Raw genomic sequence first — 54,889 nt, 5'->3', positions numbered from 1 at the left:
GGACAAATACAACCAATGTGTATTGGATAAGAATAATCACAAGAGCCGCTGCAAACACATAGCTAACATAAGGCCACATCTTAAGAATAATAAGCTCCATTTCATCGGCTCTTGGATTCGAAAACATACCCCCCCCTAACTTAGCGAAATTTTACGTACGTTGTTAATTGGCGCATCTTCGGTTTTTGACGCTACAATAGGTTCATTCTGCTCAACTTTAGAACTGTTTTTTTCAGTGCTCTCATTGCTTGATTGAGTTGCTGTTTCATGACCAGCTTTATTTACCGAGCTTTGTACTAACTCTTCCAAGTCGCCAAGTTCACTAGCGTTACTTCTTGCTGTACGGTCAAGCCTTTCGCTTTGGTCACGGTTAAGCCAAATGAAAGTCGTTATCCCGGCTATAACAACTAGAACAATGATTGCGACAATTACTAATCCCCAAGGATCGGATTGAATTCCAGTTTCAGTTGTAGAACTTGGTACTGCACCTTCTGATTCTTCGATTAAGGTATCGACCATTGAATTCATCATTACCATGCTAATTGGCATAATCATAAATACAGGGTTGAAACTATTTCGAACAATCAAACTCATTAGAAACAGAAAGATACAGAGACCAGTCATTATTGGTAGAAATGTATTGCTTAGTTCAAGAACTGAAGTGAATACGTTATCTAACGCAGGTTCTCGAGTCACGTCATCAGTCGCGAAGGCTACACCTGAAGTGTAGCTACTTATCAAAAATAAATACCCAAACCATTTAATAGTTACCCGTTTCAAATTCATGTTCCGTGTTCTCACTGGTGGTCTCAAATGAATATTCTGGTTTCTTCTCTGCGTTAATAAGCTCAAAGCTTTCTGGGCGCAATTTCTGGTCAAGTTTTTCGCAATCAGTTCCAGAGAAACCCTGAAAATCAGCCTGGATATTCCCACCTTTAATTTTCACTTTGATTCGTTTAGTCATTTATTACCTCGGAATTAATGTTGTTTGTGGATTACCAGACTTGCTCTACGCCTTCGACTTCAATAGTGCCATCGTCATTCATGACTAATTCAACATCGAAGCCTTCGTTTTGCATTTGCTGTTCATAGTGGTAGCCGATATATAAATCATCGAGCATTGGTTTCACTCGGCGTGTCCAGCGACCGCAGTCACCCCAGTTTTCTTCAAACGGGACATAGTGGCCGTCTGAATTTTTGTTAAAACCAATTCGGTGCTTTTTGTTGGTTTGACTGATCAAAACAACATCATATTTTGTCATTGTGCGAGAGTGACCGCCTCCACCGGTTTCAACATACAAATGGGTACTTTCTTCAACGCGACCGACCTTCTCTAACGCCTTGAGAAGCAGGTTCTTATCAGTAAAGGCAATCTTGCCTCTGCCTTGCGAAATATGGCTCATCGGAATTCCTTACTATTCGTGAAATAGGGCCACGGATAAATCTCCGTGCCCATAGTTCAATTAGTTCAAGTTGATTTGGCGTGAGCCAGTAGTGGTTGGCTCAGATTTAGTCGGACTGGCAGGATAGAAGCCCTGATTTCCAAGCTGACGGATTGCATCGATTTCTTCTCGACGAGTTTCACTCGTCGGTGTTACGTCTTGGATTGACGTTACAAGGTCACTTTGTGACACTTCGCGTTCTAATGAACAAGCGATGTATTTCGCATCGATTACAGCCTGTTCAATTTCGGCACCTGTATAACCGACGCTAGTATCGAGTAGTTCATTAAGGTCAAAATCATCTGCAGATAGACCTTGCTTTTTAAGGTGGATGCCAAAGATGACGCGACGCTCTGTTTCTGTTGGTAGGTCAACAAAAAAATTACGGTCAAATCGCCCGGCACGAAGCAATTCTGGTGGCAATAGCCCAACTCGGTTAGCTGTGGCAACGATGAACGTTTTGGACTTACGTTCTTGAAGCCAGTAAAGGAACGCACCAAGCAGCTTACTTGTTACTTCATGTTGACCTTCAGAATGACCAAGGTATTTTTCTACCTCATCAAGAAGTACCGTAACAGGGCTGATTTGTTCGATGGTTTCTAAGGCAAGCAGGAAAGCCTTTTCAGTTTCACCGACATATTTAGAGTAGAATTTACCAATATCCAGGCGAATCAAACTGGTACCTAAGATTGAGGCCGCAGCTTTTGCCGTAGCGGTTTTACCCGACCCCGGAGGACCAGCCATTAAGATACCTTTTACTGGTAGTTCACTATCCCACCCTGCCTTCCGGACATTCAGGAATTCTTTTAGATTTTCGAGGCCACCAATTTCTTCGATCGGAACTGGTTCTAATGCTTCAAGTCCCATTTCACGCAAGATATGAGCTTTTTCTTTACGAACTTCCGGGAGATAGTCTTTGTTTTTGAACTTCAGATATGCGCTCAAAACAAAGACATTTTTCATCTGAGTGTAACTCAGTCCAAGCGCATTACTTGCTAATTCCCGACGCTCGGCATCAGTGAATAATTTAAGCTCCGGATCGACACTCTTTTCTGAAAGCTTAACAAGTTCAATGATCTCTTCGAAATCCAAAGGAGGCATATCTGCATGGTAGACATATTCTTGATTTAGAGAGTCATTACCACAGATAACATAGGTTACCCCGCACATTTCTAATGTATTGATTGAGGCTTTAAGTGCCGGGAGCACTTCTTTGTTAACCGTCATGCGCTCAAAGAAATATGGATCGAATACAACAGCACCGGCATACTTTTCATTCGTTGCCTTATTGCGCTCATTGGTCGCTTCGTCACCAATCTTTTTGAATGTCGGGATAGATGGCAAATCTTTGAATGCCATTTTATGGAATTTTTTGTTAGTAGCTTCTGCTACCAGACGCATCGACATCTCGGCTCGGTAGGTTTCAATTGATTTAATCAATGTGACCGGAAAAGTTAAGCGGACAGGCGCTTCGAATGCAGCAATGTATTTATGCTTGAATGGTTCAAACGGATTAACGACCTGATTTTTATCTGCCATGGTTTACCTTCATTGGTTGTCAGATGAAAAGACACGACTACTCATATCCTTGCTGTTTGCCCTAAGTACTGGGCGACACGAGTTGGATATTACATCAATCGATTTCAAGGCTGCTTTGAAATGTAATCTGATCAAAAGCCTGTGAATCGTAATCAGATCAACGAGAAAAGTAATCTGATCAACAGCGTTGAATTGATTTGGTGTATTGTCGAAAGTTGCAGGTAAAAGATGCGAAACCTATCAAAACACTATTCTTTTACTAAGGAAAATGTCATATCTCTATTTAGGGAATAATTTGTAATGAAGAAATATTTATGGGGTGTTGCCCTATTCTTTATGGTAGCTATATCTTTTCAAATGAATGCATTAGCAGAGTCGAGTACAACGCCTACCACTGATTCTGAACAGCAAATCAATAGTGATGACACAGCGGCTGATATAGCTCGACAAAGGCTTCATGGGCAAAAATTTAATAGTAGTGATGATGCAGCCGAATATCTTCAGTCTGACGACAGTTCAACTACAATTCGTGTTCTTGGTTTCATCGGTATAATGATTTTCATATCATTTCAAGCTCACTCAGCTGCAGAAATGTTTAGCAGTCCTGGTGAAAGCCGGCAGATAAAGAATTGGAACAAGCGTATTCTATTAGGTTGCTTCATGGCAGGAAATGCTGTCGCTTTATTTTACCTCTATTTTATAGACCTTCTCCATGTAATGGTTACATATACCGACAACCATTTGGGTGCGATTTTCATAGTGTTATTCACATCGATAATTGCTTTGGGTATGCAGATCTATACGGCCTGGAACTTCGAACCGGAGTTTTATGATTTCTACGATACTGTGTACTCGAGGGGTAATTCCTCACCTTACACTCGCCCGCAAACATTACAGACACTGGATGAGTTGAATCGGCAGACTGCCAACTCTGTCAATCAGAATCAATCATCAAGCGTCACGCAATCATGTGGTTCTAGTACTTCATCACCTATCGGAAGTGATATCGATGAGTCGGGTCAAGAAGCAGTAAGTAATGTTCGAAAAATTTCTCTTGATTAGGTGTCACCAATGAAACAACTACTAACGTTCGTTATGCTTGGGATTGTCGTTCTTTTTTCGGTCAACACATACGCTAATGAGTCTCCAGTTACTCCGTTGCTAGAGGAAACTAAGTCTCAGACCAAATTAGATAAATCGTTCAGCCCTGGTACCAGATTGATAGGTACTGAATATGCGGAGCAGGAAAAATCCGACAAAGAAAAAAGTGAAGCCTACTTGAAATCAAAAGACAGTTCTATCTTCTTTCGTGTCTTTGGTCTGATACTAACTATTGCAGGCCTATCTCGGTTGTTTTATTTAATGGTTGAAGCGGTTACGGATTGTAATAGAAAAGCTTTGTTTCTTTCATATTGTATGACCTGGTTGATCGGGTACTTTTTTTCCGTGGCAACCGAATTACAGAGAGCAATAATTGAAAGAGAGGCTGGGCTTTTTATCCAGTTTATGTGGGTCGTGCTAGTTATTACATTAATATCCCAGATTGTTTCTGTTCTACTTTTTGAAGATCAAGGTTATAGCCGGTTGATAAATAGTAGAAGCTCTGTTTCCTACCACGTCGAGACATTGCCAGATGGCCGGCACCGAACGGTTCAGACTATGTCTGAAACTATGGTTAATGTGATTGATTCGCAAAATGGCATAACCCGGTCGAGGCCAATACCTGGTACCGAATTGTTCAATGAGTTTAGAAGCATGGCAGAAACAGTAGTTGTAGATCGGGAGCCGACAGTAGATCAATCAGAGGGTGAGCCCGACCGTCAAGGAACGGTAACCGCCGAAAAGAACATCATAAGTGAGAAAGATAATTGCAACGAAGGCTTTATCAGGAAAATATCACTAGATTAAATTTGAATAAAACCATCCTGCCCACTGATACCACTTAACCTTTTCAGTGGGCAGGAATTTTAATTAAATCTTTTGGGTATGGCGACATTTAGGAAAATTCGAACATCCATAGAACTTGTCACGGCTTTTATTAGAACTCTGTCTTTCGATTAACATCCCTCCGCATTTAGGGCATTCTTGCTCAACGAGCATTTCCTTAACATCGGTCTGGTGCGAGCCTTCTTTGATTTTCGGTATTTCAAGTTCTGGGGTAGCTGCAGTTTCTTTTGATTGCCCATTATCGATAACATTAGGTTGTAACTTGGTGATATCAAGATGTTCCAATTGAGACATAAGTTCAGGGAGTTGGTAACCTCTTTTGGCCGGGAATCTAACCAATGGAATATTTGCAGAAGCAAAAACATCATTTACGAACTTATCTCTTTTCTTGCCCCGTTCACTTTCATGACTCGAGTCGTCAAGTTCTATAGCTGCGATTATCTTTGATGTCTTCGCGTCAGTGATAACAAAGTCCACATGCTTTTGGGCGATCTTACCTAAATGGCTCATTCTGTTCTTTGCATCAAGCCCCTTTTTTATGCCAACTATGTCAGCGATTCTTACCTTGGAGAAAAGTGTTACATTGTCACACAGAGTTGAATTTAGGACTTGGTAAAAGGACAGTTCTGCATTTGAAAGGAGGCGATCTTTGGGGATGTATGGAAGTGTTGAGGCTCCACTCTTTCCGGAGCCAAACATGACAAACAAAGCAATTATCACTACAGCGATAATTGCGATTGTGGTTATATCGAAGTTCATGTGCGTATTTCCTTTTTGGCGCATTTAGAACTACTTATTTCAAGTGTTCTGAATGGGACATTTGTATCGGGTAAGGTAATACTATACTGCTTGGATTTACTGGTTACAATTTCTCTCCCGTTTCATCTTCATACTTTTTCTGAAATTCTTTTGATGCATCGGTGTAACCGTCCAATAGCAAAAGCAAAGCAACATGTAGATAACTCTTTGGTTTATTGAAGATGTACCCAGGATAAAATCCAATTAGAGTTCCGATGCTCATACCAATGAAGAATATGTGATCGACTGAAGCGTGCTCGGCATAACCGGTAAGTGCTAGCCCAAATAAAATGATACCGACGAAAGTGAGTAATTTCCCGATCGTTCTGTTCTGCCACCATGCGTAGATAATTGGTAATCCGCAAACCAATCCGATTAAGAACGATGACCATCTCCACTCTTCAGTGGTGACGATGTTGTATAGAGAGCTTGCTAGGATAAAAGTGATCGTAAAGGTCCCTGGCCGCAGGTACTTAAAAATAAAAAGCCGGTTTTGTTCATTCGACATAAATTCAAATCTCATAAATACAATATTGAAGGGACTATACCACGATTTGAAGCCGCTCATCCTGTACTGTTATCAGATTAAGCTGGTGGCTGAATGCCGTATGAACGACTTAAAAATGATCAATTTAGATCCAAATGAGAACCATTCTATACACGAAGAAAGTGGAATTCTTTCGTATATAGAATGGTTCTCATTTAGGGGTGGTTTTTTTATCGCGTTGTAGCTTGCTAATCTTTTGTTTAATGGCTTGTGTATCACTGTAATCGAACTTTTATAAACTGTTACATTGTCACGTATATGTCCTTGTTAGCACTGTGCTGAGTGAATGAGCTATTCGGTAGTTGCTCTCTGTCGGAATTCTTGTTTCTGCGTTGAGTGGTTGCCCGCTGCTACTGATAATTATGTTTTGGTGATTATTATTGATATCAATTGCGGTCTAACATTGTTTAGTCATCAGATCAGGCTTGAGCCCTTGTCTCATCAGGTTTCATGTGGCATTAGCAGTCACAAAGAAGTATAATTTCATCGAATCACACGGCTAAATTCCCTAAGAAACTGTATTTTATGAACGCAATTGAACTTATTAACTCAATTCAGAGTTTTGATTTTATTGATAATATTAACGTTAAATCAATGTTTGGTGGCAAACGCATTTTCGCTAACGGAGTGCCATTTTGTCAGTTCTATGACGGCAAGCTTTATTTCAGAGCGAGTGCTGTAAACGTACCACTGCTTACTGAACAAGGATTCGAGCAATTGGTCACATACAAGAATCAATCCCCTGTTAAGCATAACTACTTTGTTGTGCCAAACGCTGAAGTGAACGATCACGAACAACTTTATTTACGATTAGCTTCATCGTTGGATGAGGCATTAAAAGAGAAGAGTGATACGAAGATTAATCAGAGAATTAAAGATCTACCTAACTTACGAGTCCAGGTCGAGCGTTCTCTATCAAAGGTTGGCATTACTTCTGTATCGGAACTTCGCAAACAAGGGCCAATTGAAGCCTTTGTTAAGTTAAGACAAGACAACGCAAATGTATCTCTTGAGCTATTATATAGTTTAAGCGCAGCACTCAAAGGCATTCATAAAAGTGTCTTGTCTAGTCAAGACAAACACTTGTTGCGTGTAAGTTTGGAAATGGAGGCCTAATCTAGCCATTTTTAGCTACGTTCAACCGACATAGCGATCGGACATTTGGACGTAGACTCTCGATTCCCTTATACTATTTCCTAAACACAAATTAGCGATATAAGTATCTTAAGGCAGTCATTTAATGCACCCGTTACACACAAGAGCTACAGTCATTTCTGCAAAAGTTTGCCAGGTTGAATGGTTTGCAGGAAAAAACAAATGTGGCCTTTTGAATGTCCAGTTAGATTTTGATCACAAGAAGCATGAGACTGCTCTAATTGGAGAGCTTCTTGCTATTCAACATCTAATTTTCGACAAGAATATTTTTAGTATGACGAAAGTCGTATCCCCAAATTATGTGCAATTATTTGTTTCTTCATTGCAGATCCTGAATATCCATTCAAATCCCAATGGACTGTCATCACAGGTTTATCATGCCAGCTCATTCTTGAGAAATCGCTTTAAGGGCGTTTCCTTGGAGTTGTTCATTGATGAGAGTAAGTTTGAGTTTATTAACCGTTCGATAGTTGATATTTTTCCAGTTGAAGACCCTCTTATAAAGCACTTTACTCACATTTACTTAGATGCACCTGCACTTGGGTCTATTATGGTAAATACTCATGCTATTGATCAGTACATCAAACACCATGAGAGCACTGGCAACCCTCTAAAACACCCTATTGATTCTCTTGTTTCACGGATGATGAATCCCGAACTACTTAAGATGGATATCCCAGAGCATGTCCTTAGACACAAGCTGTTCGAATATCAGAACAATGAAAATATAGAGGTTTGGGGGCACCCGAATGCTACTTTGAAATTTCTGGTCGTAACCGATGATAATGTTCGTACGTTACGTACGGTATTTAGAAAGGGTTTTAGATTAGAAAGAACTGATGTTTAGAAAGAGGTTGCAAACGTCCTTGTTATTGCAACCTCAGGGGGCTTTAAGCTTCTAGTTTAAGTGTTTCCGGATTTTTCCACTCGACGTCATCACCCTTTTCTACATTCACAAATTTCAACACACCAATGCCTGTCCGGAACAAACACTTACTGATTTGTCTCTGCGCCTCTTGCGATACCTTGATATTTGTTCTGAACGTTACGTATGGTGATTTTTTCTGAACTTCACCAGAACAAAGTTCTTCGAGCGCTGCGGCCATGGTCAACATGAAGTCCTCTTCTTTAACAAGCTTATCGGTCAGACGAAAATTACCTTGAGCTTTGACCTGTATATTTGGTGTTGATGTCTTCGTGGCAGTAATCGTGTTATCACACACAAATACATCAACAGGGATTTGGTTTATGCTTGAATGCATTCTCTTAAAAAACTTATACATGAATTTGATATCTGAACTGTAAGTTAATTGGCTGCGCGTGAAAGTTTGAACATGACTTGCACCTAAAGATCGAGAGATGTTCGGAAATACTCTTACTTCATCAGTTCAGAAGTATTTGTTCCAGGGTCTTGCTGACAACAACAGCTACGCTAATACAAGTAATGCTCTTACTAAGGGATAGAAACCATCCTGCCATTTCATCGTACCCTGGTAAATCGGTAGATATTAACGAATGGGAGACATTTGTATCGAAAGCAAGTACAACGGTCGCCAAACTAACAGCAATGATTACCATGTGCATTTTATTTGATTGTTTGGTCATAGACTTTCTCCAGTCATCATTGTTAATGAGCATGGTTACATCACTTACTAAAGCTAGAATTCGTTCTGTGCTGCTAGGAATGCAGGATTAACCCAGTAATCAATATTGTGAATGTCAAATCGTCGAAAACTTTGTCTAACGTATTCCCATACGCGTTCAATGGCAAACCATCTGCGTCCTGTTAATTCACAAGCTTCTGGAGTTGTTCCTGTACCACTATAATGATCCAGTACAACTTGCCCTTCTTCGGTAAGGTGTCTTACAAATCGATTAGCAAGTGACTCTGGCATCTTAGCTGAATGCACCGGTAGTCCTAACGCTTTGGCATATTGATTGACTTCACGCCCTGATAAACAGTTGTTAGGAATGTAAAAGCTATTGTTAGGAATCCGACCGCTACCAAGTTTGCTAAACTCACCAACGCGCTTTCTGTACGCACCATCACCATGTTGGTACTCATATTTCATACCACCACTTTCAACAAATTGACGGTGGCTCTCCGAATGCTCTTCTAGAATACGTCTATTATCTGCTGGACATGCAAGGGGGTCGTTACAAAACCATAATACAGGCTCATAGGAGCTTTTGGCGTGGTAACGTTTAACACATGCCCACTGCGTTGGAGATGGGTATTTGTTCGAATTCCAAACCCCTCGTTCCATAAGGTATAGCCCGAGTTTTTCCCAGCAAGCTATTGTAAAATACTCTAGGTAAAGGGATCGCGCCGGCAATCCTTTAAGAAAGACATCGTTTGAAAGATTAATGACAATACTACCACCTTTTGCTAACCGTTCAACAATTGGCTCTAGTGTTTTCATCATCATATCAAGCCATGCATTCATGTCAGATTCACCACCGTAGGCTCTAGGTTTTTGAATCGGATATGGGGATGAAGTTAGTGTCAGGTGAATTGGTTCATCAATTACACCTGAGGCAAAAACAGTTCTCGAGTCAGCGCAAATTGAGACTCCTAGATCGGTGCTCAATGCGATAATCATCTTTCCATCAATGGTGGCATGAAGGTATTCATCTTTTTTATTTGTTTTTAGTAACTCCCAAACCCCTCGGGACTTTTGCTCTAGCAGGCCTTTTATTTTCAAGGTTTGTTGTGCCCAGCGGATCTTTCTAGTCATCAAATTGCGAACGGTTTGAGATTTTCCTACCGGGGCCTGGAAGTCCGACAAACTCACTCCGAGTTTCGAAGCTACCATTTCGTATAAAGAACGGTTATCGAGTGACTCTTCAGATTCATAGATACTCGAAACTGTGTTCATGATCAGTGTATTGTTTAAAACTGCACTACTCATCTTAATGCACCTTAGTATCTGAGCTAAACATCGCGGAATGAAGAGCCATTACCTGCTCACATTCACTTTTTGTTATCAATTTCACTGCATTTCCAAACCATTGATTTAGTTTGTTTTCGGAGCGTAATTCAATGATTTCTAGAAGAATGTCACACATAATGGATATATCGCGCTCTTCGGTCAAAGGGAGTAGGCGGTAGTTAGACCCATGCATATCAAAAGGAAGCATAAGGGCTTTGTACTTCATTCGACCCAGCTCATCATTACGGATAGCGATTCCACCGAGTCCAATCGATTGCATCAATTTGATTGAAGCCTTTTCACTATTAGTCACGAGTGTATCGATATGCTTAACAAAAGAGGCGGCGCTGTCTGCAAAGTCAGCTTTACTTAACCCTGATTCAAAGGAACCAGCTAAGCCTTTTGCAAACTGTTGTTTGATATCGGCATCGGTACCAGCGAATAATAATTTCCAAGATGGAGTGACTTCTAAATGTCCAGCTTTTCCACTGCTCGCAGCGGCCTCTGGAGCACTTAGGTCAATTACCATACTCAATGGAGAGGAGCTTCCCTCCCCTCGAATAACAGCTTGTTGTACATGCTTATATACCGTTTTCATACACGTAACTCCCAAATTAAAACATCGTTCAATTTGGAGATTACACCATACTTTTGTCAAACAATTGTGCTTGTATTTAGATCAGCGTTTGGAATCTGATCAGATTCTTGCTCCTGATGGCATTCGATAGCCTGTTTGCTGAGCTGCACGCACTTCAAGGACCCCCTTGCAATCAACGCATTGCGTCGTAAAAGGTGATGAATTCATTCGACTTAGTGGGATATTCACACCGCAGCAATCGCAATAGCCATAGCATTCATCGCGAGAAGCTCTAATTGCATCTTGAACATTAGATTCCTCTGCCGCTAGACGATTGATCTCGCGTTGTATACTTTCATGTTCCGATTTAAGGTCGGCTTCATCGGCAGAATCGGAGCCACATCCCAGGTCTGAAGTTAGTGTTCGTAAAGAAGACAGTAGTTTCGTTCTACGCACCTGAATGTTTTTTAGTTCGTGTGGTAATTTCGCCTGTAATTCTTCCAGAGATAGTAAACTCTTCGGTTGAGCTTGTTTCATAATCATTCCTTATCATTAGTCACAACCCCCACTTTTACAATGCGTTGTAAAAGCTAGGCGGTGGCTAGACTCAAGCTAATCGCTTTCAACTTGCGTTGAATTTGCGGTCTAACATTGTACGCCGAAGTATTTTAGTCATTAAGATCGTAAAACCACCTGACATAGTTCTGTGATCAGACTTCGTGGATCTTCAGTCACTGTACTCGCAACGTACCCATTTCTTAAGTTATTGAGGTATATCTTTGGTAGATGGACGCCTGTCCATCCATCGAGCATATAATGATGTACTATGAAATTCCAGTATGTATTTCGCACTTTTAATGCAGACTTTAGTTAAGGTGATGCTTTAACCATCGATTGATTGGTAATTTCGCATGATCAGTTGAAAAAAACCGGAATAGATATCAAACTACGTAATTATTATGTATATATATACAGTGGTTTGTAATGAAGGTTATTCCGATTATGGCAAGTGCTGGCATTAGTGGCTTCGAATCCCCTGCTAGTGAATACTCAGATTTGGGTCTATCTATCGAGGATCTAATACTCAAAAATCCGAATGCGACGTTTATCGGTCAGGCAACAGGTACGTCCATGATAGGAGTAGGCATCTTTGACAAAGACATTCTGGTTGTGGATAGAGCTGTAGAAAGAAAGAACCACGACGTGATTGTCTGTACGTATAATGGAGAGTTTGCTTGCAAAATACTCGATGTTGATAATCGACTTCTAATATCAGCAAACGAAAGTATTCCTCCCATTCGGATTAATGAACTGGACTCTTTCCGCATCGAAGGCACAGTCATCTGCAGCCTCCGTTGCCACCGGCCATGTTACTTACCAGGGGAGTAGTCGCTCTTGTCATTTGCGTTAATCGATGCCAACTCTTTTTATTGCAGCTGTGAGGCGGTATTCAACCCCTTCTACAGAGGCAAACCTTTAGTAGTATTGTCAAATAATGACGGAACAGTGGTCGCGGTCAACCGGTTAGCTAAACAATGTGGTGTACCTAAGTTCCAACCATACTTTAAGATCAAGGCGCTTTGTGAGGCTCGAGGCGTAATTGTTCGCTCATCCAACTATGAGCTATACGCTGACATCAGTACTAAGATGATGAATGTCATTGGTCGATTTGCCCCGCGCCAGCACATATATTCAATTGATGAATCATTTCTGGACTTGCACAATTGTTCGAAATCAATAAAGGATATTCGTCAGCATGGTGCACTGATCAAGAAGACCGTATGGAGAGAATGCCGCATCCCTGTTTCAGTAGGTATCGGACCAACGTTAACTCTCGCTAAATCTGCTAATCATGCAGCAAAGGACATCGCTGGCTACCAAGGAGTCTGCGTGATCGATAACGATCAGGAGCGAATAGCAGTACTACGAACGCAACAGGTAGCCGATGTTTGGGGTATTGGCTCCCGCTACGCCCAAAGACTCAAGCATATGGGCATTGAAACAGCATATGATTTGTCCCGTTTTGAACCCAGCAAAGCAAGAAGAAATTTCAATGTTGAGATGGAGCGTACAGTACGTGAGTTGAATGGAGAAATCTGTAAAATTTGGGATGACGTACGTGCCGATAAACAACAGATATATTCTACCAGGAGTGTCGGTGAACGAATTACTGATTTGAATTCATTACAGGAAGCTCTAGCCAAACGAGTTGGTATTGCAGCTAAGAAAGCTAGAGCTCAAAACTCTCTATGCAAAACTATGATTTGCTTTGCTCATACATCATCCTTTGATCAGAAAACGGATGGTTTCAAGGTACTGCACAAAATCCCATACCCAACCTCGGATACAATGGCTTTGGTTAAGCTCGCCACGGAATCAGCAAGGCAATTTTACAAACCTGGCGTACCTTACTATAAGATTGGCGTTGGTCTTATCGAATTAGTTGATGGTCTACATGAACAACTGGATTTATTAAATCCGAGGCAAGCTGATGACGAATTGATGAAAGTGCTTGATGGAATAAATCGGAAATATGGTAACGATACAATGTTTCTGGCCGCACAGGGTATTGAACCAAAATGGGAGATGAGGCGAGAACTTCTCTCACCTCAATATACAACCAAGTGGAATGATATCCCTAAGGTAAGATGTTAGCTAATAGACGATACCATCGAGCTTTCCATCGAAAATTCTTAATTCCTAGTTACCCAAAGTCAACGTTGCTAGATCAGCATCTTGCTTCGAAGTCTATATGAATTTCATTAGCACCCTGAAGTTCCCATGCGTGAATCATCTTTAATAGATCGTGGGGGACTGAATCTATCAAAGATAACGATGCCTTTACCTCGCTTAGCAACGGCATAGCAGTTTTGAGAACTGTGCCATCACGACGAACTGCTAGGCTTTGCAGAGATTCTTCGATAAGATCAAGTTTGTTTACTTTGATAAGAGATTTAACCAGAGTCTGAGCGTCATCTGGCTTCATTATAAATGATTTAGCCCCATCGATTGGGCTAGCAGCCCCCCCGTTTTCATAATAAGGCCAGAACTCAACTGGTTTATCTAGTTTGACATCTGTGATTGTAGCCATAGGTTCCCTCAATTATGCGTAATCAATACCTTTGTCTGACAGTAGACCTTTTACTAACTGCTTAATTTCCTCAGAGCAATGTGAACATGCATCAGCCCAAGTCGGCCAGCGACCGTTAGCCTTGGCAAAATTGTACTTATAGTTAAGCGATTCCATGTTGTGAGGTGCTTCTGGAGCGTGAACGGTTGCACATTCCTTACATGCTAATGGATTCATAGGCGGTAGTATTTGCCAATCCTTAAGTTTAGCCTTTAATTCTGGTTCTGATTCGGCCACATTACCCCGGTATGAGTTTTCTCTGTAAAGCTTATCGCTATTCTGGCTCATTAATAGCCTCCAGTGCATATTTTATTTCGTCTGATGAAAAGCCCTTTCGCATTAGCATTCCATAGGCATTTGAGCGGTCTTTACTGTTATCTATTCTGTCATACTTTTTCTTCAGTTGCTGTAGACAAGAGTTATAGAAGTCAAGCTCACCCGAGCTTATCAACCGCTTAACAATGGAATCCAGGTTAGAGGTATCAACTTTCCGCTTTCTTAATTCCAGTTTGATAACTGATAGACCTTTTCCTCTCCTAGCGTAATTGATAACTTCTCTTTCAGGGTTGGCTTTTTCTCCTTTAAGTTCAATCTCACTTTTGAGCTGATGACTTTCTGGGTGTTGAACTATGGCATTTTTTACCTGTTCATAAGTAAACCCGCGCTTTTGGAGATGGCGCGTTAGTTTCTCACGACTTATTGTAAATTGCTGGTAGTAGCTGTTTACCCGGGCATTGAGGATTTCTTGCTCATCGATATTCTGCTCAACTATAACAACATTGATAGCATCGATGATCAAAGGCTCTTTTATCCCCTTCTTCTTTAGCTTTTCGATAATGTAAGATGTTCCGTATTCACCGAAGAAAGACTGGCTTGCAAATTGACGAGCATATTCAGCATCTGTTTTTAGGTAACCGTACTCACGAAGTTTGTCTAGTGCCTTAGCTATCCACTCTTCATTATCTGTTTTAGCGTGAAGTTTTACTAACAGCTCAGCCTCAGTCATTTCTCTGTTGGAAAGATGCCACACTGCAGAATTCCACACACTATCGTAATTTCGTGCCTGCCGGACTTTAGGTTTTGATCGATTGTCTTCGGTGTGCATAGATAGTTTGTATACTCTTTGTAATTTATATTGGATTTACCCTGCGTCGATCAGCGAATGGGACGATAGACATCTTATCACCTACAACTTTTCCACTAGATCACCCCGGGTTAGTTCGTTAACAGTCTTACCATTTTTTTTATGCTTGATGGTTTTAGATCGAACTTTGTAGTGTTTACCTACGACGGTTTCGGCAGCCCAGACAAGCGACTGGTAGTCTCCAGTACACGTGCGCTTGTTAATCTCAATTAATGTCCAGCCGACGTCTACTGAACGGGATGTAGCAGAGTAGATGCATCCGTTATCATTAAACCGATCGTCGAAAAGAGTAATATTTACTGCCAACTCTTCATCACCTACATAAGTATAAGTATCACTCCCAACGAACAATTGAGGCTCTTGCTGTCTTTGGTTGTCAATTTCCTGAATGGCTGCGCAAGTAAACGTGGAAATTAAAGCGGTAACGACAACTGAAGCCGATAAAACATTGCGTATTATTTTCATTACATATCCATAAAATTTAGAGAAAAGTTAAGCTGCGTAAACTGACCGGTGGCGAGTGCAGAGTTCTGTGGTCTTAGTCTGAACCATTATGTCCCAAATAGTATCATTTATGACTAATTCTTTACGTACACGGGTAAGAGCGACATAAAGGTTATTAACTTCCTCGTCGCGTTTGGATTTGGGCATCTTTGTAATCCTTTGCCATGGCTGAAAGTCGTTAGACAATACAACACAATCGCTTTCAGCACCTTTGAATCGGTGCACAGTGCTAAGTACAAACTGAGCCTCATCAATACTAGGTTGTGAACTATCAAGCAATTCAAAGAGTGAACTTACGTCTGTGTAACCTTGCTTTTCACAACTGGTCAGCATTTTTACAACCCGAGTGACTTCTTGATCGGCTTTTGCCTTGTTGCAATCCATAACCTTCTGCCAATTTGGAAAGCTTTTTAGAAACCAATGAGGAATCTTGTCAGTTTTACCTTGCTTAAGCAGTTGGTACCAATGTAATTCCTTAGTCACATAAGCTTTGATACCACCAACAACGTGAAACTTCATACCGTGCTTATACATTTCAAGTGCAGTAGTAAGAACCCCTACTGCAGTTCTATGTAAGATCGTCCGCTTACCCTTTAGTTTTGTCCCTGGTGGGTGAATTAGCGTTGTCAGAGATTCAGTACCAGTGATCTTTGAAGGGAATTCACTTTTCTTTGTACTGATAACAGCGGTTGCCAACTCTCCAACAGATGGACCAAAACGGAAGGACTTTGACAATGTATATGTTGGGATTATTTTCCTAAACTCAGCGTTGGCATTGCATACCCCACGAAATGAATACAACTGCTGGTCAGTATCACCAACTTTAATTAGCTGGTTGCCCTCTGAAAGATATCGCTTTTCCAACTCAACGAAACACCCATTTTGGTCCTGACTCTCGTCAACAATCAATCCTGCAAAAGAATCTAAAGCTGCAATACCATCGGGACCTGAGCAGAAAAGCTTTAAATACCCATCATGTGGCATCTTGACTGGACTGTGTAGGTCGATCATTTGTTTCCAAATGGAGCGGGCGTTTTTGAGTGTTAAATCGCGGTATTCTTTACGTACCTCTTTAGGTACATGCTTAATTAACATGTCATGGTCAGAGGAACCAATGTAACAATTTACAGTGTTACGCACGTATTCAGCGGTCTTGAACGATGAACTACTTAGGGCAGTCATATACTCACGAAGATTCATTTCGCCCAACTTGTGACGATACAGATGTCCAAGTTCGTTGTATGCAAAAGAGTGAACTGTACTGATTACAAGACCTTCCACATCACTCATTTTCTTCTTAGCTTCTTCGACAATGTGAGTATTGAAAGCAAGATATAGCATTCGGTATTCTGATGAAGCTTTACGTCGTACAATCTGCTCAATTGTGTGCGTTTTCCCGACACCTGCACCAGCCTCAACAACAAAACTCTCTGAGTTCTGCGCTTTGCTGTAGATTATTACCTGTTCTGCCGTATCTTTAATCACTGCCATTTTTGCTTTTGGGTTAATCGGGTTTGAATCTATAATACTTCAATCGGTCTATCTGACAGCGTAAAGTGCTATAAGATCAGAAGAGGAAATAGGAACAATGATGAATAAGTCAATCAAGAAAGCTTATCTCGACCTTGCATTTAATGATTTCACAAGGTGGTCATTTGTAAGTAGCGTTTCTTTGTCTGTAAGTTCATATGTCATGTTCACTAATGATGAGTCAATTCTTGCTGTCACACTAGCTTGTGGCGGCATATTCATTGGAGCATTATGCATGTCTAGACTATTCAAGTTAAGAACCCTGTATCGCAGGCTTATCAACGAGTGAGAATTATCATAGCGTTGATAGCCGATTACCTCGCACCGAACTTTTCATGTAGCCGTTTGTGCGTGCATCAATATCGGAATCAGTCAGATTTGGTATCGCTAATGAATTGCTTACACACACTTTTGTCGATCGAAAGCAACTGAATTAGGTCATAAATAGAGCATTCATAGAACTTCGCTAATTGACTCATTGCCATACTACGAAGTACGAACATTTGCTTTTCCCCAATTACTTTATGATATTTGACACTAGATTTATTATCAAAGATACCAACGAACATAGTTCCATCAAACTTTGCTTGGTCTTGGTTGTTTGTATTGTAGCGAAATGTGAGTACCTTCGCTGGGGAATTATGGCTAAACTCTTTCATGCGTGTCGTAATCGGTCTTTGACATAAGAATTTAACCAGCTCAGGAAGTTCAAACACCGGGTCAAGCTGAAATGACAACTTGTTATCCCACTCTGCAGATTTTGTGGTCAGATCAATGCCCAGAGTAGGCAAGTTCTTAGCCGTACACTGAGCCGCAGTCTGCATCATGTTTTCACCGTAAAACTGAATCTGCCGGCCATAATCTTTCTTAGTGGGTGGCATTTTTGTCCTTCCTTTTCTGAGTCGTACGCTTATAAATGTTCAAATGGGGTAATACGGGGTCGTACTTAATTTCGACCTCCATATCCTTAGGTCTGTTATACGGCACAGGTGGAACAAATTTAACAGTTTGAATGTCACATACTGCCTTTGCGACAAGTAATGGGCTAGACGCTTTGTAGATCTTTCTAGGTCGCTTAACGCTAGGTTCAAGCCCCCCATGTGACTCCACAGTTGTATAACGAGCAATTTGTTCAATGTGTGCCTTAACGCCGCAAACATAGATATACTCTTCATCTTGTCTTAGTGTAGGTAACTTAGCTCTTTCAATCTTAATTCGTTCCTGGCTGCTCATTGTGATCACGCCATTTTCATCTTTAATATCATCAAGGGTGTTAATCATATCTTCAACTTCCTTGACGGATTTAGGCTGTGGTGATTGCTGTTTATCATTCCAGCTATGGCTAATTCGATAAACATCGTCTGGCGCTAAGTTTATATGACGATAGATGCTAGTTATATTAATACCGCTGCGAGCAGCTTTAAGATAACGAGTTCGCATGTATGGAGTTGAGGCGATTTTTTTTAGCTTTGTCAGTAGTTCATCTTTTGCACTATTGATACCAGATACTTTTTCAGCCAACTCGAACATTGCATCAGGTTGAACAAAAATAGCACCGACTACCCGCTTGGGTACGGTTGGTTCACCAAATTCATTATATTGAATCCGATAGTTGTCTAATGCATTCTTCAGGGCACAACCACCCGTTAGGTGTGACACATCTATGGTCGTCGGATTAACCTCTCCACGAAACGTACGTTCTACAGAGTACACTTTAGCCCCGGTTACGTTACCATCCATGAGAAAACTAATTAGCGATTGGATTCGAGCATCAATTTCATCGAGCCGCGTCTCGACTTTTTTTATTGAATCGCGATCAAGAATTACCTCTGGCATATGATAGTCCTTACTGTATGTTTATACATATAGTAGCAAACTAATTTAGCTTGTAAATTAAACAGGCATGGGTTTACCCCACGGCAAGATCATTATAAATGGGAACTTTTGGACAAACCGGTGATCAGAGCAGCTAGTCATTCTCTATTGTAACGTTTTAAGTATGCCCGACTCTTTTCTCCAACATTTTGAAGCTATTGAAGACCCACGTATTGATCGATGTAAGCGACATGAACTTCTCGATATTATCCTTTTAGCCGTCAGCGCCGTCTTATCAGGAGCTGAAGGTTGGGAGCAGATTGAGGATTTTGGTACTCATCGCCTAGATTGGCTCCGACGTTATCGTCCTTTTGAATACGGTATTCCACGGCATGACACCATTGCTCGCGTCATATGCCGCCTGAAGCCAGAAGAAATTGAGAGCGCGTTTCAAAGTTGGATGAGCTGTCTTATAGAATCTACTGGGAGTGATGTTATTGCCATCGATGGTAAAACCGCTAGACGTTCTTTTGATACACGTGGGAGGCGAAATCCACTCCATGCGGTCAGCGCTTGGAGTAGTCAGCATCAGCTTGTTCTTGGGCAAGTTGTGGTTGATGAGAAGAGCAACGAGGTATCCGCTATCCCAAGGTTACTCACACTACTTGATATTGAGAACTGTATCATCACGCTGGACGCAATGGGATGTCAAAAAGACATCGCGAAACAGATAGTGAAAGGTAAAGCGGATTACGTACTAGCCTTAAAAGGTAATCACTCTGGAATGAAAGCTGAGCTTGAAGCTTGGTGGCATAAATCAATGCGAGAAGGCACCACTTCAGAGACGTATGATGAGTACTGCGAAGTCAGTGTTGGTCATGGACGCATTGAAACTCGTCAGTGTGAGCAGTTAATCGTTGATAGAAACTGGTTAGGTAAAGACTATCGTTGGGATGGTTTACAAAGTGTAATCAAAGTGACCGCTACGGTTGAAGAAAAATTGAGTGGTAAACAATCGAAGGAAACTCGATGGTATATCAGCTCATTAACTCTCAACGCGCAGCAGGCATTGGATGCAATAAGAAGCCACTGGCAGGTAGAAAGCATGCATTGGATGTTAGATGTAACGTTCAGAGAAGATGAGTCGCGTATCCGTAGAGGTACTGGAGCCTTAGCTTTCAATGTGTTGAGGAAAATCGCACTAAGTCTTTTCAAACAAGACACAAGTAAAAGCATCAGCATGGTAAGAAAAAAGAAGATAGCGGCTATTGATGACGAATATCGCTCAGTCCTTTTAAAGACTGGAATTAAAATGCTCTAGCCGTGGGGTTTACCCCGGATTTACTTTAGCATTACTTGATTTTCTGTTTGGTCGGTGAAACAGCATAACGACAACTATTGCGCACAAGGCAACAAACATCAGTGCAAGAGCTAGTTCAGAATATGGATAATAGTGCTTAACTTGCTCAGTAATTAGCTTTGCATTACTGAGTTCGGGAATCGTAGCGAACTTATATAAACAGAAACTCATTAAACTAAGCCATAGCACGTTCAAAGCTACTACTATTACTTTTTGGCAATTCATTTAGGTTTCTCTGCCTTTGTCAAATTTAGTTGTCTGGCCTTAAGAAGCAGGTTGTTTTCTATCTATCCCACTCCATAGAACGTTGTCCATTAGTGATTAATCCGTAGGGTGATGCTCGAAACGCAAAACACCACCACCTTGTCATCATTGACAACTAGGTTTCTATGATGAGCTTTTGTGACATGTGAACGTTCACTTTTGCAACTTTCAACAATTTCAATTGTTAATACAACCGTCAGACAACTATCACCTGATTAACAGCAGTCACGCATAGCAGCGATTTCATCATCAACTGCATCTGATGGAGAGTAGCCTTCAATATCTTGATCAATGTTTTCAAGAGCGGCCTTGCCCATCTCAATCGCAGTTTCTAAATTAAAATGGCATTGAGAAATCAGCAAACGAGCATATTCTGCAACCCATGCATCGAGATAAACTTGCTTTGGCACGTCAACTATCAATGGAGAGGCAAACATCGCCACCACGCCGTCTTCGGTATCCCAAATACCCACTAAGAACGAATCAGGGACCTCAGTTTCGGGTTGCCATTCGGCACAGCTGTCCATTCTACCACTCCCCCAACGCTCACCAAGCTCGCCATCCATCAGCACAAGGTGATATGACAGACCTTGTTTGGCAAACCAAGTCTCAGCTTGTGTTTCGGTGTAATTTTCGCCCCATACTGGCAAGTCGGGATGTACCCACATTCCTTTATCGTCACGCTCGATATTGATTGCTTTCATCTTCAATTTTACCTTCTATGATTACTTGGAATTTCCAAGCCTATAACATTAATAAATTGGGTTTATTATGATTTTCTCGATCAGATGTTGCTTATGCGCAACGCTATCTGGCATAACAGATAGGACTCGCTTGAGTGCCGCCATGTATAGTGGGTCAGAGACTAAATCTAATAGCTCTTGATCAGCTTCTCTCAGTGCCACCAAATGACTCTGGTATTCAGATTTATTCACCAACCTATCTAACCAGTTAAATGAATATACGGGTACAAACGCAGAGAAAAGCCATTTTGCTAATAGCTCTCTTAGTTCAAACTCTTCAATTGGTAAACAACTCTCGTGGAGTCGGTAAATCTTTGGTAAAGGCTTTGAATACTGTTCGTCTAGTGCATTATTTACGTATGACCACATGAACTTTTATCTCAACATTAAGAGTTTAATAGCGATATAGCAAACTGTGCAGCATCAGATTCAGAGAACTTCCCTAACTGGAAAGGTCCCGCATTGCACTTTTCGCAGTACCATCCATTTGTAGCTCTGAAGGATATTGATGCGGGCTCAAGACTCATGAGCTTGTGAATCATGTCATCAGAACCACATTTGGGACATGGTGGTGGTGACCATTCTGTTAAGTTCATACTCTTTTCCATCTGGTTATTTTTACCCAGAGATAACAAACGAACGGCAGCTCAAATCTGATTCAACGCGCCACTCGTAACCTGACAGTTCAACCCCTTTAAGAAAGGGTGCTATAGCCACATCATCAAGATTCTTTTTATACTCAGCTTTACCTTGAGTTACGATTAGCGTTGTAGATTTGATTCCGCTAGATAGGATAGTATTTCCATTGCAAACATGAAAGTCCTGTGGTTTGTGGGATAAGGCCACCGCAATATCATCAGTCCATCCGTCAAACATTTGGTGCTCATTATTTAGGTTTACGAACACTGCTTTGTTTTCAAGGTCAATAGTAATACCACCGTCGTATAGAGTGATACACTGTTCTTCATATGTACAATTTTTAGCTGTTATCATCTTCATACCTCATGTTTTTTTGGGGTGATCGATAATGGTCGAATAAGCTTTTATCGTTGCGTTTTCTAGAGTGATCTCACCATGACGATATGCTCGAACTATTGAATTAAATGCTTGATTATCACAAACACAAAATGTCAAATTAACGCCTTTGGTTTCAAGTAGGGATTTCCTTATATCTTCAATAGCTTGAGTACTATACATGGTTTATCTTTCCTCAGCCTTTTACCAATCTTGTATTGACGCAAACCCAATTGGACCCAACACTAAACTATACGTACTCCCCCAGACCTTCCAAAGATTGCTTTCTTGGGGGTTTTTGAGCCATACCAAGATCGCGGGGGCTGTACCACAACCAAGCCAAAACCCAACAGCAACCCAGATGAACACTGCAGTCCAAACGTCCATAAATTCCCTCAACTTTGAAATATCGCTTTCAGGTTCTCAGGTATCATCTTGTCCCCCTTTTGGTTTTCCCTTTGATAATTCAGCTCCCAAGACCATAGGCCACAGGAATACTATTAACAACGCAATCTTTACCTGAACCCAAGCAGGCTTGTTCTTTGTGTCCAACATATACCCTAGTGTAAAGAGGACACCAATAACCCAAATTATCGACACGATTTCCCTCCGTTCTAGAAAAAAAACAAATAGATGACTAGTGCAGGTGAAGTGGCATAAGCAATCACTAATGCAGATAGATGAAAGTCAGTTGCAATATATGCCGTTATATTTTTACTTCTGTCAACGCTTTGAGATTCCTTGGGGGTCGCTAGAATTGTACTATCAATAAATGAACCAAATTGCTTTGCGGCGAACATATTACGATGATTGCGATGTACGATATTCACATACTTATCAAAGTTTTTTTGATCCAGAATATGGTTTATAACTAACGGTCGTATTTTCTGATAAAGTAAGTACACACCAATGATATTGAGCGTGGAAAGCAAGAGACTGTCCATTGGGTTTACTAGCAGAGTTATAATTCCAAGTTGTAGAGTTATGTATATCAAAATATTCATCATATTCCTCACTCCAATTTAACAGTACAGTCTTAACTTTGACTCTGAACAAAGTATATCAACCCAACAGCAGCACTAAGACCCACGTACACCCCAAACACAATCTGCCAAGCGTAAAAGGCTGAAGCATCGTGCCCATTACCTAACTCGACAAGATAAACCAACCCATTGACTACAGAACAAATCCATAACGTTAGGATCAATAAAAAAGACCTAGATTTTCTCATTCAGCTCTTATCTCATTATTATTTTGTGTTTTGGGAAGAATATTTACATAAACATATGATGCTAGTTACAGCAATACCAAAAAAAGCAGTCGCAAAGTTGAAAAAGTAAACAGACCTCTTAAACGGATATGACCACGTATCAAAATCAAAAAAAGATTCTGGCTCATAAACGGACGTCAAGTAGTGATAGCCGTTTGCTAGCAAGAAATGGACTGAGCAGAGAAAGATAGTTACAACCAAACCAATGACTATGTTTGCTTTCATTTGAATCACCAAATAATTTATTTATCGGTTATTGCGGAAATGATTGCTTTTTCATTTCTCCACCACATGACCGCCCCTAATGCAATTCCTAACCATCCGAAGGTACTCAGAATTACATTTTCTGCAACGAGGTAATGAACAATCAAAAAAATCGCCCCAATACCTAATATCAACCAATGCATCATATGTTCTCCTTAATTGTGCTTTTCTAGTTCATGCGTCGCCGCCACCTGCAAAAAGTGTGAACGGCTCTTGTACTTCGGGCTTGTTTCTACAACGTCATCAATCTTTTTAATGTATAAATTTGGCAGCGTTACATTTATCTTTGATGATTTACCAAGAAATGGCTCGACATCGACTTCTACAACAGCCCATGCCCAACCTTTAAAATCATCTTGTGACTGCAACGTTGCAAGATCACCCGCTTTAGGTGGCAGCTCCCCTTGCATTGCCAAATCCTCCAGATAAAACTCTGCAGCTTCTCTAGCGTTAGCCAACGCCTCTTCAAGCGTATCTCCGGCTGAAAAACATCCCTTTAAATCTGGAAAAACCACACCATAGGCGTGTTCAGAATCTCCTGTCTCAATAGCTATTGGATATAACATTACTTGTTCCTCATTAGATACAGGTCATGGCGCTGTTAAGGGACTTATCAAGGCCTACACCACGTTACACCATACCTTGATACATACCTAGTGGGGTTATAATAACCCCACTAGGCATCTTCTGCAATGAGAAAAAACCACCCCGTAAACCTCAATGAATTTAAATTCACGCCTATTCACTTTGACCAGGTGTTTTGCCGGGAATTTACAAGACAAAGTGAATATAGTGAACATATGTATGCTCATTAGCTGTATATTCGCAACATGTTCAAGGGTCTTCGTTTGAACTCTGTTATGATACGGCTATCATTTCGCACTGGAGCCATAGTTATGATAATACGGAACATGACCAATTATCTTGGGCCTTGGGTGAGAACTTTAGTTGAACTCCTATTACTGATTGCTGGTGGTCATCTTGTAGCTGTTTATTGTTTTAAAGGTACTGACCTATTCTCACCAATTGGACTGCTTGGAAGCTTTATATTCTCAGTTGTAATTGCCATATCATCCTACTATCAAAAGCGTAATCGTCGCTTCAAATTACTATTTACGAAAAAGGTGTATCATGACGAATGAAATGCCTGTGTTTCTTCAGCAAATAAGAACCTTACGCAAGGCTGGTGTTAGTACCATTTTTGCGCCACGCAATTTATCTCACAACGAAAAACTATTACGAACTTGTAAATGGTGGTTTCCCGGTACCTGCAGAACACCGGGATCAAGTTTGTTGCATCCTACAGAACGCAACTGTACTTTATGCCGAAGTTGGAGGAATGACTCGTGAGTTATCTGGAAGACACATAGACAATATAATTTGAAAATATTGTGGAATCCTGGACTCGGAACTATTGTCGATAGCGTGAATTAGTGCCGCTCCTAAGTTATTGCAGCACTGATCTATGTGCGGTATATTGATCATCTTCAGTTTACGAAACATTTAACTTTAAACACCAGCTTACGAGTCTTCAGGGCTCGCAATGATTCAGCTGGTTAGTTGACTCTTTGTTCTCGATACCGAGCTTATGAAATCAATCGGCTTAGATGCGCTGATGAATTGTCAATTTTTCGCGACATCTCAAGGGAGTAGCTCTCGGCTACGTTGGTTAGTGATACGTACAGAGGATGTTTAATCATGGATGGTAAACCAATGTCGCATGGAGTAGCGATCATTAAGGTATCTAATGTAGATAATGCTCTACTGAACTGGTTAGCTTTAGTTATTAAACTCGCTCAATCAAGTGAATGCTGCATTCAAACTCGCCTTTTAGTCTAACTAATTGTGCCATTGTCATCCTTTTCTTATGTCGCACCGCAAGACCACTTCAAAGAGACAACGCAAATTGAAGTCAATTACCATGGAGTTTTGAAATGAATAACATTCATTATTGGATTGAGATAGCACTCTGCATCACAAGTGGTATTTTTTTAATTCGGTACCTAGCATTCAAACGCAAAGTGTTCAAATTGCGAGAAGATATGAAGCAACATCATCAGGAACATGGTTGCAATGAAGAACTATGGAAGATGTTTATTAAACGAACTAATCCATTGTTTAAGTTCTGGTCCTAGCTGCAGTCATCATTTGGGAGATTTGTAATGTTGGAATCAATAACTGAGGTTTTAGCATCGGTAGGCCTATCGCCTTTCCATTTGTGCATAATTGGGGGATTGGTTTTGTTTTTTCTTGGGTTCTATATGAATGAACAGCTTTTATCTGATCGCAATAAGCATGATGATAAGACAGAGGGATCAATCGATGATTAAACTCATACTAGAACGCTGGGGATACATTTCTAAGGCAGATGCCGAAGCTGATAAAAAGAAAGCTGTCGAGCAAGCTCAAAATGTTGACTTGTCGAATCAAGCATATGCCGCGGTAATTGCGTTCTCAAGAGCATGTCCGGGTGCCGGATTTAAAGTTGTTAGTGCCAACGTTGACAAAACAACTCAGTTAGAACGCGCCAAGCTACTCGCTAAAGATGTTCTTGAAATTCATAACGTACAAGACCTGGAGATGTTCAGCCATCAATTTGTAAGCTGTGTAGGGTCTGACGCCACTACAGGTAACTAGATTGTATATTCAGAACGAATGCATCATACGTTTTTTTGGAGTTAAATATCGATGGCGATTATACGGAGAGATAGGCATTTAAAACCAGTGGTTCCGAAAAATGAAAAGTCATTTATTGCTGCACTAGGTCTATCAGATGATCACAGAAAACGATTTGAAGTGTTGGTACCAAACTACTATCTCACCAGTTTCTACGAGATGGATTTAGTTGGATTGCGTCCTAGCGGTTTCATCGATGAATTTGAGATTAAACTATCCCGCACTGACTTCGCTGCTGATAGAAAGAAAACTCTCGATTTCCAGAATAACGGCCAACGGTACAAACTTGAGGCCCTTGAGCGTGGAGATTTGGAGGTAAACCATTTCTGGTACGTAACCCCCCCTGGTTTAATCGATGTATCTAAAGAGCTCCCCTCTTTTGCCGGTCTAATAGAAATAGGTACCGACGTGAGGGTGATTAAGTTTCCAGTTCGCCTGCATAGCCAAAAGGCAAGCTTCGAAGCAAGGTACAAAATTGCCCAAAAAGCGAATAATAGGTTTTGGACTTTGAAAGAACAATGTCTGAAACAGGAACGCTCGCATAATCTTTCAGAACAAATTTCTTCCCTTGATTTAACACCATTGAATGATGCATTAGGAATGGCTACGTGGGAAAACAGTAAAACCGCAGAAGTATCAACTAAAGCACTCGATCAATTAATGAAGTTATTAGACGCAAATGTCTGAAGTCTGCCGTTATGAACTGGCAATGTAACTGCATACAAGTGAAAGTCTATCATAATCATTGAATCTAGGACCTATCTTCTCAGATAACGAAACGTTAGGTCTGCAGTGTACTCATTCTAATGATTCTACCTAGTACTATTGGGCATCTTTTCAGTTAGCCTAACTATTTTTCTTCACAACAGAGATATGTTTAACCAGAGCGTTGCGATAAACGCTCTTCGTGTTGTTTGTTCTGAAGGTTAAATGATATCTGAATAGTCTGCTGGATAATGCGCTTTCTGCCAAAAAGATTTTGGGGCAGATTTCATCTTGATCTTGAGTCCAGCAAGCCAAACATTTTCATCACAATCATGAGCTTCAGCTGCTAGCTTACGAACCTTTTCCGGGACTATGCTATCACTATCAAATTGTTGACCTAAAGCAAGAAGGAATATGTAAATTTTGCTTTCAGCGACGATCTTTTTGTACTCTGAAGTAGAAACAGATGTACTACATTTGAGCTCATTTTGAGTGCCTACAAAAGCAGCCTCCAAAGCGCATGAGGGGCAAACCTTTTCTATCTGCTGTAGATATTCATCAGCTTTAGTTTCATAAGTAGTTGTCGCCGCAAGTGCAGGTTCAATGTCCTTCTCACCATAAACAGTGACCGGCATAAATAAGAAAATTGTTATAAGAATTGATCTAGTAGTCATATTGATTCTCCAATTGACTTAATAAGCTTGTTTCTCGTCTTTGGAGTTTTCGTATTTGGTCAATAAGATCTGAACCTTCTTCATTGCTACGCGAATGAAGCTTCTTAGATGTTAGCTTTAAATCTTCATGGTCTGTTTTGAGTGTAAGCCGTTCAGTACAAATTGTCGCATCAATCAGGCACATACGGTATAAGGTACCAGTAAGGCTCGTTTTGATTTCAATCAAGTGAACACGGTCACCACTAGAAAAACGTTTTGCACTTCCCTCAAACAAATGTCGTCCCTCTTTTGTAACGACAAAGTTTGGTTGATTTCTTGCCCCATCAAAAACCTTTAAAAGCGTAAAGATACCAAGAGAGCTAGTTTCTACAGCAAATGCCGGTGTGGTTAGTATTAACGTTGGTAGCAGCCAGAGCGAGAGTTTTCGGTTTATATAAAGCATGATGTCAGTTTTCTCCTTGCATGTTGTCCATATCTGCAAGTGTCAGCCGAATGGCTTCCTGCTCTCGCTTTGGGACGTTGTAGCAATTAGACTTTGTACCATATAGGCAAAAGGAAATTTTTCCGTTTAACACATTCCGGTAAAAATCCACAATATCCCCTGGAAGGTATTGAACAGCCCGAACACTAATAACGTTTCGTCCTTCTTTAGTCAAAACATAAGAACGATCGGAGTGATAGATACCACTATCGACTGAAGTTTCTACCTTTGCCAAGGTCAATGAACCTAAATAACTGATACCTATGTCATCGGCTAGCGTGCAGGTAGTTGAAAAAAGAAATGCTACAGGTAATGCAGCATTTAGCCTTTTAATTTTTATCATGAGCAATTTAACCCCTAGTTAGTTGGCTGGTATCTTGTGAAGAGTACGCACCAATTCATCGAACCGTTTTACTTCTCGAGATGGAAGCTTAGCAACAGTGCAAACCGTAGTATCATCGTGTAAGCACATTTTATATTGGCGCTGCCCATCACCATACTTCTCACTAGACAAGGTAAACAGATCAACTTTATCACCCTCTATAAATTTCCGTGCCCTTGAAAAAAATAAGATACGACTTTCATTAGTAACGACGTAGGGGGAATACGAAGTTGCAGAGGTGGTCGGCATTTGAAAGACCTTGAGGAGTGACAGTGTCACTATGGGAGTTTGCTTAACCTGCTCGCTTGCTGCAGCAGGTCCGGAGACAACTACTAGCACTACGGCAGCATATAGAGTGATTACTGATTTTATTCGATTCATGGATATACCCAAGTTGATAAGCTGAATACTTAATCTACTTATACCATCAAACCATCAAGGGCAATCTGCATAGGTATTAGATCAGCACTCAATTATGCTTGTTTATCATTTAAAATAAAGTTTGGCTTTGAGATCAGAAACATTGCTTGTCGATTGATTTAAACTCAAATCGTTAGGTGCTATAGTTTTAGCACAGAGAATCCTACTTTATTGCTTTGAAATCAATCTTATATAGGTTTGTTTGAATGAAACTCTTTGGGCGTGAACTAAACAAGTTAACAGCAAAAAACAATTTCATCATTGGAATGACTGTTTTGGCATGTCTTCTATTTTATATACCTTTAGGGCTTGTATTGGGCTTTTCCGGTAAGTTGATTTTCGAACTAGCATGTGCTGTAGGTATTGGTGCAACGTTGAGCCAGCTTGGTATCCCGGTTGAACCAAAATTCATACCGCTTTACGTTATATGCGCTGCCATAGCCGCGGGTTTTGGTAACTTCCTTTATTACCTTGCATCACTAATATTTTCCTAAGGAGAGAACATGGAAGTTTTTTCACACAGAATTTCTTGGGACCGTGAGCCAGAAAATTTACCGGCAGGTTGGACTCAATGCTCGGGTACATTTAGGGACTTTCTTGTTAGTATCAGCTATTCAGGTTGCGGCCAAAGACTGGCAGTGAAATTTACAGAAACAGTCACTTTCAAATTGACCACATTGCCCCTGATAAGTACGGACATGGCGTCTGCATGTGAAGAGGTCCAGAACCTAATTAATGAGGCCGTGTGTAATGACGGCACAGTATGGATCAGTGTCGAAGATAACCTTCCCGACGCAGGAGATTATTTCTGCAAGGTTAGTAACAATGGAAGAGAGTTTGAAGCCCAACGTCGATTAGTAAGAAAATCCCACGCTCATGCTTGGTTTGGCGGAGCTCGACCCTTTGCTGACGATGATGTAGTTACTCATTATAGATTGAATCTACTCTAAACGAGTGAGTTGTCTTTGTGCTCATGGGTTCTTGACTTGAGCAATGACAAAATCGTTGAAATCGACAATTCAATGAAATTGAGAGTACTAGATAGAATTGAAGGCTGAACAACCTTCCCTATCGATGGTTGACTGTAACCACTCGAAATTGCGCTTGCGGTACGCCTTCTCTATATCCAGCTGGTATGTGTTAATAAAATGAATCAGCGACTTGGGACTCGTATTGATAGAGCATTTGGTCGTAATCAAACTATCAACAAGAAACAACGCATTTTCATTTACATCCCTCGACACGGCTGCCGCTAGATACATCAGATCTTTTTCTTTGTTTCCCGTATTCGGATTTTTAGCCAATAAATTGAGTATGAACATCGCATCATCTGGAGATTCTTTGAGCATACTTTCAGCACGCAATGCTTGGCCGTACTCGATGTTTGGAATTGCGCTGATTATATCATCAATCGAACTTTCTTCGTTTAATCCCCAAAACGCCAGTTCATAAGCAGAATTGGTCTTCATTTCTGACTCCAGTCTTGCATATCCCTCATCTGACATAGGTGACTCTAACGCTTCGCTTAAGCTTGTGTCATCAACACCACCTGAGTCAAAGTCCTCAACTATGTAATGACCGCTTCCAGGTTCCTGGAGCTCTTGTTGCGGTGTGGACTTAGCATTGAAATTGTTATGCAAATCTACCTTCTGCTTAGAGAAAGTACTGGCTTGCACTGGTTCTTGTTGAACTGTCTCATTGCCTTGTATATGGGCCATTAGTCCAAGCGCAGCAAAGGCGGTGCAGTTCCCAAGCAAAAACCAACATAATGAAGATTTCATGATGTTTTCCTCTTATTCATTCTCTTTAGGCCGATAGTCACAGGTTCAGGCATTGGACGTCCTTAGTATTGAAACTTTCTATTTAGTTTTTTCGAAACCTTCGATGCCGTTTGCTAGACCATTCTCCAACATTTCAAACGAGTGAGGTGCTGCAAGTGACATGAATTTACCTGGTGCGGGTTGAACTATATCGCGATGCTCACCATGCTTCGCATATAGCGACACTAATGCAAATATGAACAATGTTACAGATAGCCATAAGTTGATAGGGTCCTCTGGTTGGCCCGAAGGGGATCTGTATTAAACGAGCATCCAAAATAACCTGTTTTCTTGAATCTGTTAATTAGACTTTATTAGTTTAATTGTGTACTTAGATATTTGCAGTACGCTTCTAGTATCTCTTGAGTATCACTGCTTGGAGCATGTTCAATCAAACTCGACAGTTCATCATCCGACAGATCACTTAGGTATTTTCCAGAGTGTTTGCCTTGCTTTACAACACCAGAAACCGTGTTTGTTTCAGCATGTATTGTTACAGATAGAAAATCAGTTTCAACAATTGCTGTTTTAGGGATTGAGCCATACTTTTTAAGTAGTTTAACTGCCTTACCTAACTCCCTTTCTGACCTGTTTTTTGACTTGATTGCATCTACTTCATCAAAGGTGCTGCCGATTTTATGCGTCCCTAGCAATATAATTGCCCCACCAATTGCTGCCGGTACTGGCGCTGTAAATGCAGCAAATACAATGCCTAGTGATACCGCAACATCTACAACACCGACAATCGCCCCAACAGTCTTTACTGCAACCCCGTTAACTGCTTCTACAGTAGATTGAACAGTGTTTTTAGTATCAAGGTATTTTTCTTCTATAACAGCTTGAGCAGTGCTCATTTCTGCTTGTAAAGCATTGCTCGTGCTTTGGAGTTTGTTCTTGAACTTAGTGATTTTACTCATAACGATGTTTCCTAAGCCGAATATTCGGCATTCAATGTTAAAAACTGAATGGCTGCCGCTTACTATTAGTTATTCACTATCCATTCTGGTGCTTCTTTACCTTCCTTTAGTGACTTTAGTTTTAGCCACATACCAACAGCATTTATGCCAGTTTGAACTCGCAAAGGGTCGCTATCAGTCAATTTTAACTCGCATACTATTTTGCCACCGACAGTTTCCAGTAATTTAACACTCTCAATAAGGCTAGGATTACTCTCGCACTGTTCCATAATTGATCTGATGTCATGTATATTTGCGTAAGCGCTCAAACCTTCGATGTTCCACTTTGATTCGCTGTATACCAGTATACTCGAACCTAAGATGACCCATATTAAACTTCCGAATCCGATACATAACGCTAGTGCCTGCTCCAATTCATGAGCGAAATAGTTATATATAGAAAATAAAATTAATATGAATGCCAGTACAATGGTGACAACAATTACCGGGTCTATAATTAACTTAATATAGGCTTTAGCACCTTTTAACATTTTAGTGGTCATCAGATTTTTCCTACGTTAAGTTACGTCTCTATCCATGAGCTCATCGTCTGGGTCTAGTCCAGCGTTTTTTGCTAGATAGGTTATTTTTCCATCAGCAATAATGACGCGTTCCATGATTGGATTCTGATTTTCATCAATACCAACACAAACCGGATTGTGAAATGTAATTGTGCATCCGTATTCCCCATCAAATTCCATTGGGTCCAGTAATGTTATAGCTGCTATGGATTTTGGATCGATGGCCATAGCTCTATAACTTCGACATGATTTGCTACCCGTAACTCTTTGAATGATCATTTTCGCTAGGTGTCTCCTATTCGCTGGTGGCCGCACCAAGCAGCCCAGTTTCCTACAATGCTCTAATGCCGTTTCTGTCCATGCTAAGCCAGGTGATTTCAGCGTCTAAGGTAATGTCAAGTTTAGACTGAACCAGTACAACCACCGTACCACCTTGATCCAAATGATGCTTGATAACTGGATAGCAGTTTGGGTCCGCAAAGCCTAACTCATCGATGACATATGTAGCGTGAGGGTCAGTAAATAGACCGCTAATATCTGTAGGACCAGACACATAATGATTTCGTAACGCGCAGACATCAATTACAGTGACATTTGAACCGTCAGTTTTTAGAAGTTTAGCGAGTCCCGTTTTGCCAGTACCTGCAAGTCCTTCAATGCCAATTATTCTCGGTCTATTCGATAATACTAAATCTCCCATTATTGAAGTGATTAACTTTAGATGGGGTGTGAAATCTACCTTTGTTTCAAATGGTCTGTATTGAGATGCGTGATAGACTATCACACTCCCCTGAACTGTTATGTTGGTTTCCATACGATGTTTCCTATCATAGAGTTTTACAGTAAAACCCTGTTATCTAGTTCCAATGATCGTCCAATAGTCGGAAAATCTGCTCGCCTGTCACAGTGATCTCAACGCGCTCAAATGTGCCTTTGTGTCGATCGTCAAAACGCACTCTGTTATGAGAAGTATTCCAATCATGAAGCTCAATTACATATTCAATTTTAGGTAGCAGTAAATGTTCAACAACTAGCTTTAAAATCTTTTGTTGACTGGGCATCGTCATATGTTCAGCCATTGCCAAATCTTCGAATAACGCACCATCATTGAAACCCAAACGCTCAAACAAATCGTCTGAGTCCAGATCCCATGTCTTGGTTAACCATGCTTCGCGTGGATCGTAATTAGGTATCATTGTTCAAGTTTCCTATCTTAAAAATCATCGTTGTGGTTCTTGATTCGTCTTTCTATATCACGCTGCCTTCTGCTATTGAGGAATGTTTGAGCCATCGTGTACATACTCGCAATCGCAGTTATGACCACAGCATACAATGTTACTTTTGACCTTGTTTCTTGTGACCAGGATTCGAAATCTATGTAATTAATAGTGAGTAGAATCCCGCCGACGATTAACAATCGAAAACAGGTCTTTGCATAGTACTGATATACAATGGGGCTAGAACGTTTCTCAGTGCTAGGTTTGAACGCTGAATCAAAGTGTTTGAAAGCGGCTATTCCTGATAAAACACCCAACAATAGTAGTGCGCTACCTATCCATATAATCATCTTTACGTTTCCTATTTTATTTCAATCTTCCTTGCACAACTTTTTATCTATCCACATAAATATAATGAGAGAGCGTATAGATCTACTTTGTATCTATTGTCCCGACAGTAAAGTTGTCAAGTGATTGCAAGTAAGCTCAATGATTTAAAATGCTATTGAACTTACCAATGAAGTAAGGACACATTTCTTGGTAACCCAGTAGTTGGGCGAGTGTTTCGTCACCAAATACCGGTATTCCAAGCGTATAGCTATCATTGATCTCACGTACTCTCCACATCTTGAGTTGTTCAAGATTTGTGGACGTTAAATGAGCATCGAGAGCGGCAGCAAGTTCTTTGGCCTCTTGGGAACTCATGGGGATACAATACCGACTAATCCCTCGAAGTTCGCTCGCATCGTTTACTACGTACCAACTATCGTTATCTGGGCAGACAAATACCACGCGCTTAATTTGAACATCGGCTGCACTAAGCAGCTCGTACACTTGTTGTAAATCGAACTCAGAAAAAATGAGCAGCTCATTTCCACAACGCGCGCACCCTTTAAACCATTCTATTGAAATTTCATTTGTACAGTAGTTGGCAATCAGATAGCTCAACACAATCGTTCGCTCAGCCGCAGTTGAGCGTTGCCTACCCGAAAACAGTTTGGTCAACTTTGCGTAGTCGTGGTGCTTCTTAGCAAAATTATGACCGACTTCAATTGCTATGTTTTCTTTATATCCAGTGCCATTTTCTGCTTTACTGGTTACAGCGCCTAGCAGCACTTCAAACACTCGAAACCGAAATTCTTGTTGATAATGCTTCACTCTAGCTACCAGGCTATTAGATGCATCAGCAATCAAGTGAAAGTTGGGAAAGTTATTTTGCAAGGAGGTTTCTGTTCTGATATTCCTTGCTCGAAGCGTAAGGTTCGTACAGCGCCTATCTAGCCTGTAAAGTTCAGTGTCGCTACCAATTGTCCTATCGATGAAAATACCCACGACCCTTCCAATTTCTGGTGCAATTGCATTGGCAACCACACGCACCTCATCTGCGATGTCTTTAGGCAAAGTATATTCAGAAGGGATGTCATCAAAATTCGTTAAACTATAGTAATGATTCGCTCGAACCATAAGGATGATAAGAACCAGATACCACCTTTTGCTAACCGCATTTTCGAAGATCAAGAATGGACCATATCGTGGCTCACGCTCCATCAAGTCAGCTAAAAAGTCACCATCATCATAAATCGGAAGGTGGATGGCTAATGCTAAGTTGAAGGTGAGATTGGCCTTATATTGGTCGCATGTTAGGTCTAAATCGTTCCAGGTATCTAAACACTTGGCTGCATTCAAAAGCTCACCCAACTGTTTGTGGTGTCGTTGAACAAAATCAGCATCGTTTTCGATTAACTTCCAAAAATTAGCGCCGACAGCCAAGGCATGTTCGGCATTAAAGTTGTTTATCGTGTTGTTCAGTGCTAACAGACACCCAAATTTGTCGTAGGCCGTACCAATTAAATACTGTGGAAAATCATCATTGGTCGAATAGGGGGAGTAAGGACTATAAAGTTTAATCATTAACCGCAGTGCTTCTTCAGGTTTCATTAATGTTTCCTAATCCAATTTTTCGCCTAAATTAACCAAACTAACCTTTTGCTTTTGGTCTTCTGGAAGCAGTCTTTGAAGTGCATCAACAGTATCTTGAGTCGTTGCACCGACCTCGATCACTTTAATTGGCGAGCCACTCTTAGATCGCCCTTCGAGTATGGTTTTCATATCAACTTCTGGTCGATTATCTTTTCTATCACTCATGACTCTTTATCCATTGTTCGATGGCCGCAAACACAGTCCATTTTTCCAATGTTGATTAGTAATTTCTAATTCCATGTACTTCGTAGATACAAGCATTTTCATTGTCTTTACTAAGGTTAGTTTTTAGACAGTTTTCCATTGATGACTTAATGAGGTAATTACCTAAAAGCAGCCCTATAAAAATACCAATTGCAACTAATACGAAGTTCTTAAAAGTCGATTTTTTCAACGAATGTTTCCCATAACGTCCTAGTTGTTTGTAAAGCGTTCTAACGCTTCTTTAAGTTGCTCGTCAGCCCTGACCTTGTTCTCAATCGCTTTTGCGAGCTCAGGGGCTTCAGCCTTTAGCTTGCCTTGTATCTCATCCCAATTGGCTACATGGCTAAGATCCCCATATTCGCCAAGAGAGTAGATCAAACCTTCACGCTCAGAATCAGTTAATGTTTTCATTTTTTCCCACTATGGTTTCATGCGTTGACTGATCATCGGTTGTTTTGCAGGATGGTTACTTGAAACATGTTGTGGAGCTGAATCAACTATGACCGAGTCATAGTCACTGCTTAGATGTTCAAGTAGACCTAAATCATCCTCACGGTCTGATTCTTTGAGCATCTTAGCCATTGCCTCGCCGTAACTAGTGTAATCGCCCTTTGGTTGAATGATCGCTACCTTGTGACCAAGCTTTACTAACTCAATCCGCTCCGCTTCACCTTCTTTGGCGACAAGTGCCATTGCAGTGCCATTTAGTTGGATTCCAAATATCGGTTGAACGTAGTAGCCAGCTAGTTCGCCTTCTTCGACTTTCTGCCAATGTTTAAGGTTGTTGATATCAATTCCCATCACTGTTTCCTTTATTGAGTTTTGATCCAATTATCGACTCGCAAACCATCGACTCGTACAAACTCTTTCTCGTTATTAGTGACGACAATAAACCCTTCACTTCTAGCGTGACCAGCTATGTGCAAGTCGTTGACGCCAATTGGTGTCCCTTTGCGTTCCAAGTCGGCACGGATATCTCCATAATGATCTGCCGCCTTTGAGTCGTACTCAAGCACCTCTAAACGCGATACAAAATCTTCAATTTGCTTGAGATTATGCTCTGGCTTCGCGCTTTTATATGCTCCGTGAAGCAATTCAGCTAGCGTAATAGAGCTAATACATAATTGCCCTGCATGGAGGTTAAACGTGTCTAGGATTTCGATTGGCTTTCGTTTAATAACGTAGATGCAGATATTCGTATCTAGCATGTACTTCAACATATTAAAACGCCTCTCTTTCTGACTGCTCTTGGCTTGCTCTTTCAGTCAAAAAGTCATCAGAAACACTTTGGTCGGACAAGAAAAAGCTATCCCATGTATTCTCAATAGGCGCTAGGATTCTCTCTTTACCAACAACTCGAACGCTAACTTTCTTTACTTCTTCTGGAAAGCGGGTTTCCGCTGGAAGCCTTACGGCTTGTGAACGATTATTCACAAAAACAGTAGCTTGAACCATAAATTTGGCCTCTTTTTTGACTATATACAACCAGTATATAGCAACAAATGTATATGGCAAGAGTATATACATGATTCATGCAATTAATCCAAAGACATACGATTAAGTGAGAAACTACGCATTTGCGTGGTTTTATCGTTTTAGCTACTTAAACATTTTGTCGGTTTTTCTCGCAGCTGATTCCAGTCGATATCGACAAACCATCTTGCGATCTAATGTCACCTGTGTTGAATAGTGGCTTTGAGTTCCACATCTGTGCATTTCTTGCTAAGAATTTTTTGAGCAAGCTGAGCTATTGTATGGCGACCAGTGTGCGACGAACATTCCGCATGGCCGTACTCACGATATAGCGCTTTAATCGTATTTTGCATACTGGTACAGACTTCATATTCTCTACCTTATACTGTTTTTTCCGTTCAGAGAATGGCTTCCACTCGCCGTGACGCCGTGATGATTACTCATAAATACTGGACTATCTGGATCTAGACCACGATACCGTTCCTGTCTCTTGCCGTAAATCAACCTAACTCGATGCTTACCTCTTAGTTCTAGCCATCTATCAATATAGAATCGTTCCTTATCGATAATTACTGGTGCAATAATTGGGTGACTCCCTTTAGTCGCGCTAGTTCTGAGTCTAGTTAAACGCATAAGCTCCACATTCTCGTATAGAGCCTCTTTAACCAGCCATTTTGAGCACTCAATTGCACGGAAGGCTGAGCCAAGAGTAACCCATAAGATCGCTTGATTAAGGGTTGCTATTAGTGGGCCAACACTAGGGTTGTCGATTTGGTCAATAAGACTCCCAAAGTCTTTGACTGTAATTGTGTCAGGCTGTTTGACTTCTTTCTTTAGCGTGTTGAAAAACTAATTAAAGTCAATATTGTCAGCGTCCATAGAAGTATGCATCCATATAGGAAATGATAATTTCCCATGTATTAGTATATTTTTCGACTAGTAGGGTTAAGCTGTTGTTTTTATGTGACGTGATAGGAAACTCGCATTACCCAAGATAATGCGAGAGGTGTGTATTGATTGGGATATTGAGTCGTTAGATTCGAGAGAATTCGTATTGGTTCCAACGTTCTTGCACGACAAGAGTTGGCCCAGGGATTACAGCACGAAACGCAGCACTAAGATCAGTACATTTCGTTTTCACCTCGGGAATGATGTTTATACCAAAACCATCGATAGTCAGGATCGCTTCAGTTAAGTTCGAAGTATCCTCAATTATCAGCAATTTGATATTTCCGCGTTGAGCCTCTGATTGCATTGCCTTAAACGCTTTGTGTCTAATAATCGATTTATGTCGGTGTTGATCTAATCCAGAGAGATAAACAGTTACTGCCGGAACCTGCCGTAATCCCGTTGCTAGCTCCAATTCATTTGCTAACGTGGATGAAACCGACTGCGCCAGTTTTTTATTATCACGCAGCCGTGGACGTTCTTGATATGTTAAGTCCAGTGCGATCTGCATCGCTTGCTCTTTAGTTCGAGGGAACGTGAACCCTTCATCATTGATTAAGCGGTAGACCCTTTTTCCATACCCGCGCTTTAGTGTATCTAATGTCTCCTGATCTGCCATACACTCAACGCAAAACCACTGCCCTTTTGGATTGACTATTTGACCGTCGCATATCGGGCAAGAAGATATTTCATTTACGGTGTTAATTGGTAGGTCGCAAGATATATTACTAAGTATAGTTTCGTGTTCAGCAACTGACTTGGCCGCTTCGTTGACTTGCTCAAAATTCAACTTTGCTTTTTGAGCAAATTTACTAACTATGCCTAGTCGCAACTCCTTACTCGCAAATATAATCAGGGGTTCATTGCTATCTGCTTGCTTACGGAACTCAGCAGACTTTAGCAGGTCCGTATGACCTTTATAGCCTAATGCTTGTGATAGCCAATCGTTTCTTTTAAACGCACTGATGATCTTTGTGTCTGTCACTTGAGCTATATTACGTGCGAATTCTTCTGCTCGATTCTTGAAGGTGTTCGTTTGTGACGGATAAATTGGATGTGGGTTTTCCATAGAAGTTAATCCATTTATTTGGCCTTAATTGTTGCTACTTCCACCTAGCGCAAACGCAGCCAATAAAGGTTAACTGGTTCGCTAGTTTAGCGTTTTGGCAGTGGTGGATGCCGAGGAAAACGAGAAACCTCATAGAATTAACACTATCAGGTTTAAGCATTGGATAAAAGATATTTGGATTAGATTTGCTTATATCGGTTTATTTGGCACTTTTGACCATGTAGGAAGCTCGCATGTTTTTGATGTTGAGAAAGTTAACTTACTGCACTGCTGAAACTCTTACTAATTCCACCTTGAATACTAGTGTTGATTCTGCCGGAATACGGTCAGTTCCGTGTTTTCCATATGCAAGGCCTGGTGGTATAACAAACTCATATATACCTCCCTCCTTCATTAACTGCACACCTTCCGTCCAACCTGGAATAACTTGGTTAAGACGAAAAGATGATGTTTTACCCCGGTCGTATGAACTATCGAACTTTGTTCCATCAATTTGCTTGCCTTCGTAATTCACCTCGACAATATCATTAGCATTCGGTGACTTACCTGTGCCCGTCTTGATTACCTTATAGAGCAATCCTGTCGAGGTCTTATGAGCACCTTCCTGATTCTCATATTCGGACCTATATGACGAACCGGCTTCTCCATTTAGTTTGACTTCATTTTGTGCTTTCTCTTCAGCCATTTTACTTAACTTGGTTCCAAAATTAGATACGATCTTCTGAACCTCAGCAACTTCAATTTCTTGCTTACCTGCAAAGTAGTCTTCAATGCCTTTTAGCACCATATCTTTGTCAATAAGAATCCCCATCTCTTTGGGCTGGTCGATTTTATCAGTAATGAATTTTCCGAATGACGACCCAATAGCATACGCTGTTCTTTGTTCGTCACTCTGAAATGTAGATGAGCTTAGGTTCTGAACTTGGTCAACAGCTAGCGGATCTTTTTCAACTTTTACTGTATCCTCTTTTTGGCATCCAACAGCAAGTATGACTGCGGCCGAAATCAAAGCGACTTTAAATGATGGTCTCATTAATAACTCCAAAATTTGAGTGTGAAGATTAAAGTGCGCAAGCTCTTGGAGCATCCCACCAAGATCTTATATTGAAGACAGAAGGTGCGCTTAGCGCGGTTTTCTTTCCTATCTAGGGCACTGGAATGTATTTGAATGATTGCAGTCCTAGCCTTTTCGCATTTGCTCTTGCTGCTGCTTTATTTATAAAAGGGTAAACTCCAAGGTCTGACAAGCAGGTTAGCGATTCTTCTACCGAGCTCACTAACCATACGTTACCCACACAGGGTGGTGTGCCGCCAATCTTAACATGGTTAAGATGTCCATGTTCATCAATGGATGAAATGGTTTTGTTTTCAAGATAGTCCAGTTCCAGCTCTACAATGGAACCATCAGGTTTATAAAATTTTGGGATTCGATGCACTGTTGTCAGCAAATATCTCAATTTACATGTCCTTACTAATTTCGCATAAACTACGTCAAACATACTCTGCCATCTTGATGATGGTGAATATTTGAGATCATCTCACGGAAAGTATATTGGTCGCAATGGCACAAAGCCCACATGTGGAGGGGCTTTGTGATTACGTTTAGTTAGAATGGCTAACTTGGTATATTAATTCTTTTTGCCTTTGCTTTGGTACCCGTGACCAGTGCTTTCCCTCAATAGCGCCTTCTAGGTACCATAGGAAGTCTTGACCAATCAAGGTTGAGTGGACTTTTTGAACCTCATGAAATGCGGTTGCGGCCCCAAGCTCCTGTAATTGTTCAACTGAGTCTATACCTGCCTTATTTAACATACGTTCAGAAAAGATAGTTAGATTTGGTAGATCTTTAATTCTGGCACTATTCTTTGCGGATTCAGCGCATTTCGACTTCTGCTCTATCTTAACGTGCCTTAAAGCAACAGCTCCAATGGTAAGAATTTCCCGAGTGTCTTCCCAAAGAATCTCAGGCATAGCGAAATATAGAGTATCATTCGGGGTTTTACCTTGCTGGTGGTTGTAAGGCTTGAACTCCATAGAAATAAAGTAGTCTTTGGTTTGTGACGTCGCCTTGATGTATAGGACATCTCCGACTACTAACGCGAAGTTGATTCCATCGCAATAGATCCCGTATCCACCGGTCAATGAGCGTGCAGTTATTCTACCTAATTCTTCAAATAACCTAAGGGAGTTTTTAAGCGTTACTGTGATCATATCTTAACTCTTGGCCTAATAAAAACCATCCGAGCTTTTTGTGATATTGGTTTATCTGATTGCTGTTTCATTCTCATCTCCCAGAACACTAGTATCACCAATTTGTTTTCGGCAACCCCGCTATCTTTCCTGTAGCCAGGATTAAGACCGGAGGCTTTGCGTCCCAAAATTTCTTTTGGTTTGCTATGGTCGTGACATTTCTAATATAGAGAATAATTGGAGTTTGATCACGCTTTTTCGGCTTTTGGGGTGACATTGATCCCAATGCGTGGTGGTTAACCGAAGAACTTATCTATTAAACAATATCTTAAGATTTTTGGTGAATGTATCTTTTATTAGGTCTCTTTCTTCTCCGACTGGGTAAGGATGCTTGCTGTTATCGGCATAATCCTTCTCTTGGGTACCATAAGCCAACCATTGGTCCTTAATACCCCAATCAATTAACGTGTCTTGAACGTAAGCCTCGAAAGCTCTAGCAAGTAATTCTTCAGGCAGATCCCAGTACTTTCGACCATTCTTTTGGGAGCTGATGTTTTTGGCGTTCTGTGCATATTCACCGTAGCAGCAAGCTTCCAACATCTCCATAAAAGCCTTGAATTGTACTCTGAATCGGTTTGGAATGCTTTCTGGTGAAAAGTACCCATCAAAGACTGTGGCAGATAGCAATACTTCATCATACCCCAACCATTTTAGTGCAAGCCTTTGATCGAGCGAGTGCCAAAATTCATGTGCTATGCATCCCGGTCCGTTAAAACGCGTAAGGTTGATAACGTGAAGCTTAGGTTCATAATGAGCGCTGGCATTCCCCCTCCCCCTTGACGCGAATGCCATTCCTAATTTCCCACCTCCAATCCAGAGGTCAGATATATTCAACACATCAGCCAATAATGAAAGGGCGGTATACGTGTGATTTACAAATTGTTGTTTCTCTACTCCCGACAGGCAATTACCAAACTGAATACCCCGAAAACCGAATTGGTTCATCAATGTAATTGGGTCGATATTTTCAGAAGATTCATCAGTGGATGTTAGTTCAGTAAGAGGTTTTTTGGGGATGTATAATAATTCATCAGATTCACCTTTATCATTGCAGGCAATTGTAAACTCATCACCATGATATTTAACCAGAGCATCTACAGCTTCTTGGTATGTTGGGAAATCATTTTGATATTCGTTGCAAGGTGCCGCGTAACTTACGCTTTTCTTATTGACCTTGCACAGAGAGTAACTTTCGGCATTAGTCGTGCGATCGATGAGCTTTATCGGGAACAACTTAATTTTCTTTGGATTCACCCTCTCTGGAAAATCAAGGTAAGGTAGAAGTTTCCGGTATTGAGCAGCAGAACCACTTTTGCCCAATGGATGAAGGAACGTTTTCGCTGTTTTGGTTCCTGCTGCAAATGTTTTGTATGAACGAGTACCGTCATCTTCGGTAAAATGTTCTGTGAATCTATCCAACAGATCAGACATATCCTTTGGTGAAGCGGCGTTCTCGCATCCCTCGCGGATAAACGCAACAGCTTCCTTATATGCCTCCGCCCACATCTCGTTAGTTATTCTAACGCCACTAAATGAATATCTTTCAGTCTTGTGGGGTTTCTTTGCTAGTGAGTGATATACACTGTAGATTTGTGCAAGAGTGTCTTTATCTAAACCATCACTAAATATTTCAAGCCAATTAGGTTCGGGCCACACTGTTTTTAGAACTACATCTTTAAGGAGTTCTTCTGCTGGTGGCGTACCAGTGACTTTTTTCAACTGCGATTTGTCTGTATACGATTCTTTTCTAGCTAACGGGATAAACTCCCCAACATCAGTAATAGCTTTAGTCATACTTTTCACTTATGGAAAAAAGCATCAGAGAATTCCAATGCTTTCTAGTTTTATTCCCGTTCAGGTAGATCTCTATTGGCTATTAATCACTAAGGACCAACTTGGTATTGACCAAACTAAGACCCAACTTCTCTATGCGAGTGTTCATGACTATATTAACTTAAGTACTTGAAAGTTGTCGGCGTCGAAGTCCAGCGATTCCAAACAAACCCAAAGTGGCAAGTCCTACACTACCTCCACTTGAATCGCTTGTCGTTTGGTAGTTTGAGCCACCGGATTCATCTGTAGTTGTGTCGTTAATAATTGGTCCTGGATCGGTAACAGTTGCTCCAATTGCAGTTCGCAGTTGATCAGTAATTTCTAAATCAGGTGTTTCACTGTTACTCAGTACGTTATCAATCCATGCGTTGTAATCCGCTACTTCAGTAAATACCGCCACATCTTCAGACGACTCATTGTAACAGTTCTTCCACCCATAGCTTGTAATGCCAACCTGGTAATATTCAAACTTTGAACTGTCGTACCAATACAAAGGACCACCACTATCTCCACTACAAGTAGTATTACGTACTCGAGTAGAAGGGTCGTAACTACCCTTCATGCAAAGCTGTGACTCACCTGCCCCCAACTTGCAAGAGTTGGTAGGTTCATAATTTAAATTAGTCCAAAGTAGTTGGGTAGCGTATGTTTTATCTTCTGTTAATCCCATCCCTACCGCAACAAAAGACTTATCTTCGATACGATACGAGTTAACTTGAGATGATTGCGCTCGACTAACATACGCGGAACTGTCCACATTCATTGATGATTCAAGTTTGATTATGGCAATGTCATTCGGCCAAGGCACTGTCGAATCACTTGAGGAATCAACATATTCAGGGTGCACATATACGTACTGTGCTCGGATATTTTCCACTGTGCCACTTAAGAATTGCGATTTATTAGACAATTGAGGCAGTATGGACGTATAAACAAGGTATTCATAATTCATACCTCCACTTCCGTCGGTTACACAGTGAGCTGCCAACATTACATGGTCTGCATCAAGAATAGTAGCACCGCAATATTGGCCGTATACACCAGTAAGTGAAGTTGCATCGTAATAAACTGCAGCATATGAAGGCCAAGTTGCGGTAGTCGTGGTCTGGCCGTTATAGATAAAAGTTGTCAAATCTTCACTTGAATTTGCAACACTAGACAACCCCAAAGCGGAACAGAGCGCGATTAATAGACGTGTTCGTTTCATGTATAGACGTATCCTTCTTAATTGTCAGCACAAGGAAAACCCTTGCTGAAACAGCAATAAACTGAGATGTAAAGATTTTTTCTTGGAGTGAACGCAAGTTGGCTTCACCAGTGAAGGGCTCGTTGGTAAATTTGCGTTGTACTGCATTGAATATGAAAAAAGTGTATCACGAAACACATTGCTTACTCTATCAATACGAATTTGATCAAAACTCATATTCCACTTAGTGAGCACTTATCAATACACCTGGTTACATGCAATGCTTTATGATGTTCATCATAACTGCACTTGTAATGCAATGAACAATGTTAGACCGCAGGACTCATTATTCCTCTCTAGACATTAATCAGGAAATCAGACCCAAAAACCTATGTTTTTTCTCTTCATTTTTGAACAGCCATGATGTTAGCTGGTAATGGCTGGTGACTACAGGCAACAATCGCAAAACCACTTTGGTTTTTTAGTAACTTTAGCTCAGCGACGTATTTAAAATGCTCCTGAGTTTCCGCAACAATTTCCCCCGAACGATATTGTTTCTGAAACGTATTGCGTTTCGTTCGTACACCGTCACCTTCAGGCACACCCACAATTTTATCTGTACGGACACTAAGAAAGGCTATTTTTCGTGTGCATGACGCGATCTGGTGAAGCACGAATTGGCGTGACTCATATGGTAGGACGTTAAGACAATAGTTAGCAATCACGTAGTCATGGTGACAGCCCAAAGCTTGGGGATTCGGGCAGTAAGTATAATCGTGGTCTGCGACTTGACCAAACTCTGACAGTTTGTCGGAATCGTGCTGTGCTTTTCCCTTGGCGTAATGGAGAATACTTGAGTATGAATCAATCAAACCATACCCAATGATGCACTTCAATGGAGCAGTAAGACCAGAACGAAATATTGCGGTTTTTGCACTAATGGCAAAATCAGAGTGTTGTATCTCATTGCAAGCCGGCAGCGGAGATTTGGGTGCAGTATTGGGCATTTTATTATCCTAGTGTCAAATTGAGATTGTGGATGTTTAACTATCAGAGCGTGTTATTTTAGATTCTCATTCATCGTGCAATGCCTACTTTTGATAGCCACATATTCCAATATTTTTCTCGACCAATTTTGAGATAAAACCCTTGGTCTAAATTGTCATTCATTACTACACAAGCCTTCCATTGCTTTGTTCTTTCCAATGAACTTTGATAATCGAAACCCTGATAATTATGCATGACCATCAAGTGCTTCTGGTGGAAGATATACGGATTATTTCGATAGCGAGTTAACCTCCCTTTATTGATATCGTATGTGTATGCAAGTGCTGGCTCATGCGTCTCGTCAAATTCTGGGCAATGGATCAATTGAGCAGTTCGACGCTTTACATCGAGTCGCACAATGTTTGCTTCAGGCGCAAAGTCTTTGGCTGCTGCAAGAATAATTTCAGCTTCGCTCTCATTCACCACGATCGTCAGGTAATTAATATGAAACCAGACCAGATTACCTATTCTTTTCCCGACCGGATTGTGTGTATATTGTGACATTAACCTTCCTGTAAAGACCACCAGCAGGTATGGGCCATTATAACGGTGACCATTACGATATTGTTGTGTGCTTGGATATGATCAGGCATCGTTACGGGCACACTATAATTTCTCAAATTCTGACCAAAAAACTCGCAGTCAAACCACTAACTGAGGATTAGTCCTGTCATCCCAATATCGATTGGTTTATAGTAATTCCTACTGCAGATGCAGTTCCTTCCTTTACAACTATTTTTTGAGATTCCAGCTTAGCTATCATGGTTAAGCTATATGTGTTTTTTCGGAACCCAATTCCTTTTCTTCATACCCACACACCCTTTTGTCTATATATATCAAAGGGAGAGACGAGGTTTGCCGCCCGCTTCACCCCCGCAGTTCCACCTTGACTACCCCACTCGCTGCCGCCCTTTTTCGTCGCTTTTCTTTCCCCTTCCCCTTTACTAATTTTTGTTCCTGTTCTTTCCGATCCGATCACACAACCACCTCAAAACGCCACAGATTCCTTGCCCGGCCCTCGCGAAAAAAGCTCAAAAAAAAGAAAAAAAAGAAAAAACAAAAAATCGCGCACACCCATGTTAATTGGGAGCGCTGTCGCGCAGGCTTGGCAGGGAGGTCGAGGGGTCGGTTGGTTCCGAATACCCCTTTTGTATATATAGACAGATTGTGACCGCGTAACGATAGTGTTTGGTCGATGGATATCCCCACATCATTTTTTCATGATTTGTCGCATGGAGGGTTGAGTTTGATTTATGACAAAATCTAGGTGTGTTGACTAGATTTTGTCACGTAGGAACTTACTGTGAATTAATCTGTGGGTGTCAATTAGGAATTAATTGATAAAAGATATGCGTTTAAAGCAGTCACTGCCTGTTGAATAAGTGAAGAATATTGGACCTCTTCATGCAAACTATCCATTAGATAATGGATGAATGGTGCATAAGGCTGAGCTCTAGTTTGCATCAATACCTATGGATGAGGAAATCGATTGTGCTTCGGGTGGTGTTACACACCCATTCTACATACAATGGCCGTATCGAAAAATAAAATGGTTATTATTGTTTCTCTTTACCCCATGACCAATCGTGATTTATTAATCCTATCAGGCCGTATATCAGGATTAGTAAGCAAGTGATTGAAACCATGTTTACAGCAGTCGTCGAAAATTGAGTTAAGCCACCATGTTGCTTAACTATGTTAGCGACCAAACCAATCAACCCGAGCAAAACGGCAATCGCAGGAGCTTTCCAGCCTAAAAAAACACGTACTATCCAATGTTGACTTTCGGTTATCTCGCGCTCTATTTGAGCTATATCTGAGCTTGTTAATTTCTTACGATTACTCATTATTTCTCCCTTTGGGTCGATTTTTTCCATAGTTTTACTTTCTTTCCTGAAGTCGATGTAGGGCTGGAATTAACGGTGCAGTAATAATCGCCCAGTACTGAGGATCGAGATCAACCTTTTCAAGCAATCTTCCACCAACAGGGGGCAACTTTTCCGGATTAGCAAAAAACCACTCTTTTGCCATCGCAATAAAGATTAATGGATAGAACATAGCCGAATTACATACTGCGGTTTTGAACATTCCATTGAATTGCTCTAATCGAATTTTGTAGTCCTCTTTCCATGTCGGATATTCTGTCGCAAAAATTTGCTTACAGTAATTCACTGCTAAACTCTCTAAGTTCTGTATGTTGTGCAGCATTATTGTGGGGGTTACCTTTGAGTAAGCAACCTTGCAGGCTTCTTCCACTATCACTGACGCATCCATCTGGAAGGCGAGTAGCGTTTTGTCTTTGTAACGTAGTGTTTGATTTATTTGCTGTGATATTGATTTCATGATGTAACCTTATTCAATTATCCGCTGTGACTGAATTGGTGATACTGCAATTTTTGTCCGTTTATTCAAGACCCTTGACCATTCCTGGTGATTACTTCAAAGGCCAGCGTTCCAACAGCACTGGCATTAGGATTCTGCTAATTACGATTTGGACATCAACTGTTTGAGACCTTCAGGCATCATGTTACGAAATTGCTCAGCTCGCTCTTCAATACATACCTCATTGAAGCGCTCACCGAGAATGGTATGAAGCTTGTCTTGAGCATCTTTGTTTTCGGACGCGATGATCATATATGTATTCTCACCGTTCACTTTCCCCATAGACACCTGTAATGATCCCTTGTAGTCTCCCCGCTTGCTCAAGCGCTCAACCATTAAATTTAGCTCTTCAACAAATGGGTCGTTACTTACTGATTTGTTATCAGACATTCTCACTCCTATATTCCTTGATCTGCTCGTTTAATTTCAAAGCCATTTGACCGCATTAGCGTTATCGCATCCCCATGATGTTTAACCCGCCACGTTTCGTGCCAAGCGCGATCCTTGGTTGATAGACCGACCTTCACCTCAGAGGTACTTTCATCTAGCTTAATGCAGCTGTCATCTAGAATATGAGTTGATGGAGCCACAAACCATAACCAATTCGAATCGATTTCCGGACACTTTTCGTAACCGAATACAGTTGCCGTCTGTTTTTCACCAATCAGTAATTCTACAGGTGACGCGATGTAGATCGTTGTCGGCCCCATTTCTTTAGCCATTGTGACCATTTCATTTTTTAGGTCATCCATACCGCAACCTGTGAGCAATATACCCAGGGCAGTAAGAGCCGCAATTCGTTTTTGTTTATTACAACGCAATTTCATTAACCTATCCTACCTTTCGCCCCTTGACTTCATGAAGTCACCAAATCGCTTTATATGGTATGGGGTATAAATAAGAACCAATAAACAGACGGCAATAGTACCATCCACTCCAAATTTAACATGATCGAATGGCAATCCGGTGATGACGCTTTTGAGGAATTGAGTTCCGATCATAATTGCACAATTCATTAAACCCCATATCAAAAGTGATTTGTTAAAAGTCAACTGTCGCATTTGCTATTTACCTCAATCTAAAAATAGCCACTCTTCAGCAGTCTCGTGAGTGACCGCGTCTGTTGTCATCTCAATTTCCGCACCATGATATCCGCCTACCACCGGTTCTACAGCGGCAGTTGCTGCAGATTCAGCTTCTTCTAGGTTTGGGAATACAACCACTTCCTCACTGTAACTACCCTGAACGATCAACTTACAATGACCCTCATAGCCATCAGCGACATTCGTTACCACATCAGGTCGAATGTCATCAAGTAAAAGTGACATAACTTACGACCTTATGATTGTTTCTTTGCTTGAATTTCAGTGTCTTCTTTTGCATCTTCCCAACCATCTGACCAAAATTCAGCATCCAATCCGAAATAGGGATTGGACAATTCTGATTCGCCACTAAGGTAGGCTTGATAACCGGACTGGTAGATAGCTTCTTGCTCTTCATCCATCTGATAGTATCCTCTGAATTAAGCGTTCTGAATATCAGCAACCGCAATATCGGCCGCACAGGATTCTGCTTTTTTCTTGCTTGGCATAGTCGGTCCTTCAATCTCAAACTTCTGCCCGTTGTAATCAAACGTCACAATCGCTTTGAACATAGGAGGTTGCATATCTAACGTTTGAGTCCGATATATCGGCATGGCTAACTGATTCTTTTGCATAAGCTCGTTAAGCCATGACTTAGCATTACTTACTGCCGCTGGCTTTGGTTCAACGATGGCAGCATTTATTACATCCTGCGTTTCATTAATTAGCTGTTGGAATGCCTGCTTCTCTGCGTCTTTCTTACTACCTGATGACGCATTTGCGGTGTAATCCGTACCGTTGTAGACAAATGAGATAGTCGCCACCCATTGAGGTTCATGAGAGGACCCTGAACTTGTCATTTCCGCGACAGGAGAAGCAATGCCCATTGATGCACAGAGTTCATAGAAATGACCTTTAGGATTGGGTAGTGATGTCTGAGCTGACTTTGTTTTTGAATTTTCCACCAGCTGCGGGGTATCTGGCTGTTTGTCTGCCGGCACATCAACCCCTTGCTCGGTAATTTGCTCAAACAGATCTTTCGATACTTCCTGCTCTGCTTCTTTCTTTTGAGCTTTCTTAGTCGTAGCTGTAAAGGTGATAGAGCCAATTGTTACGGTTCCCTTGGTTTCCCATGCGGGCAAATGCGCTTCTCCAAGGTTGAAGCTTTCAAATTCCGGATTAGCCACACCTAATTTCTGGCACAATTCGAAGAGTTTACCTTTGTAGTTCATTACTGAGGCCTTATCGTTATTAATTTCATTCTGAATGGTTTCAATATCAAGATCGAAGACTTCCACAATCAGATTCGTTAACTCATTGAGATTACCGATAGGTAGTGATTTACCTTCTTGCTGCTGCAGAATCTGCAATACCGTCTTCATCATTGGCAGATTGCGAAGAAGGGAGTCACCTAATCGCTGTTTAAGTTCTGGTGCGTAGCGTGTTGAGCAACCAATCTTATCGGCATGAAACACCACTGCCACCCAGACTTGTGATGACATCATGAGTTCAGCATCAGCTAAGAAATGATTTAGAGCCCGGTCGATAACATCTGGATTTTCACCGCGTTTAACTATCTGAGCAATCTGACTTGTGGTTATGGACTGAGGATTTGCGTTAAGCACCTTAATAGCGTTACGTACCGCTTGTTGCTTGGACCTTGACTCTCTATCTGACGACATATCCAATAACCGTCCATTCAGCCTCTGACAGCGTTGTTCGGAGAACAATTCAATTTCATCGCCATCAAGGAATGCCTCTATGACCTTCTGGTTGTAGAGATCTGGGAATCGCCTTAAAGGACTGGTGAAGGTTGCATACGCCAGCTGATTTAGACCGACATGTCCCTTGTTAAACATACTGTAATTAGCTTTATTACAGTATGAGCGTAAGCGGCGCGACTGCTCTTCTATCGGCATAGCACTGTAGACTTCATGCATGGCACCGCTGAGATCATCAATGTTCTTTGCTTCGTGGTTTCGATAGATTATTGGTAGTTTGTTTTCTAGACACCAGTCTGCCATCAACGTATTGGTCAGAATCATAAATTCTTGTATAAGAATATGACCATGGATCTGCGAACGCTTTACTTTATGCAGCTGACCTTCTTCATCAGCAAGAATCCCATTTTCTATATCTATAAAACTGAGGGTATCCTGTTTCATTGTGCGTCTTTGAAATAAAGCTAGGGCACAATCAAGCCCTTCTATCACCGCCAAGACCGCACCGGGATCTTCTATTGTATCTGTATTGGTTACCTGTTCATAACTCAGTCTTGCATGATTGGTAACGCTGGTTGAAGTGACATCTATAAGTTCTGCTTCACCTGAATTTTGTATCAGTATATTGGCTTTCATCACTTTTCGATGCCGCCCTTGTAGTAAGGACATTTTGTCTTCTGAAATGCTTTTAGGCAGCATTGGACTCATGGCGTACCCGCCGACGTATTGCGTTACTACTCGCTGTTCTGCGTCCAGATAAACATATTCGGGTTCAGATTGTATTGCTCGCGCAACATTCGTGACATATACATCAAGTGACCATGCATTTCCTGCACGAGTAATTGAGAACGCATCATCTAGGTCTTGAGAGGTAGGTCCATCAACAGTGACTATCGTTTTATTCATTGTATCTTAGCTACCTTAGGGTTAATCCCGTTCTAGCTTAATAGCAAATACTTTGGTTGGCACATTGTCAAAATGTGGGTGAACAAGATCTTCAATGATTTTAAATCCCTTCCATGGGAAGGTAAGTATCTTGCTGGTATCTCCTTTCTTGGGATACCCGAGCTTATATTGAATATCTTTGAACTCTTTCGGAGAGCCGTCTTCATTCGTCAGCAAACTAATCCAACGTTCGTTGTATAGTCGATATTCCCACCCCTTATCACCTGATGCGGCTTGAAGCCAATAAATCTTGTTGACTGGGATGTGCAGGGATTTTAATTCCATTTCAATACATGCTCCTCTTTATCAAGCGAATGTTTCCAGCCATTAGGAAAGTGCGCGCCATACCCTTCATGGAAGCAAGCCTTGAAGCAGTCTCACTGCATTGATTTTCAGTGTTCATGAGCGAAATAAGTCGCCCCATGATTTAATTAAGAGTATGGAGAATAACTATTATAACGGAAGGCATTCATAAAGAACTGTACATAATCTTTAGATCAGGGAAATTGGTAGAATGAATCAAAAAGGCCGCTCAGTGCGACCTTCTTTTAAGTTGTGGCTAATCCGGGATTTTGTCATCTCTGTGAAAGGATGGGATTTTAATGTCATTGATATCTGGGTATCCTGTTTCTCTCAAATGAACAATCCACATAACATGACCTACTTTGACTCCGCTATGACCGTACTTAGTTCTTATCTCACGCAGTATACCTAGAACATACTTTTCATCCCCCATCTGTTTGGCATCCTCAATGAGTTCATCGACAATCTTGGGGTCAACTGGATTATTTTGCGTCCTGACAATCTCTTTAGCAGTTCTGAAGGCTTTTAGTTGGCTATGCGAGTAATGCATACCAAATGCTCCGATAATGGCAAAAACCGCCAAAATTATCGGGTGATTTGACAATAATGTTATTATGTCGGTCACTGGTCAACTCCCTGTCGTTTACCTTTTTTGCGTTCAAGTTCTAATTCTTTTTCATCGTTTTCTAGTTTCATTTTTCGAACCTTTTGTTCAACATACTTTCCACCACCAGCAAGATAAAACACGATTCCGAAAGCGATTATTGCTCCACTTAAATCAATTAGCTGTGTCGTCATATTAACCTCTTAGTTCACTTTGCCAGCCAGTTTGTTGCAACTTTGCCGTCTCGATAGGTCCATGCTTCCAGATTAGTTTTGTTAAGACCGCGCCATTATACGGGGAATATTTCTAATTTTGGTGTAAATAGCAATCTGATCAGGACACTTTAGCGTCCGAATGAGAGTGTCAATTTAGTAGAACCTACCTTTTCACAATTGTCATTTTGCACTTAGAAGGCATTTCTCTAGCAGTTGACCAGACTGTATGGCATTAGAATTACTCGACGAAAGAATTCGTTTTAAACGTTCTTTTTCTACTTTTGTTAAAGCGATGCTGTCCTGGTTATTTAGCACAATGCTAAGTGCTGCATCGGTGCATTTTATTGCGATTTCAATTAACTGAGTAGCTTCGCTCAGATCACCGTATAGTTTTTTATGAGATAACGATTTATCTGTCTGGGTATCCATTTCTGTATTCACTAGTGTTTTAACGGATGAGATCACGGATGAAATTCGCAGCCTTCTTATGGTGACTACGATGTACAACAAACTCAGCCTCAGCATGACCATTTTCGTGAATGGTAAAATCTGAGTAATCCATTTTGTAATGGTGACGCTGGCCGTCTATTTTTTCTGCAGCCTGGTTTACCTTTTCTTTTGGCCCAGTAATGACAAGCGCTTTGTGAGATTTACCAAAAGCGGTTATAGATAGTCGCATTGCATATACCCTTAATATTTTCAAATCAGAGGCAGTGATTGCCTTAGGTAGCTTTAGTCTATATCAACGCGATTATAGTTCCGAATGAGCAACCCTCCGATCAGGAACCTCAGTACTGTTTCTTTGCGTATTTTTAATTACTATATTATAGTACCTAGTACGACCAAGGAGGTTTTTATGAGTAATGCAACTATGACTCTTGATGATATTGTTCTATCTCGAATTTCTAATCCTGAAAATGTGATCATTACATCTGCACTCAATCAGGCAATGATCCGCGAGCCTCGCATAACCGGTAAAACTCTAAAGGCCGTGGCGAGACACATCCCTCGTGTAGTTGTTGCGGATACGATAGAGGTAAACAACTCTAATTTGAGCAAACTCTATCAACGTAAGTTTCTTTCTCGTGTTCAAAGTGAAGATATCAGTGATTTAACGGAGCTTTGGGCTGAAATGATGGACGTTTTCATGGAGGATGAAGAAGATCTACGTGAGTGGCTTGGTGACGGCTTACCAGCGCTAAATGGTCGTGCACCAATTGAGTTAATGGCTACTCTCTATGGACGAAAAGCGTTACGTGAGATTCTGAACCGTATGCGCTATGGAGATTTTTCATGATCTTATTCCGAACACTACATAAGACATATTTCAACACTTGGAAGGATTACGAAAAAGGTAGTAGCTTCATTAGCGGTGCCCGTTGGAACAAAGCCAATACACCCGTTATGTATATGAGCTCGAATGTTCAGAACGCTATGCTAGAAGCAACAAATTACGCCAAAAATCCAAAATCCGCTAATCGCAAGTTTGTAATGGGGGTGTTCGACTGCCCTCCATTACGGCTATATGAAATTCGTCCAGAAGAATTGCCAGCACAGTGGAATGAGTATCCATTTATTCCTGAAACGCAAGCTATTGGTTCTGAGAAGCTTTTGAGCGATGAGTATGATGGTATTGTTGTGCCCTCCTGCACTATCAACCTTGATCTTGTGCGTTCACCTGTCAATGAAGTGAGACGTTCAATCTACGCTAATGTAGTATTAAATCCCGAAAAAGAAGCTGTCAGAGAAATGAAGCTTCTTGAAACCTTCTCTCCAGTTTTCAGCAATCGAATGTTTCTATAGAGCTGCCGGGATTAGT

72 protein-coding genes and 1 riboswitch (1 of these 73 running past the window's edge) are annotated in these 54,889 nt (G+C 41.0%); of the genes, 13 read left to right on the top strand and 59 right to left on the bottom strand.

What is annotated here, in order from left to right:
* The 5 genes in view from H735_RS09145 to H735_RS09125 are tightly spaced (at most 60 nt apart) and all read right to left on the bottom strand, a layout consistent with a single transcriptional unit that may run on beyond the window.
* On the bottom strand, positions 1-127 hold the beginning of the coding sequence (locus H735_RS09145; protein WP_027726557.1) for a hypothetical protein. The gene continues 389 nt to the left of window position 1, outside the view; the window shows 127 of its 516 coding nt (coding positions 1-127); it begins with the start codon at positions 125-127; its stop codon lies beyond the left edge, outside the window.
* A gap of 8 nt (positions 128-135) precedes the next feature.
* A complete protein-coding gene (locus tag H735_RS09140; protein WP_155399394.1) occupies positions 136-780 on the bottom strand; it encodes a hypothetical protein in 645 nt (214 codons plus the stop codon).
* On the bottom strand, positions 761-964 hold the full coding sequence (locus H735_RS09135; RefSeq protein ID WP_020194321.1) for a hypothetical protein: 204 nt from the start codon (positions 962-964) through the stop codon (positions 761-763). The genes H735_RS09140 and H735_RS09135 overlap by 20 nt, the downstream gene beginning before the upstream one ends.
* A gap of 31 nt (positions 965-995) precedes the next feature.
* Positions 996-1,403, bottom strand: a complete 408-nt coding sequence (locus H735_RS09130) for a hypothetical protein (RefSeq protein ID WP_020194320.1) — start codon at positions 1,401-1,403, stop codon at positions 996-998.
* Between the two features lie 60 nt (positions 1,404-1,463).
* Positions 1,464-2,981 (bottom strand): AAA family ATPase, encoded by a 1,518-nt coding sequence (locus H735_RS09125; RefSeq protein WP_020194319.1) that lies wholly within the window; start codon positions 2,979-2,981, stop codon positions 1,464-1,466.
* Positions 2,982-3,281: 300 nt separating this feature from the next.
* Here H735_RS09125 and H735_RS09120 point away from each other — a divergent pair, with 300 nt between their 5' ends.
* Together H735_RS09120 and H735_RS09115 are read left to right on the top strand one after the other, a co-directional pair.
* Entirely contained in the window at positions 3,282-4,043 is a 762-nt protein-coding gene (locus tag H735_RS09120) for a hypothetical protein (RefSeq protein WP_020194318.1), read from the top strand.
* A 9-nt stretch (positions 4,044-4,052) separates the two neighbouring features.
* Positions 4,053-4,889: a hypothetical protein gene (locus tag H735_RS09115; RefSeq protein WP_020194317.1), complete on the top strand. Its 837-nt coding sequence runs from the start codon at positions 4,053-4,055 to the stop codon at positions 4,887-4,889.
* Positions 4,890-4,952: 63 nt separating this feature from the next.
* Here H735_RS09115 and H735_RS09110 read toward each other — a convergent pair whose 3' ends face one another.
* Together H735_RS09110 and H735_RS09105 are read right to left on the bottom strand one after the other, a co-directional pair.
* Positions 4,953-5,687: a DUF2726 domain-containing protein gene (locus tag H735_RS09110; protein ID WP_020194316.1), complete on the bottom strand. Its 735-nt coding sequence runs from the start codon at positions 5,685-5,687 to the stop codon at positions 4,953-4,955.
* A 103-nt stretch (positions 5,688-5,790) separates the two neighbouring features.
* Positions 5,791-6,234, bottom strand: a complete 444-nt coding sequence (locus H735_RS09105) for a hypothetical protein (protein ID WP_020194315.1) — start codon at positions 6,232-6,234, stop codon at positions 5,791-5,793.
* Positions 6,235-6,798: 564 nt separating this feature from the next.
* Between H735_RS09105 and H735_RS09100 the strand changes: the two genes are divergently transcribed.
* The gene (locus tag H735_RS09100; RefSeq protein ID WP_020194314.1) at positions 6,799-7,389 is read left to right on the top strand and encodes a TfoX/Sxy family DNA transformation protein; all 591 of its coding nucleotides are present in this window, start codon (positions 6,799-6,801) and stop codon (positions 7,387-7,389) included.
* A gap of 124 nt (positions 7,390-7,513) precedes the next feature.
* Positions 7,514-8,275: a hypothetical protein gene (locus H735_RS09095; RefSeq protein WP_020194313.1), complete on the top strand. Its 762-nt coding sequence runs from the start codon at positions 7,514-7,516 to the stop codon at positions 8,273-8,275.
* Between the two features lie 43 nt (positions 8,276-8,318).
* Here H735_RS09095 and H735_RS09090 read toward each other — a convergent pair whose 3' ends face one another.
* From H735_RS09090 to H735_RS29615, 4 genes are all read right to left on the bottom strand, one after another.
* Positions 8,319-8,690, bottom strand: a complete 372-nt coding sequence (locus H735_RS09090) for a hypothetical protein (RefSeq protein WP_027726556.1) — start codon at positions 8,688-8,690, stop codon at positions 8,319-8,321.
* A gap of 396 nt (positions 8,691-9,086) precedes the next feature.
* Positions 9,087-10,340 (bottom strand): site-specific DNA-methyltransferase, encoded by a 1,254-nt coding sequence (locus tag H735_RS09080; protein ID WP_020194310.1) that lies wholly within the window; start codon positions 10,338-10,340, stop codon positions 9,087-9,089.
* A 1-nt stretch (position 10,341) separates the two neighbouring features.
* A complete protein-coding gene (locus H735_RS09075; protein WP_020194309.1) occupies positions 10,342-10,959 on the bottom strand; it encodes a hypothetical protein in 618 nt (205 codons plus the stop codon).
* 99 nt (positions 10,960-11,058) lie between these two features.
* Positions 11,059-11,475, bottom strand: coding sequence for a TraR/DksA family transcriptional regulator (locus H735_RS29615; protein ID WP_020194308.1), 417 nt, complete (start codon positions 11,473-11,475; stop codon positions 11,059-11,061).
* Between the two features lie 447 nt (positions 11,476-11,922).
* Between H735_RS29615 and H735_RS09065 the strand changes: the two genes are divergently transcribed.
* Positions 11,923-12,327 (top strand): LexA family protein, encoded by a 405-nt coding sequence (locus H735_RS09065; protein ID WP_020194307.1) that lies wholly within the window; start codon positions 11,923-11,925, stop codon positions 12,325-12,327.
* A gap of 6 nt (positions 12,328-12,333) precedes the next feature.
* Positions 12,334-13,593, top strand: a complete 1,260-nt coding sequence (locus H735_RS09060) for a Y-family DNA polymerase (RefSeq protein ID WP_027726555.1) — start codon at positions 12,334-12,336, stop codon at positions 13,591-13,593.
* A 73-nt stretch (positions 13,594-13,666) separates the two neighbouring features.
* Here H735_RS09060 and H735_RS09055 read toward each other — a convergent pair whose 3' ends face one another.
* The 7 genes from H735_RS09055 to H735_RS09020 all read right to left on the bottom strand — a co-directional run bounded on the left by H735_RS09055 (position 13,667) and on the right by H735_RS09020 (position 19,082).
* Positions 13,667-14,029: a hypothetical protein gene (locus H735_RS09055; RefSeq protein WP_020194305.1), complete on the bottom strand. Its 363-nt coding sequence runs from the start codon at positions 14,027-14,029 to the stop codon at positions 13,667-13,669.
* A gap of 12 nt (positions 14,030-14,041) precedes the next feature.
* Positions 14,042-14,356 (bottom strand): hypothetical protein, encoded by a 315-nt coding sequence (locus H735_RS31375; RefSeq protein ID WP_020194304.1) that lies wholly within the window; start codon positions 14,354-14,356, stop codon positions 14,042-14,044.
* Entirely contained in the window at positions 14,343-15,173 is an 831-nt protein-coding gene (locus H735_RS09045) for a RecX family transcriptional regulator (protein ID WP_020194303.1), read from the bottom strand. The genes H735_RS31375 and H735_RS09045 overlap by 14 nt, the downstream gene beginning before the upstream one ends.
* A gap of 81 nt (positions 15,174-15,254) precedes the next feature.
* Positions 15,255-15,677 carry a hypothetical protein gene (locus H735_RS09040; protein ID WP_020194302.1) on the bottom strand — a complete coding sequence of 141 codons (423 nt, stop codon included), beginning with the start codon at positions 15,675-15,677 and terminating at the stop codon, positions 15,255-15,257.
* Between the two features lie 27 nt (positions 15,678-15,704).
* Positions 15,705-17,207 (bottom strand): UvrD-helicase domain-containing protein, encoded by a 1,503-nt coding sequence (locus tag H735_RS09035; protein ID WP_020194301.1) that lies wholly within the window; start codon positions 17,205-17,207, stop codon positions 15,705-15,707.
* 407 nt (positions 17,208-17,614) lie between these two features.
* A complete protein-coding gene (locus H735_RS09025; RefSeq protein WP_020194299.1) occupies positions 17,615-18,127 on the bottom strand; it encodes a hypothetical protein in 513 nt (170 codons plus the stop codon).
* Positions 18,114-19,082: a DNA replication terminus site-binding protein gene (locus tag H735_RS09020; protein ID WP_020194298.1), complete on the bottom strand. Its 969-nt coding sequence runs from the start codon at positions 19,080-19,082 to the stop codon at positions 18,114-18,116. The genes H735_RS09025 and H735_RS09020 overlap by 14 nt, the downstream gene beginning before the upstream one ends.
* A 163-nt stretch (positions 19,083-19,245) precedes the next feature.
* Between H735_RS09020 and H735_RS09015 the strand changes: the two genes are divergently transcribed.
* Positions 19,246-20,382 carry an ISAs1 family transposase gene (locus H735_RS09015; protein WP_020194297.1) on the top strand — a complete coding sequence of 379 codons (1,137 nt, stop codon included), beginning with the start codon at positions 19,246-19,248 and terminating at the stop codon, positions 20,380-20,382.
* A gap of 518 nt (positions 20,383-20,900) precedes the next feature.
* Here H735_RS09015 and H735_RS09005 read toward each other — a convergent pair.
* From H735_RS09005 to H735_RS08970, 5 genes are all read right to left on the bottom strand, one after another.
* Complete coding sequence (locus H735_RS09005) at positions 20,901-21,389, bottom strand: hypothetical protein (protein WP_020194295.1); 489 nt, start codon at positions 21,387-21,389, stop codon at positions 20,901-20,903.
* A 48-nt stretch (positions 21,390-21,437) separates the two neighbouring features.
* A complete protein-coding gene (locus H735_RS09000) occupies positions 21,438-21,797 on the bottom strand; it encodes a hypothetical protein (RefSeq protein ID WP_020194294.1) in 360 nt (119 codons plus the stop codon).
* Positions 21,798-22,046: 249 nt separating this feature from the next.
* Positions 22,047-22,421, bottom strand: coding sequence for a hypothetical protein (locus H735_RS08995; RefSeq protein WP_020194293.1), 375 nt, complete (start codon positions 22,419-22,421; stop codon positions 22,047-22,049).
* 1,533 nt (positions 22,422-23,954) lie between these two features.
* The gene (locus tag H735_RS30780) at positions 23,955-24,122 is read right to left on the bottom strand and encodes a hypothetical protein (RefSeq protein WP_020194288.1); all 168 of its coding nucleotides are present in this window, start codon (positions 24,120-24,122) and stop codon (positions 23,955-23,957) included.
* A 9-nt stretch (positions 24,123-24,131) separates the two neighbouring features.
* Positions 24,132-24,542 (bottom strand): type II toxin-antitoxin system HicB family antitoxin, encoded by a 411-nt coding sequence (locus H735_RS08970; protein WP_020194287.1) that lies wholly within the window; start codon positions 24,540-24,542, stop codon positions 24,132-24,134.
* A 1,756-nt stretch (positions 24,543-26,298) separates the two neighbouring features.
* Here H735_RS08970 and H735_RS08955 point away from each other — a divergent pair.
* Complete coding sequence (locus tag H735_RS08955) at positions 26,299-26,613, top strand: hypothetical protein (protein ID WP_020194283.1); 315 nt, start codon at positions 26,299-26,301, stop codon at positions 26,611-26,613.
* A 51-nt stretch (positions 26,614-26,664) separates the two neighbouring features.
* The gene (locus tag H735_RS08950) at positions 26,665-27,339 is read left to right on the top strand and encodes a hypothetical protein (protein WP_020194282.1); all 675 of its coding nucleotides are present in this window, start codon (positions 26,665-26,667) and stop codon (positions 27,337-27,339) included.
* Between the two features lie 239 nt (positions 27,340-27,578).
* Here the strand turns inward: H735_RS08950 and H735_RS08945 are convergent, their stop codons facing one another.
* The 4 genes from H735_RS08945 to H735_RS08930 are packed head-to-tail and all read right to left on the bottom strand — an operon-like array spanning position 27,579 to position 29,275.
* Positions 27,579-28,031 (bottom strand): hypothetical protein, encoded by a 453-nt coding sequence (locus H735_RS08945; RefSeq protein ID WP_020194281.1) that lies wholly within the window; start codon positions 28,029-28,031, stop codon positions 27,579-27,581.
* Entirely contained in the window at positions 28,021-28,473 is a 453-nt protein-coding gene (locus H735_RS08940; protein WP_020194280.1) for a hypothetical protein, read from the bottom strand. The genes H735_RS08945 and H735_RS08940 overlap by 11 nt, the downstream gene beginning before the upstream one ends.
* Before the next feature lie 4 nt (positions 28,474-28,477).
* A complete protein-coding gene (locus H735_RS08935; protein ID WP_020194279.1) occupies positions 28,478-28,855 on the bottom strand; it encodes a hypothetical protein in 378 nt (125 codons plus the stop codon).
* Between the two features lie 18 nt (positions 28,856-28,873).
* Positions 28,874-29,275: a hypothetical protein gene (locus H735_RS08930; RefSeq protein WP_020194278.1), complete on the bottom strand. Its 402-nt coding sequence runs from the start codon at positions 29,273-29,275 to the stop codon at positions 28,874-28,876.
* A gap of 245 nt (positions 29,276-29,520) precedes the next feature.
* Between H735_RS08930 and H735_RS08925 the strand changes: the two genes are divergently transcribed.
* Positions 29,521-29,808 (top strand): hypothetical protein, encoded by a 288-nt coding sequence (locus H735_RS08925; protein WP_020194277.1) that lies wholly within the window; start codon positions 29,521-29,523, stop codon positions 29,806-29,808.
* Between the two features lie 9 nt (positions 29,809-29,817).
* On the top strand, positions 29,818-30,264 hold the full coding sequence (locus tag H735_RS08920; RefSeq protein WP_020194276.1) for a hypothetical protein: 447 nt from the start codon (positions 29,818-29,820) through the stop codon (positions 30,262-30,264).
* A gap of 87 nt (positions 30,265-30,351) precedes the next feature.
* On the opposite strand, the gene H735_RS08915 is transcribed toward H735_RS08920, so the two are convergent.
* The 32 genes from H735_RS08915 to H735_RS08760 all read right to left on the bottom strand — a co-directional run bounded on the left by H735_RS08915 (position 30,352) and on the right by H735_RS08760 (position 53,749).
* The gene (locus H735_RS08915; RefSeq protein ID WP_020194275.1) at positions 30,352-31,095 is read right to left on the bottom strand and encodes a hypothetical protein; all 744 of its coding nucleotides are present in this window, start codon (positions 31,093-31,095) and stop codon (positions 30,352-30,354) included.
* A gap of 353 nt (positions 31,096-31,448) precedes the next feature.
* Positions 31,449-32,051: a hypothetical protein gene (locus tag H735_RS08910; RefSeq protein WP_020194274.1), complete on the bottom strand. Its 603-nt coding sequence runs from the start codon at positions 32,049-32,051 to the stop codon at positions 31,449-31,451.
* A gap of 65 nt (positions 32,052-32,116) precedes the next feature.
* A complete protein-coding gene (locus H735_RS08905) occupies positions 32,117-32,593 on the bottom strand; it encodes a hypothetical protein (RefSeq protein ID WP_020194273.1) in 477 nt (158 codons plus the stop codon).
* 15 nt (positions 32,594-32,608) lie between these two features.
* Positions 32,609-32,839 (bottom strand): hypothetical protein, encoded by a 231-nt coding sequence (locus H735_RS08900; protein ID WP_227741522.1) that lies wholly within the window; start codon positions 32,837-32,839, stop codon positions 32,609-32,611.
* Between the two features lie 103 nt (positions 32,840-32,942).
* Positions 32,943-33,425 carry a nucleoside/nucleotide kinase family protein gene (locus H735_RS08895; RefSeq protein ID WP_020194271.1) on the bottom strand — a complete coding sequence of 161 codons (483 nt, stop codon included), beginning with the start codon at positions 33,423-33,425 and terminating at the stop codon, positions 32,943-32,945.
* Between the two features lie 43 nt (positions 33,426-33,468).
* On the bottom strand, positions 33,469-33,807 hold the full coding sequence (locus tag H735_RS08890) for a hypothetical protein (protein WP_020194270.1): 339 nt from the start codon (positions 33,805-33,807) through the stop codon (positions 33,469-33,471).
* Between the two features lie 507 nt (positions 33,808-34,314).
* Positions 34,315-35,766, bottom strand: a complete 1,452-nt coding sequence (locus tag H735_RS08880) for a hypothetical protein (protein WP_020194268.1) — start codon at positions 35,764-35,766, stop codon at positions 34,315-34,317.
* A gap of 9 nt (positions 35,767-35,775) precedes the next feature.
* The gene (locus H735_RS08875; RefSeq protein WP_020194267.1) at positions 35,776-35,973 is read right to left on the bottom strand and encodes a hypothetical protein; all 198 of its coding nucleotides are present in this window, start codon (positions 35,971-35,973) and stop codon (positions 35,776-35,778) included.
* 249 nt (positions 35,974-36,222) lie between these two features.
* Positions 36,223-36,423, bottom strand: a complete 201-nt coding sequence (locus tag H735_RS08870; RefSeq protein WP_020194266.1) for a hypothetical protein — start codon at positions 36,421-36,423, stop codon at positions 36,223-36,225.
* A 9-nt stretch (positions 36,424-36,432) separates the two neighbouring features.
* A complete protein-coding gene (locus H735_RS29610) occupies positions 36,433-36,813 on the bottom strand; it encodes a hypothetical protein (RefSeq protein ID WP_020194265.1) in 381 nt (126 codons plus the stop codon).
* Positions 36,814-36,824: 11 nt separating this feature from the next.
* The gene (vapC, locus tag H735_RS08860; protein WP_020194264.1) at positions 36,825-37,232 is read right to left on the bottom strand and encodes a type II toxin-antitoxin system tRNA(fMet)-specific endonuclease VapC; all 408 of its coding nucleotides are present in this window, start codon (positions 37,230-37,232) and stop codon (positions 36,825-36,827) included.
* A 1-nt stretch (position 37,233) separates the two neighbouring features.
* On the bottom strand, positions 37,234-37,467 hold the full coding sequence (vapB, locus tag H735_RS08855) for a type II toxin-antitoxin system VapB family antitoxin (RefSeq protein ID WP_020194263.1): 234 nt from the start codon (positions 37,465-37,467) through the stop codon (positions 37,234-37,236).
* A 1,051-nt stretch (positions 37,468-38,518) separates the two neighbouring features.
* The gene (locus tag H735_RS08850) at positions 38,519-39,502 is read right to left on the bottom strand and encodes a hypothetical protein (RefSeq protein ID WP_020194262.1); all 984 of its coding nucleotides are present in this window, start codon (positions 39,500-39,502) and stop codon (positions 38,519-38,521) included.
* Between the two features lie 259 nt (positions 39,503-39,761).
* Positions 39,762-40,535 carry an FKBP-type peptidyl-prolyl cis-trans isomerase gene (fkpA, locus tag H735_RS08845; protein ID WP_020194261.1) on the bottom strand — a complete coding sequence of 258 codons (774 nt, stop codon included), beginning with the start codon at positions 40,533-40,535 and terminating at the stop codon, positions 39,762-39,764.
* A gap of 112 nt (positions 40,536-40,647) precedes the next feature.
* Positions 40,648-41,001 (bottom strand): hypothetical protein, encoded by a 354-nt coding sequence (locus H735_RS08840; protein WP_020194260.1) that lies wholly within the window; start codon positions 40,999-41,001, stop codon positions 40,648-40,650.
* Between the two features lie 103 nt (positions 41,002-41,104).
* Entirely contained in the window at positions 41,105-41,713 is a 609-nt protein-coding gene (locus H735_RS08835) for a TfoX/Sxy family DNA transformation protein (protein ID WP_020194259.1), read from the bottom strand.
* A gap of 107 nt (positions 41,714-41,820) precedes the next feature.
* Positions 41,821-41,908, bottom strand: a riboswitch (cyclic di-GMP riboswitch).
* A gap of 93 nt (positions 41,909-42,001) precedes the next feature.
* A complete protein-coding gene (locus H735_RS08830) occupies positions 42,002-43,546 on the bottom strand; it encodes an LPD1 domain-containing protein (protein ID WP_020194257.1) in 1,545 nt (514 codons plus the stop codon).
* Between the two features lie 160 nt (positions 43,547-43,706).
* A complete protein-coding gene (locus tag H735_RS08825; RefSeq protein WP_020194255.1) occupies positions 43,707-44,792 on the bottom strand; it encodes a trypsin-like serine protease in 1,086 nt (361 codons plus the stop codon).
* A gap of 383 nt (positions 44,793-45,175) precedes the next feature.
* Positions 45,176-45,778, bottom strand: coding sequence for a class I SAM-dependent methyltransferase (locus tag H735_RS08820; protein ID WP_020194254.1), 603 nt, complete (start codon positions 45,776-45,778; stop codon positions 45,176-45,178).
* Positions 45,779-45,848: 70 nt separating this feature from the next.
* Complete coding sequence (locus H735_RS08815; protein WP_020194253.1) at positions 45,849-46,322, bottom strand: hypothetical protein; 474 nt, start codon at positions 46,320-46,322, stop codon at positions 45,849-45,851.
* Positions 46,323-47,374: 1,052 nt separating this feature from the next.
* Positions 47,375-47,695 (bottom strand): hypothetical protein, encoded by a 321-nt coding sequence (locus H735_RS08810; RefSeq protein WP_020194251.1) that lies wholly within the window; start codon positions 47,693-47,695, stop codon positions 47,375-47,377.
* Positions 47,696-47,699: 4 nt separating this feature from the next.
* Positions 47,700-48,161 carry a hypothetical protein gene (locus tag H735_RS08805; RefSeq protein WP_020194250.1) on the bottom strand — a complete coding sequence of 154 codons (462 nt, stop codon included), beginning with the start codon at positions 48,159-48,161 and terminating at the stop codon, positions 47,700-47,702.
* 141 nt (positions 48,162-48,302) lie between these two features.
* Complete coding sequence (locus H735_RS08800; RefSeq protein WP_020194249.1) at positions 48,303-48,590, bottom strand: hypothetical protein; 288 nt, start codon at positions 48,588-48,590, stop codon at positions 48,303-48,305.
* 8 nt (positions 48,591-48,598) lie between these two features.
* On the bottom strand, positions 48,599-49,027 hold the full coding sequence (locus tag H735_RS08795; protein WP_020194248.1) for a hypothetical protein: 429 nt from the start codon (positions 49,025-49,027) through the stop codon (positions 48,599-48,601).
* A 246-nt stretch (positions 49,028-49,273) separates the two neighbouring features.
* Positions 49,274-49,528, bottom strand: a complete 255-nt coding sequence (locus H735_RS08785) for a hypothetical protein (protein ID WP_020194246.1) — start codon at positions 49,526-49,528, stop codon at positions 49,274-49,276.
* A gap of 11 nt (positions 49,529-49,539) precedes the next feature.
* On the bottom strand, positions 49,540-49,704 hold the full coding sequence (locus tag H735_RS31370) for a ribosome modulation factor (RefSeq protein ID WP_020194245.1): 165 nt from the start codon (positions 49,702-49,704) through the stop codon (positions 49,540-49,542).
* An 18-nt stretch (positions 49,705-49,722) separates the two neighbouring features.
* Entirely contained in the window at positions 49,723-51,909 is a 2,187-nt protein-coding gene (locus H735_RS08780; protein ID WP_020194244.1) for an RNB domain-containing ribonuclease, read from the bottom strand.
* A gap of 21 nt (positions 51,910-51,930) precedes the next feature.
* Complete coding sequence (locus H735_RS08775; RefSeq protein WP_020194243.1) at positions 51,931-52,233, bottom strand: hypothetical protein; 303 nt, start codon at positions 52,231-52,233, stop codon at positions 51,931-51,933.
* 274 nt (positions 52,234-52,507) lie between these two features.
* Positions 52,508-52,876, bottom strand: coding sequence for a hypothetical protein (locus H735_RS08770; RefSeq protein ID WP_020194242.1), 369 nt, complete (start codon positions 52,874-52,876; stop codon positions 52,508-52,510).
* Positions 52,873-53,049 carry a hypothetical protein gene (locus H735_RS30775; RefSeq protein WP_020194241.1) on the bottom strand — a complete coding sequence of 59 codons (177 nt, stop codon included), beginning with the start codon at positions 53,047-53,049 and terminating at the stop codon, positions 52,873-52,875. The genes H735_RS08770 and H735_RS30775 overlap by 4 nt, the downstream gene beginning before the upstream one ends.
* A 201-nt stretch (positions 53,050-53,250) precedes the next feature.
* On the bottom strand, positions 53,251-53,499 hold the full coding sequence (locus tag H735_RS08765) for a hypothetical protein (protein ID WP_020194240.1): 249 nt from the start codon (positions 53,497-53,499) through the stop codon (positions 53,251-53,253).
* A 19-nt stretch (positions 53,500-53,518) separates the two neighbouring features.
* A complete protein-coding gene (locus tag H735_RS08760; protein WP_020194239.1) occupies positions 53,519-53,749 on the bottom strand; it encodes a hypothetical protein in 231 nt (76 codons plus the stop codon).
* Between the two features lie 177 nt (positions 53,750-53,926).
* Between H735_RS08760 and H735_RS08755 the strand changes: the two genes are divergently transcribed.
* Entirely contained in the window at positions 53,927-54,367 is a 441-nt protein-coding gene (locus tag H735_RS08755; RefSeq protein WP_020194238.1) for an MbcA/ParS/Xre antitoxin family protein, read from the top strand.
* Entirely contained in the window at positions 54,364-54,873 is a 510-nt protein-coding gene (locus H735_RS08750) for an RES family NAD+ phosphorylase (protein WP_020194237.1), read from the top strand. Before H735_RS08755 ends, H735_RS08750 begins: the two co-directional genes overlap by 4 nt.
* Positions 54,874-54,889: the final 16 nt, after the last annotated feature.

Origin of the sequence: Vibrio owensii CAIM 1854 = LMG 25443 (assembly GCF_000817815.1) — a bacterium.
GTDB lineage: Bacteria > Pseudomonadota > Gammaproteobacteria > Enterobacterales > Vibrionaceae > Vibrio > Vibrio owensii.
The sequence above is the reverse complement of the archived record's forward strand: the minus strand, read 5'-3'. Positions and strand labels throughout refer to the sequence as shown.

Coding starts and splice junctions, on each gene's coding strand:
- H735_RS09135 (WP_020194321.1), bottom strand. CDS start 964: ATGACTAAACGAATCAAAGTGAAAATTAAAGGTGGGAATATCCAGGCT.
- H735_RS09130 (WP_020194320.1), bottom strand. CDS start 1,403: ATGAGCCATATTTCGCAAGGCAGAGGCAAGATTGCCTTTACTGATAAG.
- H735_RS09125 (WP_020194319.1), bottom strand. CDS start 2,981: ATGGCAGATAAAAATCAGGTCGTTAATCCGTTTGAACCATTCAAGCAT.
- H735_RS09120 (WP_020194318.1), top strand. CDS start 3,282: ATGAAGAAATATTTATGGGGTGTTGCCCTATTCTTTATGGTAGCTATA.
- H735_RS09115 (WP_020194317.1), top strand. CDS start 4,053: ATGAAACAACTACTAACGTTCGTTATGCTTGGGATTGTCGTTCTTTTT.
- H735_RS09110 (WP_020194316.1), bottom strand. CDS start 5,687: ATGAACTTCGATATAACCACAATCGCAATTATCGCTGTAGTGATAATT.
- H735_RS09105 (WP_020194315.1), bottom strand. CDS start 6,234: ATGTCGAATGAACAAAACCGGCTTTTTATTTTTAAGTACCTGCGGCCA.
- H735_RS09100 (WP_020194314.1), top strand. CDS start 6,799: ATGAACGCAATTGAACTTATTAACTCAATTCAGAGTTTTGATTTTATT.
- H735_RS09095 (WP_020194313.1), top strand. CDS start 7,514: ATGCACCCGTTACACACAAGAGCTACAGTCATTTCTGCAAAAGTTTGC.
- H735_RS09090 (WP_027726556.1), bottom strand. CDS start 8,690: ATGCATTCAAGCATAAACCAAATCCCTGTTGATGTATTTGTGTGTGAT.
- H735_RS09080 (WP_020194310.1), bottom strand. CDS start 10,340: ATGAGTAGTGCAGTTTTAAACAATACACTGATCATGAACACAGTTTCG.
- H735_RS09075 (WP_020194309.1), bottom strand. CDS start 10,959: ATGAAAACGGTATATAAGCATGTACAACAAGCTGTTATTCGAGGGGAG.
- H735_RS29615 (WP_020194308.1), bottom strand. CDS start 11,475: ATGAAACAAGCTCAACCGAAGAGTTTACTATCTCTGGAAGAATTACAG.
- H735_RS09065 (WP_020194307.1), top strand. CDS start 11,923: ATGAAGGTTATTCCGATTATGGCAAGTGCTGGCATTAGTGGCTTCGAA.
- H735_RS09055 (WP_020194305.1), bottom strand. CDS start 14,029: ATGGCTACAATCACAGATGTCAAACTAGATAAACCAGTTGAGTTCTGG.
- H735_RS31375 (WP_020194304.1), bottom strand. CDS start 14,356: ATGAGCCAGAATAGCGATAAGCTTTACAGAGAAAACTCATACCGGGGT.
- H735_RS09045 (WP_020194303.1), bottom strand. CDS start 15,173: ATGCACACCGAAGACAATCGATCAAAACCTAAAGTCCGGCAGGCACGA.
- H735_RS09040 (WP_020194302.1), bottom strand. CDS start 15,677: ATGAAAATAATACGCAATGTTTTATCGGCTTCAGTTGTCGTTACCGCT.
- H735_RS09035 (WP_020194301.1), bottom strand. CDS start 17,207: ATGGCAGTGATTAAAGATACGGCAGAACAGGTAATAATCTACAGCAAA.
- H735_RS09025 (WP_020194299.1), bottom strand. CDS start 18,127: ATGCCACCCACTAAGAAAGATTATGGCCGGCAGATTCAGTTTTACGGT.
- H735_RS09020 (WP_020194298.1), bottom strand. CDS start 19,082: ATGCCAGAGGTAATTCTTGATCGCGATTCAATAAAAAAAGTCGAGACG.
- H735_RS09015 (WP_020194297.1), top strand. CDS start 19,246: ATGCCCGACTCTTTTCTCCAACATTTTGAAGCTATTGAAGACCCACGT.
- H735_RS09005 (WP_020194295.1), bottom strand. CDS start 21,389: ATGAAAGCAATCAATATCGAGCGTGACGATAAAGGAATGTGGGTACAT.
- H735_RS09000 (WP_020194294.1), bottom strand. CDS start 21,797: ATGTGGTCATACGTAAATAATGCACTAGACGAACAGTATTCAAAGCCT.
- H735_RS08995 (WP_020194293.1), bottom strand. CDS start 22,421: ATGATAACAGCTAAAAATTGTACATATGAAGAACAGTGTATCACTCTA.
- H735_RS30780 (WP_020194288.1), bottom strand. CDS start 24,122: ATGATGCATTGGTTGATATTAGGTATTGGGGCGATTTTTTTGATTGTT.
- H735_RS08970 (WP_020194287.1), bottom strand. CDS start 24,542: ATGTTATATCCAATAGCTATTGAGACAGGAGATTCTGAACACGCCTAT.
- H735_RS08955 (WP_020194283.1), top strand. CDS start 26,299: ATGATTAAACTCATACTAGAACGCTGGGGATACATTTCTAAGGCAGAT.
- H735_RS08950 (WP_020194282.1), top strand. CDS start 26,665: ATGGCGATTATACGGAGAGATAGGCATTTAAAACCAGTGGTTCCGAAA.
- H735_RS08945 (WP_020194281.1), bottom strand. CDS start 28,031: ATGACTACTAGATCAATTCTTATAACAATTTTCTTATTTATGCCGGTC.
- H735_RS08940 (WP_020194280.1), bottom strand. CDS start 28,473: ATGCTTTATATAAACCGAAAACTCTCGCTCTGGCTGCTACCAACGTTA.
- H735_RS08935 (WP_020194279.1), bottom strand. CDS start 28,855: ATGATAAAAATTAAAAGGCTAAATGCTGCATTACCTGTAGCATTTCTT.
- H735_RS08930 (WP_020194278.1), bottom strand. CDS start 29,275: ATGAATCGAATAAAATCAGTAATCACTCTATATGCTGCCGTAGTGCTA.
- H735_RS08925 (WP_020194277.1), top strand. CDS start 29,521: ATGAAACTCTTTGGGCGTGAACTAAACAAGTTAACAGCAAAAAACAAT.
- H735_RS08920 (WP_020194276.1), top strand. CDS start 29,818: ATGGAAGTTTTTTCACACAGAATTTCTTGGGACCGTGAGCCAGAAAAT.
- H735_RS08915 (WP_020194275.1), bottom strand. CDS start 31,095: ATGAAATCTTCATTATGTTGGTTTTTGCTTGGGAACTGCACCGCCTTT.
- H735_RS08910 (WP_020194274.1), bottom strand. CDS start 32,051: ATGAGTAAAATCACTAAGTTCAAGAACAAACTCCAAAGCACGAGCAAT.
- H735_RS08905 (WP_020194273.1), bottom strand. CDS start 32,593: ATGACCACTAAAATGTTAAAAGGTGCTAAAGCCTATATTAAGTTAATT.
- H735_RS08900 (WP_227741522.1), bottom strand. CDS start 32,839: ATGGCCATCGATCCAAAATCCATAGCAGCTATAACATTACTGGACCCA.
- H735_RS08895 (WP_020194271.1), bottom strand. CDS start 33,425: ATGGAAACCAACATAACAGTTCAGGGGAGTGTGATAGTCTATCACGCA.
- H735_RS08890 (WP_020194270.1), bottom strand. CDS start 33,807: ATGATACCTAATTACGATCCACGCGAAGCATGGTTAACCAAGACATGG.
- H735_RS08880 (WP_020194268.1), bottom strand. CDS start 35,766: ATGAAACCTGAAGAAGCACTGCGGTTAATGATTAAACTTTATAGTCCT.
- H735_RS08875 (WP_020194267.1), bottom strand. CDS start 35,973: ATGAGTGATAGAAAAGATAATCGACCAGAAGTTGATATGAAAACCATA.
- H735_RS08870 (WP_020194266.1), bottom strand. CDS start 36,423: ATGAAAACATTAACTGATTCTGAGCGTGAAGGTTTGATCTACTCTCTT.
- H735_RS29610 (WP_020194265.1), bottom strand. CDS start 36,813: ATGGGAATTGATATCAACAACCTTAAACATTGGCAGAAAGTCGAAGAA.
- vapC (WP_020194264.1), bottom strand. CDS start 37,232: ATGTTGAAGTACATGCTAGATACGAATATCTGCATCTACGTTATTAAA.
- vapB (WP_020194263.1), bottom strand. CDS start 37,467: ATGGTTCAAGCTACTGTTTTTGTGAATAATCGTTCACAAGCCGTAAGG.
- H735_RS08850 (WP_020194262.1), bottom strand. CDS start 39,502: ATGGAAAACCCACATCCAATTTATCCGTCACAAACGAACACCTTCAAG.
- fkpA (WP_020194261.1), bottom strand. CDS start 40,535: ATGAGACCATCATTTAAAGTCGCTTTGATTTCGGCCGCAGTCATACTT.
- H735_RS08840 (WP_020194260.1), bottom strand. CDS start 41,001: ATGTTTGACGTAGTTTATGCGAAATTAGTAAGGACATGTAAATTGAGA.
- H735_RS08835 (WP_020194259.1), bottom strand. CDS start 41,713: ATGATCACAGTAACGCTTAAAAACTCCCTTAGGTTATTTGAAGAATTA.
- H735_RS08830 (WP_020194257.1), bottom strand. CDS start 43,546: ATGACTAAAGCTATTACTGATGTTGGGGAGTTTATCCCGTTAGCTAGA.
- H735_RS08825 (WP_020194255.1), bottom strand. CDS start 44,792: ATGAAACGAACACGTCTATTAATCGCGCTCTGTTCCGCTTTGGGGTTG.
- H735_RS08820 (WP_020194254.1), bottom strand. CDS start 45,778: ATGCCCAATACTGCACCCAAATCTCCGCTGCCGGCTTGCAATGAGATA.
- H735_RS08815 (WP_020194253.1), bottom strand. CDS start 46,322: ATGTCACAATATACACACAATCCGGTCGGGAAAAGAATAGGTAATCTG.
- H735_RS08810 (WP_020194251.1), bottom strand. CDS start 47,695: ATGGAAAAAATCGACCCAAAGGGAGAAATAATGAGTAATCGTAAGAAA.
- H735_RS08805 (WP_020194250.1), bottom strand. CDS start 48,161: ATGAAATCAATATCACAGCAAATAAATCAAACACTACGTTACAAAGAC.
- H735_RS08800 (WP_020194249.1), bottom strand. CDS start 48,590: ATGTCTGATAACAAATCAGTAAGTAACGACCCATTTGTTGAAGAGCTA.
- H735_RS08795 (WP_020194248.1), bottom strand. CDS start 49,027: ATGAAATTGCGTTGTAATAAACAAAAACGAATTGCGGCTCTTACTGCC.
- H735_RS08785 (WP_020194246.1), bottom strand. CDS start 49,528: ATGTCACTTTTACTTGATGACATTCGACCTGATGTGGTAACGAATGTC.
- H735_RS31370 (WP_020194245.1), bottom strand. CDS start 49,704: ATGGATGAAGAGCAAGAAGCTATCTACCAGTCCGGTTATCAAGCCTAC.
- H735_RS08780 (WP_020194244.1), bottom strand. CDS start 51,909: ATGAATAAAACGATAGTCACTGTTGATGGACCTACCTCTCAAGACCTA.
- H735_RS08775 (WP_020194243.1), bottom strand. CDS start 52,233: ATGGAATTAAAATCCCTGCACATCCCAGTCAACAAGATTTATTGGCTT.
- H735_RS30775 (WP_020194241.1), bottom strand. CDS start 53,049: ATGACGACACAGCTAATTGATTTAAGTGGAGCAATAATCGCTTTCGGA.
- H735_RS08765 (WP_020194240.1), bottom strand. CDS start 53,499: ATGGATACCCAGACAGATAAATCGTTATCTCATAAAAAACTATACGGT.
- H735_RS08760 (WP_020194239.1), bottom strand. CDS start 53,749: ATGCGACTATCTATAACCGCTTTTGGTAAATCTCACAAAGCGCTTGTC.
- H735_RS08755 (WP_020194238.1), top strand. CDS start 53,927: ATGAGTAATGCAACTATGACTCTTGATGATATTGTTCTATCTCGAATT.
- H735_RS08750 (WP_020194237.1), top strand. CDS start 54,364: ATGATCTTATTCCGAACACTACATAAGACATATTTCAACACTTGGAAG.